This window comes from Asticcacaulis currens, assembly GCF_028550395.1.
GTDB lineage: Bacteria > Pseudomonadota > Alphaproteobacteria > Caulobacterales > Caulobacteraceae > Asticcacaulis > Asticcacaulis currens.
This window is the reverse complement of record NZ_JAQQKW010000008.1, coordinates 113,228-167,182: the sequence shown is the minus strand read 5'-3', so window position 1 is coordinate 167,182 and position 53,955 is coordinate 113,228. Positions and strand designations below refer to the sequence as shown.

The following is a 53,955-nucleotide window of genomic DNA, read 5'->3' as shown; positions in this document are numbered from 1 at the left end:
TCTCCAGCTTTTTAGCTGGAGGTGCTGAAGATGGCAGTTCGCATCATGAGCGACAAAGAGTTGGCGCGGTTCGAGGTTCTACGCGATCTCGACCATGAGCGCCTCACCGCACAAGCCGCCGCAGATATACTAGGCCTTAGCCGGCGCCAGACGCTTCGGCTGCTCAAGGCCTACCGGACGTGCGGTGTTAACGGTTTGGTATCAAAGCAGCGCGGCCGTCGGAGCAACCGGCGCAAGCCTGAGAACGTTCGCGCCGAAGCTCTGGCGATCATCCGCGATCGCTATGCCGATTTCGGCCCTACTTTGGCCGCTGAGAAGCTGCGCGAGCTTCACGACATCTGCCTTGGCCGTGAGACCATTCGTCTCTGGATGGCGGAGGAAGGCCTCTGGACGACGCGTAAGAAACGCCGGCCACGCGTCTACCAGCCCCGCTATCGGCGCGACTGTGTCGGCGAACTGATCCAGATAGACGTCTCAGAGCACCGCTGGTTCGAGGGCCGTGGGCCGATGTGCACTCTGTTAGTCTTCATCGACGACGCCACCAGCCGGCTAATGCATCTACAGTTTGTCGAGACGGAATCGACTTTCTCTTATTTCGCGGCAACCAAGGCCTACCTTGAGGCTCATGGCAAACCCGTCGCCTTCTATAGCGACAAACACTCCGTGTTCCGCGTCGCCAAGCCGGGTGTCACCGGCGATGGCATGACGCAGTTCGGCCGTGCCTTAAGCCGTCTGAAGATCGAGATCATTTGCGCCAACTCCAGCCAGGCCAAGGGACGCGTGGAACGCGCCAACAAGACCTTGCAGGACCGCCTAGTGAAGGAACTGAGGCTCTCCGGCATCAGCACCATGGAGGCTGGCAATACGTTTCTCCCTGCCTTCGTCGCGGACTACAACAAGCGCTTCGGCAAGGCGCCCGCCAACTCTAAGGATTTACACCGTCCCATGTCTCCCCGCGATCAGCTCGACGACGAGTTTACCTGGCAGGAAGAGCGCACGCTTTCCCAGTCGCTCACCCTGCAATACGACAAGGTGCTGTTCATCTTGGAGCCGTCCGAGACCGCCCAAGCGGCGATCGGCAAGCGAGTCACGGTCGTCGACTATCCTGACGGCCGCATTGCCATCCGCTACAAGGGCGAAGAACTCGCCTACCGGACCTTCGACAAGATCCGGAAGGTCAACCAAGCCGCCGTTGTAGAGAACAAGCGGCTCGGCTCGTTGCTGGAGATGATCAAGGCCTACCAGGATACCCAACCGCCAGAGAAGCGCAGCCGAAAGGCGCCAAAGCGTCGGGACCAGACTGGTCACATGTTCAATGTGGGCTAAGTCAGCAACCACTCCACCTTTGCGGCAGATATGTTTAGCGCTGGACGACGGCTTATTTCCCGCCAAGATGCGCTACGGGTATCATATTCGATAACCCCGTAGGTACGCCCGCACGTGCGCCAGCTCATACAAGGTGCGACGTTTGGCGCTTCGTCCCAAGGAAGCTCATAGAGCCGGCGCAATTCCGCGGTCACCGCCTCAAGCGTTGGAAACTCTCCGAGCCACTCCGCATGGGCTTCATCTTCGATCACAAACATGCACGCACCTTAGCATGCATCGAGGCTGGCTAGACAGAAAACAAGATAGTCAGTGCATCGGTCGTTAGTCGGTCGCTGCGCTAGCTTGAAAAGCTGCGCGCCCGCCCGCCGCCTTACTCCACCGACAGTGCCAGTGACATTTCTAACTGGCACAAACCGCGACATTTCTATCCGGACTAGACATTTGGTGGCGGTATATGTGCCGGTTTCGAGGCCTGCCTTCAGAGCTATTTCAGCGTCAGTTCGTATTCCGGTATCAGCCGGATTGCGTCGATGCGCGCCACCTGACCGTTCGTGAATTGCGGTTTCACGCTGGCGTCGAAATAGACTTTTGAATCTTCCCGCAACGGCATAACACTGAGCGTCAGCGGCTTCGCCAGCTTGTCGGCATAACGCTTGAGCCCGATACGCCACGTCCGTCCGATATAGTATTCGTCGTCGAGCATCTGCGGCCCCGAAAACAGCCGCGCCACATCGCCCTGATAATCGACATCCAGATAGACGTCGGATACCCCTTTCAGCGCGTCCTCAGGCACTTTTACGGTCCATGCGGCCGAGGCTCCGAAACTCTCCGGTTCGGGCACGACGGGCGTATTGCGCGGCCCATAGTTCTTGAGCGGCGGAGCCTTGCCAGCCAGACGCAAAGCCCGCCATTCGGCGCTGAGTTTCACCTCTGGTGCCGTGGCCGACCAGCGTTGAAGCAAACCCGAGAATTTCTCAGATTTTAGTTTCAGATTTGCGCTTAAATTACCTGACAAATATGGATAAATCGCAAATTCAAACCTCGGATCGTTTTGCCGCAACGTCGCGCCGCCCTCGGCGTTACCAAAGACGTGCGCGGCGCTCAAAATCAGGTGTGGCCGGCCTTGCACGGTCACGGTAGTCAGGCTCTGCGCCTGAGCTTCGCTGAGCAGGAGCAGACGCGCGATCTTGCCGTTTGTGCCGGTGACGGTAACGATGCGCCCCGCGTCAGGCGTCACCCGTATCCACCCCCCCTGACCGGTCTTTTTAGCCCCTGTTACGGCGCGCACGACCTTGGCGTCAAAGACAAATTCCGGTTCGATCTGACCCGTCGCGGCAAACACATAGAGATCACCCTTCCCGTCGTTGATCTTCGTTACCGGCTGGGTCGTCGCCCACAGGAGATCGACGCCCGACAGATCGAAATGGACGGGCCAGATAAAGGCGGCCCCCTCTTCCACCGTCACGCCTTTGGACGGCAGGGTTAGGGTTTCGCCGCTCAGCTTCACCTCAAAGCGCGTGTCGGGGTGGGCCGGTGTGGCGTAATGGCGCACATGGTTATTGACGAAGACGAAACCCGACTGGCCATCGCCGCGGAAGGCCCAGCGTAGGGTTTTGAGGTCATCGGCGGTTTCCGGCTTAACCTGCGGCGCATAGACGGCCATGGGCGCCAGACGATCCCCGAAGGCCTGAAGAAAGGCATGGATGGGTTTCAGACGATTGAGAACCGGATGCGCCTGTCCGTACTGGCCCAGCGGGGCCTGAAAATCGTAACCCAGCCTGGGCACGTCATTGTACCCGCCGCTGGCCACACTTTCATCGCGCGACGGCGTTCCGGACGGGTTCTGACCGCCCTGAAACATGTAATAGCCCAGAAGGTTGACGCCCGAGCCCAGCTTGGTGATCACCATGTCAGCGATATCATCAGGGCTGATCAGGGGGCGGCGGCGATACATTTGCGGGACGCCCCCACCGTATTCCGCCCCGAAAAACGGCGTGATATTGCTATCCCGGGCTCCGTCATCCTGTGTCGAGGTGCGCCCCTGCGCCCCCAACCCCTTTTCATTGCGCACGCCAAACTGAAACATATAGCTCGACTTGGGCGGCAGGATGCCCGATGCGGCCGACCACGGCTCATCAACATAGGTGCCGAAAACCGGGATCACCTCGCCGCGCGGAAAGACCGCATTGTCCCAGCCGGTAACCGTATAGAGCGGCACATCAAAGCCATGCGCACGTAACATATCCTTTAGTCTTGAAATATGTTCGCGCCCCTGAAGTGGCCCGTTGCGGTTATATTCGTTCTCGATCTGGATGCCGATGACGGGGCCGCCGTCCTTCCACAGAAGCCCCCTCGCCTGTTCCGCCACCTGTGCAAAGAAGGTATCGACGTAGCCAAGATAGGTCGGGTCGTTGCTGCGCGTCGGGACCGAGTCAACTACCCAGTCCGGAATGCCGCCAAAGCGCACTTCCGCATGGGCCCAGGGGCCGGGACGCAGATAGACATAGAGGCCGTGTTTCTGCGCCAACTGTATGAATTTGCGCAGGTTGCGGTTGCCGCTCCAGTCGAAGACTCCGTAACGTTCCTCGTGGTGCTGCCAGATAACGTAGGTGGCGACGACCGTGACGCCCGCCGCCTTCATTTTAAGGAGTTGCTCCTCCCAGTATTGTTCCGGAAAACGGGTATAATGAAACTCACCCATGACCGGCAAAACGGGTTTGCCAGCAAGCGTCAGATAGCGATCATTGACGCTGATGAGCTGCCCCGAAGGCGACAGGCCTGTCCCCATCTTCAACAGGCCTTCGCGCGGCGCCGGAGGCGCCATCTGCGCATCGACCCGCACGGTTTCCGCCGAAGCGAGCCCGCACAACAGGCTCAGCACAGCCGTCGAAGCGGCCAGAAGATTTCGGTTCATAGGCATTTCCCTTTTTGGTTGGGAAATTTGTACGATAATAAATCGGGCTCGCCAAGCGATATGACCCTAGTGGTCGGCCGCTACGGAGACGGGCGCACTCTCGGCAGCCTTCCTGACGCGGATAAGCAACAGCAACGGAATGGCGGCGAGGGTCAGCAGGAACATCAGCCAGAACCCATCGACATAGGCGATCATGCCGGCCTGACGGGTCACTTCGGCATTGAGCGCGCTTAGGCCCCCCGGACCGCCGAAATAGAGGCTGGCTATGGTCGGATCGTACAGGGCCGGATTGTCGCGCGTTACGTGTTCGGCAATATTGGCGTGGGCTTCCTGACTGTTGCGCGCCCACAGGGCCTGCACCACCGCGATGCCGATGGACGAGCCGATATTGCGCACCAGACTGTAGATAGCGGTGCCGTCGGCGCGCAGATAGGGCGCGAGGGTCTGAAAGCTGGCGGCGGAAAGGGGAACGAAAACGAGGCCCAGTCCGATCCCCTGCACCACTCCGGGCCAGATGATGTCGCCCTCGGACAGGACCAGCGTGTACGCACACATCAGCCAGAGCGAAAACGCTGTCAGGGCAAAGCCCACCGCCAGAATCAGCCGCAAATCGACCTTCCCCACCAGCCGCCCCACGACAAACATGGCCAGCATGGTGCCGATGCCACTGGGTGCCGTCACCAGACCGGCACGTTCGGCCGGATAGTGCAGAAGCCCTTGCAGCAGTTGCGGCACCTGCGCCCGCGTCGCAAACAGGATCATGCCGACAAGGAAGATAAACAGCAGGCCGGTCAGGAAGTTGCGATTGGTCAGCAGGCGATAGTCGAGGAAGGTCTGCCCTGCCGGCCGCGTGGCCGTATGGATGACGAAGACCGACAGCGCCACGGCGGCGATGATCGCCTCGATCCAGATTTCTGGCGCGGCGAACCATTCCAGTTGCTCGCCACGATCCAGCATCATCTGAAAGGCGCCGATGGCGAGGCTGAGCGCCGCAAAGCCATACAGGTCGAATGTGACCCGCCGGGCCCCGGCACGCGACGGGATAAAGCGCCAGATGCCCCACAGGGCCAGCGCCCCTACGGGCAGATTGATGAAAAATACCCAGCGCCAGTCGTAATTGTCGGTCAGCCAGCCGCCAACCGTCGGCCCCAGAATAGGTCCGATCATGACGCCCATCCCCCAGACCGCCATGGCCGATCCGTGCTTTTCGCGCGGATTGATATCGAGCAGGGTGGCCTGCGACAGGGGCACCAGAGCAGCCCCGAAGGCCCCCTGAAGGATGCGCGCCAGCACGATTTCCGGCAGGTTCTGCGAAATGCCACACAGCATGGAGGCGAGGGTAAAGCCGCCGATCGACCACAGAAAAACGGTTTTCACGCCGAAACGGTCGCTGAGCCAGCCCGTCAGGGGCGTGGCAATCGCGGTTGCGACAATAAAGGAGGTCAGGACCCAGGTGATCTGATCGACCGAAGCGTTGAGGCTGCCCTGCATGTGCGGCAGGGCGACATTGGCAATGGTCCCGTCCAGAGCGACAATGATCGTAGCCAGCATGATCGACAGAGTGATCATGGCCCTTTGTCGGGGCGTTATCTCGGCGGCAGGGGCTTCGGACATGGCGTCAGGCGTCCGCTATAATCAGTTGAAGTTGCTCAATAACCTCAGTGGCAATCGTCAGCTTTTGCGGATCAATACGGCTCAGGGTTTCGGCGCGGAAGACCGTTGCCTCCTGATGGATGCGTTCATAAACCGCCTGTCCTGCCGCCGTGACCGCTACGTGCTTGACCCGTCGGTCCGAAGGGGACGGCACGCGCTCGACAAAGCCTAGTCGGGTCAGGCGGTCGATCATGGCCACCATGCTGGCCGGTTCGACGGCAAGCATCTGCGCCAGTTCGCTCTGTGACGGGGCGGGCGTGCTCTTGGCTGCGGCGGCAATGGTCATCCACGCGGCTTCTGACATGCCCAGATCGCGCAACCGGCGGTCAAGCGCCGCCCGCCATTGCCGGGCCGTCATATGCAGGGCCTTTGAGAAACGCTCATCATAGTTCATGAAAAGACACCTTATTGTTAGGTGTCTAACTATTAAGTCGTGGCGGATTTGGCAAGGGGGGTGTGCGCGCACTTTTAAAGAAGTAGCCCGACTTTTAGAGCGATATGTCGAAAAATGTGGGCGGTTTTCGACCAAAATGCCGGGAAAAAACAAAAATTTAGAGCGGGAAGCCGCTATTTAAAATCATCCCGCTCTAACGCCCGCCGATCATCTGTTCGTAACGACCAAGGGCCTGGTCGCTGAGCTTCACCTTGAGGTGAATCTGACCCTGTTCATCGTCGAAGCGGTCCAGCACGCGGCCCTGAGTGTACAGGAAGGCCAGAAGCTGACCGTCCTGCGGCGCCAGTTCGACGTCGATTTCGGTGCCGGCCTCATCCACCTTGAGCGCGATGTCGCTGAGGAGCTTTTCGATCCCCTCGCCCGTGATGGCCGACACCATGATCGGCTTGTTCATGGCGCGATCCAGCACGGCACGGCTATAGAGGATGTCGCGGGCTTCCTCGTCCAGCAGGTCGATCTTGTTCCACACCTCGATCAGGCGCGATCTGTCGAGGTCCGGATGGATATGGGTCAGCACCTGCATCACGTCCTGCGCCTGCGCGTCGCTTTCGGGGTTCGACATGTCGCGCACGTGCAGGATCAGATCAGCTTCCAGCACCTCTTCCAGCGTGGCGCGGAAGGCGGCGACCAGTTCGTGCGGCAGGTCAGAGATAAAGCCCACCGTATCGGAAATAATAGCGGCCCGACCACCCGGCAGTTTCAGCGTGCGCAGCGTCGTGTCGAGCGTGGCGAACAGCATGTCCTTGGCCAGCACTTCGGCGCGCGTCAGGTGATTGAACAGGGTCGATTTGCCGGCATTGGTATAACCGACCAGCGCCACAATCGGGTACGGCACCTTCTTGCGGGCGCTGCGGTGCAGGCTGCGGGTGCGGCGCACCTCGTCCAGTTCGCCCTTGAGCAGTTTGATCTTGTCGGCGATCATGCGGCGGTCGAGTTCGATCTGGGTTTCGCCGGGGCCGCCGGTCGTACCGGTGGCGCGCTGCCGCTCAAGGTGGGTCCAGGTGCGCACCAGCCGCGAGCGCTCGTATTCCAGCCGCGCCAGTTCGACCTGAAGCTTGCCTTCACGCGTGCGGGCACGACGGCCGAAGATTTCGAGAATAAGGCCGGTACGGTCGATGACCTTGCGTTCCCAGGCCTTTTCGAGATTGCGTTGCTGGATCGGCGTCAGGGTGGTGTTGACGATGACAAGATCGGCTTCGACCTCTTCGCACAGCGTCACAATCTCCTCAACCTTGCCGGAACCGAACAGGGTGGCGGGGTTGGGCTTGCGCACCCGCGCCGTGTCGGCGGCGACAATCTCAAGATCGAGGGCGATGGCCAAACCTGCGGCTTCGTCCAGACGCGACTCGTCATAGCGGCGCGCCGCAGGCACACCCTGCGGCTGACGCGGCGAAGACGGCGCGTGCGGCGCGGCCATGTCAGGGTCGATGATGACCGCACGCTGGGTTTCCGGCGTGCGGTTTACAAATTTGGTGCTCAAAAGAGTCCTTTGGACGACAAGACGCACATCCCAAAAAGTATAAGCGGTTTTTGGATCAGATGTGCGTCAAAGCGAAAAGATCAAGGCGTGATCCGATCAATGATCGGAGCGCGACTTAATCGTCCGAGTCTTCTTCCTGCTCGTACAGTTGCACCGGCGCGGCAGGCATGATGGTCGAGATCGCGTGCTTATAGACCAGTTGCGACTGACCGTCGCGGCGCAGCAGCACGCAGAAATTGTCGAACCAGCTAACGATACCCTGAAGCTTGACGCCGTTGATCAGGAAGATGGTGAGAGGCGTTTTGGATTTACGAACGCTGTTAAGGAACGTGTCCTGCAGGTTTTGTTTCTTTTCGTGGGACATTTAGTCGCCCTTCTTGTTTGACATTGCGGGCCCAGGAGGGGCCTCACACACAGAGATAAGCAAAAGTCACGAAATCACAACGCACTGGCGTACATAATTTCGTGAAGTATCATACGCGACAACCGCCGTCCAATTCAACCGAACACCTCATAACATAATATTTCGGTGAAATTCCAAACCTTTACGCCTCTACCCCCGCCGTTTTTCGGGCACGCGACATATAGGCGTCGCGCAGCCGCAGCGACAATTCGCCCGGCACTCCGTCACCGATCCGTGATTCGTCGATCTGTACGATGGGCATAACGAAGGTCGAGGCCGCCGACAGGAAGGCCTCTTTGGCGCATTTGGCTTCCTCCAGCGTGAAGGCGCCTTCGGAGACATCAACGCCTTCTGCCCGCAGGATGTCGAGCAGGCTGATGCGCGTCACGCCCGGCAGGATATTGGCACGCAGGCTGCGCGTCTTCACCTCGCCCTCGGCTGTGACGATATAGACATTGGCCGACCCGCCTTCGGTGACGAAACCTTCCGCATCGACAAAGATCACATCGGAAGCCCCCGCCTCACGCGCCGCCTGTTTGGCCAGCACATTGGGTAAAAGCCCGACCGTCTTGATATCGCAGCGACCCCAGCGGTTGTCGGGGGCCGAGATCACGCGGATGCCTTTACGCACCTTGGCTTCGGCCGCCTGACGATCAACCGGCTTGGCGGTGATGACCACAGCCGGCTTGACCGGCTCCGTCGGGAAGAAATGGTCGCGCGGGGCGACACCCCGGCTCACCTGAAGATAGACCAGCCCCTCACCGATGCGATTGCGACGGATGACCTCGTTCAGCACCACCACCAGAGCAGAACGCGGCATCGGCATGGCGATATGCAGTTCGCGTAAACTCCGCTCCAGCCGGTTCAGATGTCCCGCCAGATCGGCCAGTTGCCCGCCAAACACCGACCACACCTCGTAAACGGCGTCAGCAAACTGATAGCCGCGATCCTCAATATGCACGGCAGCATCGGCGTGGCGCACATAGGCACCGTTCACATAGGCAATACGGGACATGGAAAACTCAGGCTTAGAAGGAAAGACTCAAGGGGCCACAGGCCGCTTGACCCCATAACTGTTCAGCCACGAACGTCAAGGCTGAGCACAAGGTTAGGGCACGAGGCCTCCTCGCCTTACACCTCTTCGTCTTCGACACCGCGGATATGGGCCAGCCCCAGCGACTTCAGCTTGCGGTGCAGGGCTGAACGTTCCATGCCGATGAAGTTGGCGGTGCGCGAAATATTGCCGCCGAAGCGCACGATCTGCGACGACAGATATTCGCGTTCAAACACTTCGCGAGCGTCCCGCAGCGGCAGGGCGATGATGCGCTCCGGGCGTATGGCCCCGGCGACAGCCGATTCCACCACCTCAGCCGGCAGCATCTGCGCCGTGATCGGCTCGGACGGATCGCCAGAGGCCAGAATCAGCAGGCGCTCGATATTGTTGCGCAATTGCCGGACATTGCCCGGCCATTCGTGCACCTGAAGCGTCGCCATCGCGTCCTCGGACAGGGTGCGTTTGGGCAGGCCCTGAGCACGCGAAATGCGTTCGATGAAGTAGTTGACCAGTTCGGCGATATCGCTGCGGCGTTCGGACAGGCCGGGGACGCGCACCGGCACCACATTGAGGCGGTGGAACAGGTCTTCGCGGAAGCGCCCGGCGGCGATTTCCTGCGTCAGATCCTTGGAGGTCGAGGAAATGACGCGCACATCGACCTGCACGTCATTGACGCCGCCGACGCGCACAAAGCGCTGTTCGACCAGCACCCGAAGGATGCGGCTTTGCGACTCCATCGGCATGTCGGCCACTTCGTCGAGGAACAGGGTGCCGCCGTGCGCACGCTCAAACACGCCGATCTTGCGTGGCCGGCCCTCTTCGCCCTCTTCGCCGAACAGTTCGACGTCAAGACGCTCAGGCGTCACTCCGGCGGAGGAGATGGGCACAAATTCGCAGCGCGCACGCGGGCTCGCTTCGTGGATCATGCGCGCCACCAGTTCCTTGCCCGACCCGGCGGGGCCGGAGATCATGATGCGTGAATTGGCGGGGGCGACCTTGGCGATGGTGGTGCGCAGAAGCTGCGCCGCCGCCGAATTGCCGATCAGGCCATCCGGCACCACAGCCTGACCGCGCAGGCGGCGGTTTTCACGGCGCAAGGATGCCAGTTCAAGTGCTCTCTGAACCACCATGATCAAGCGCTCGGTTTTAAATGGTTTTTCGATAAAGTCGTAAGCGCCGCGCTTGATGGCCGAAACGGCAGTCTCGATGGTGCCGTGACCCGAAATCATGATGGCCGGAATATCCGGGTCCAGTTCGCGGATGACATCGAGCAGTTCCAGCCCGTCGAGCCCGCCCCCCTGCATCCAGATGTCGAGTACGCACAAGGACGGCTTGCGCGCCTTGATCGCCCGCAGCGCCGCGCCGGAATCGGCGGCCGTTCTGACCGAATAGCCTTCGTCTTCGAGGATGCCCGCGATCAGTTCGCGGATATCGGCCTCGTCATCGACCACCAGAATATCTACGCCAGATAATACCTTCATCACACCCTCATCAGTCTTGCCCCGCTATCGGGAGCTTCGTTGGTTTGAGCCGGAGCCTGGGTCTTGGGTAACCGCAAAACGGCCCGCGCCCCGCTCAGATGGACGGCGTCCGCCAAATAGAATTCGCCGCCATGATCTTCGAGAATGCGCTTGACGATGGCGAGGCCGAGCCCCGTCCCCTTCTCGCGCGTGGTTACATAGGGCTCGGTCAGACGGTCGCGGTCCTTGTCCGGCAGACCAATACCGTCATCCTCGATTTCAATGGTGAGGAACCCGTCGTTCAGATGCATTTCCACCCGCATCTGACCGCCCTCGCCGCCGCCATTGGCCATGTGGCGTGAGACGATGGCCTCACCGCCGTTTTTGAGCACATTGCCCAGCGCCTGCGACAAAAGCCGACCGTCACAGACGACCGTGACCTCGGGCAGGGGCTCTATAATGTCGATATGAACGTCCGGCTTGGCCACGCGCTGCGAAAACACCATCTGCCGGATCAGTTCGGCGGCGTTTTCTTCAGCAAAATTGGGCACCGGCATCCGCGCAAAGGCCGAGAACTCATCGACCATGCGCCCGATATCCCCCACCTGCCGCACAATCGTATCCGTCAGACGATCGAAAGTGTCGCCATCGGTTTCGATCTGCGAACGGTATTTGCGTTTCAGCCGTTCCGCCGACAACTGGATTGGCGTCAGGGGGTTCTTGATCTCGTGGGCGATGCGGCGCGCCACATCTTTCCACGCAGCATTGCGCTGCGCGGCCACAAGGCGTGTAATATCGTCGAAGGTCAGAACCGCGCCGCCCGTATCGAGAGATGAGGCGCGCACCCGCACGCGGCGCGTATCACCCTTGCGCACCAGATCGACCTCGGCCTCCTCCACCTTGTGCGGGGTCACCTTGTCCAGAAGCTCGCAGATTTCCGGCGCCAGTTCGCGGATATGCTGCCCGAACGAGTCTTCGGTCGGAATGGACAGGAAGTTGGCCGCGTGACGGTTGATGGCCGAAATCTGCTCGTTTTCGTCAATACCGATGATGCCCGCCGAAATTTCCGACAGCACGGTTTCGATGAAGCGACGGCGTTCTTCGGCCTCCTCATTGGCGGATTTCAGCGCCGCCTGCTGACTTTGCAGGTCGCTGGTCATGCGGTTGAAGGCGCGCGACAGGACGGCGATATCTTCCGACTGCTTGTCGGTCATGACGCGCGCATTCAGGTCACCCGACGCCACCTTGTCGGCCGCCTGCACCAGTCGGGCGACAGGCACGGCGATGGAGTCCGCCGCCGAGGTGCCGACCCAGATGGCCCCGATCAGCACCAAAAGCACGGTTTCCATATAGGCTAGGGCGAAAACCCCCTGCACCCGTACCGAGTTGCGGGCGGATTCCCGGAGGGCATCAATGGCTTCCTTGGCGCTTTGGACCTTGGGCACAATCCCAGGCGTCAGGGTCTTAACCGCGTAGAGCTTGGCCCCGTTATAGCCCTGAAGCGGGTAGATCATGCGGATCGTATCGGGCGCCGCAAACAAACCGCCACCGATATCACCTTCATTGGCCGTGTCGATCGCCACCTGATTGGGGGCCAGATAGGGCGGCGCGCCGGGATTTTCAGCCCGCGCCAGCACCTGCCCGCTGTCGTCAATAATATAGACCGCCGCCAGTTCGCCACGAATGGAAATCAGTTCGCGCAGAGCCTGTGAAAAGCTGAGACGTTCGACAAACATGCGTGTCAGCTCGGGGCGTTGCAGGTCGCGCGCAATGTCGGTCAGCGTATCGCGCGCCGTATTGGTCTGGGTCTCGATAAAGGCCGCCCCGATATCGGCGCTGTTTTCGACCGACGACTGCACCCGCGCCGAAAACCACGTTTCCACGCCGCGATTGACCAGCACGCCGAAGAACAGGGCCACAACAAAGGCCGGCGTCACGGCTGCCAGGGCAAACAGGGTCACGAAGCGCACATGCAGGCGCGTGCCGGCATCCTTGGCGCGCGACCGTGCCAGTTGCAGCACCCGACGCAATACGTAGAAGCTCAGGCCCAGCAAAAAGGCGAGGTTCAGACAGACCAGACTGAACAGAAAGACGCTGGATGGGCCCAGCGGCCCCGCCCCCGGCGCGGCAATAATAATCCAGATGATGAAGGCGGTCATCAGGGCCGACAGGGCATAGGCGCTGACCATAGCCAGACGGCCACGGCTGGCGGCTTTAAGCCCCCGAGTCATTCGGGCCCACGAAAGGCCGAAACGCCGTCTGATGTTTGCTTCCTTCAAAATTCGGTTTCCAGAGACCACGACACGGCACAAGCGAACGCCCCAGAGCGCCCACCGCGCAGAGTTGAAGCGCGGGACGATCTGAGGGTGGCATTTGTGCACTACTGTGTCCGAATATCAACATCTATGTTGCAGGAATGCGCCTGATTTGCCGCCGCCTGATCACAAAATGTTTTCGGATTCGTCCATCGCGGTATCAGACGAACAGGTTTTTCAACTCTTGCTCGATAAGGGCGGCGTCTTCCAGACGACAAAGACGCGCCTTGTCCTGACGACGGACAGCGGCGTCCTCATAATAATCGCCCGCCTCAATATACCAACCCAGATGCTTTTTGAACATTTTGAGGCCCAGGCTCGCGCCATAGAAGCTGAGACTGTCGTGCAGATGCTCAATAATGAGATCCAGACGCGCTGCCCCTGTTGGCTCAGGCCGCGCCTCGCCGCTGAGCGCGGCATCCAGTTGCGCCGCCAGCCATGGACGGCCATAGACGCCGCGTCCGATCATCAGGCCGTCGGCCCCGGATTGCCTCAGGGCCTCACGCGCCCGTTCGCCATCGGTGATATCGCCATTGACAATGACGGGAATGGACACCGCCCTCTTGACCTGCCGCACAAAGGCCCAGTCGGCCTCTCCCTTGTAAAACTGCTGGCGTGTGCGGCCGTGCACCGTCACCGCCTGCACCCCGATGGCCTCAGCCCGGCGCGCCAGTTCCGGTGCATTGCGGCTGTGGTCGTCCCAACCCATGCGCATCTTGACCGTTACTGGGCGCGAGCTCGCCCTGACCGCCGCCTCCATCAGGCGGCTGGCGGCATCCAGATCGCGCATCAGGGCCGATCCGCACAGCACGCCGGTCACCTCCTTGGCCGGGCAGCCGAAGTTGAGATCGACTATATGCGCCCCGGAGGCTTCGGCCAGAGCCGCACCGCGAGCAATAAAGTCGGGGTCCTTGCCGATGAGTTGCACGATCTTCAGACCGGCGTGTTCCCCCAGCGCGAATTTGCGCACCACGTCCGGACGCCCGCGCTCCAGCTCGGCACAGGCCACCATCTCCGTCGCGGCATAGACGGCACCCAGCTTTGAGGCCATACGGCGGAACGGCAGGTCGGACACGCCGGTCATGGGCGCGATCAGGGCGCGCCCGGCAATCTCCACATCCCCGATCCTAAGACTGTGTGTCATCATGGGCGCGAAATAACCGTGAAGCCCTCTTTACGCAATGGGCAGCCTGAGATTAAGACGAGGCCATGAGTTTCAATGCGATCATCGTTGCCGGCGGTTCGGGTCAGAGGTCCGGCGGTAAAAAGCAGTGGATGCCCTTGCGCGGCAAGCCGGTTCTCAACTGGTCGATAGAGGCCTTTGTCCACGCCGGAGCGACGTCGATCGTGGTGGTGGTGCCGCGCGATGACCTCGATCACGCCACCCTGACGCTTCAGGGGCTGGAACGGGTGCGCGTCGTGCCGGGCGGTACCACCCGCGCCCTGTCGGTGCAAAAGGGCCTCAATGCGTTGTACGAAACCGCCGGTCCGGATGATTGGGTGCTGATCCATGATGCCGCGCGGCCCCTGCTGACGGAGGACCTGATCAAGGCGCTTCTGACGCGGTTGAAGACGGCGCGCGCCGCCATTCTGGCCGTTCCGGTCACCGACTCGCTGAAACGCGCCGAAGACAGCCGCATCATCGATGCACCGTCGCGTAACGGCCTGTGGCGCGCCCAGACCCCGCAGGCCTTTCGCCTGAAAGACATAACCGACGCCTATGCCCGCTGGTCCGCTGAGGTCGAGGCGACGGACGAGGCCATGGTGGCCGCCGCTGCGGGAATCTGCGTCGAAATTGTCGAGGGGGCGCAACGCCTTCAAAAGCTGACCTATCCCGAAGATTTTGCCGTGCTGGAGGCCTTCATGCCCGCTCAACAGATGCGTATAGGTCAGGGTTTTGACGCCCACCGCTGGGGACCGGGCGAAAGCGTGAGGCTCTGCGGTGTCGAAATTACCCATGATCAGACGCTGATCGGCCATTCCGATGCCGATGCGGGTCTGCACGCCCTGACAGACGCCCTTCTGGGGGCGGCGGGACTGGGCGATATAGGCGATCACTTTCCACCGACCGACCCGCAATGGAAGGGCGCACACTCCGACCTCTTCCTGCGTCATGCCGTCGAACTGATCCGCCAGCGCGGCGGCGAGGTCGTCAATGTCGATGTGACGCTGATTTGCGAACGCCCGAAGATCAAGCCGCATCGCGCCGCCATGCGCCAGAGGGTGGCCGATATTCTGACCCTTGAACCGGACCGTGTCAGCATCAAGGCCACTACCACAGAGAAGATGGGCTTTACCGGGCGCGAGGAAGGCCTCGCCGCTCAGGCAGTGTGTCTGATCACCCTGCCCTGACCTGTCTCATTTTGATGCAGTGCACAAAACTGGTATTTTTAATTATATAATGAAATCAATATTTTTCTTAATTTTCAGAACTATGTTGTGTGATATATATACCCAAAATTAGCTATAAATGCTGCTTTGCGACATATTTCGCGTGACAGGAGTCCCAGAATATGATCAATTGTAAACGTTCGGGGTGGCTTTGTTCTTAAAAGCCTTATTTTGATCATTTTTTTCGCTGCTTTTTTTTGTGTGTTCAGCCCTCACCACCCCGAACAGGCTTTCTCACAGATCCGTCTCGATCACCATCTGATCATAGGCTGGAACGACGCCGTCGGGCAATTTCGCCCGCAGCTCCTCGTAGTCCATTTCCTGATGCAGATTGGTCAGAATGGCCATTTCCGGCTTGACGTGCGCGATCCATTCCAGCGCCAGATCAAGGTGCGCGTGGGTCGGGTGCGGTGCGTAACGCAGAGCATCGACGATCCAGACTTTCAGCCCATATAACGACGCAAAGCTGTCTTGCGGCAGGTCGCTGATATCGCTGGAATAGGCCACGTCGCCGATACGATAGCCCACGGAGCGAATGGGTCCGTGGATCTGATCGAAGGTGACGACCGGCATGTCGCCGCCGTCGCCGTTGAGTTGGAATCCCTCGCCAAACGCGGGCAGGTCCATCGGCGTGCAGATCGGCGGATAGCCGAACTTCCCCGTAAACACATAGCCAAAGCGCGTCAGCAGGGTTTCGCGCGTTACCGCGTCCATATAGCCGGGCACCTGTTTCTGACGCAAAAGGGCAAAGGTGCGCATGTCGTCTATGCCGTGCGTCTGATCGGCGTGGTCATGCGTCCACAGCACCGCATCGAGATGTTTAATGCCCGTCTGCACGATCTGACTGCGGAAGTCGGGAGAGGTATCGACCACCACATTGGTCGTCTGTTCCGGACGGGACGTGTCGAACACCTGGAACAGGGCCGAACAGCGGCTGCGGCGGTTTTTCGGATTATGCGGATCGCAGCGCCCCCAATAGCCATCCGCACGCGGCACGCCGGTCGAACAGCCTGAACCCAGTATAGTGGTCTTCAGCCGCCTCATGCGCGCGGTATCCGCTTGAACAGGGCATAAAAGGCATCGGTCGTCCGCGCGATCGTGTCTTCGCGCGTCCAGCCGCGGATTTCCGCCAGCTTGTCATAGACGTGCGTCACGTAGGCGGGTTCGTTGCGCCGTCCGCGCATAGGTATGGGCGCCAGATAAGGGCAGTCGGTTTCGACGATGATGCGTTCGGCAGGCATGTCCGCGATGATGTCGCGCACGTCCTGCGCCGCCTTGAAGGTGGCGATGCCCGACACTGAGAAATAGGCCCCGATCCCGGCGGCCTTCTTTGCCAGTTCCGCACCCGATGTATAGCAATGCAGCAGAAAGGTGAACGGCCCTCTGGCGTGTTCGTCGGACAGTATCTCCCACATTTCGGCGTCGGCCTCGCGCGTGTGGACCACCAGCGGCAGGCCACTTTGCCGCGCCGCGTGGACATGGGTGCGGAACACGGAGGCCTGAACGTCGCGCGGGCTGTAGTCATAGTGAAAATCCAGCCCGCATTCGCCAATGCCGACCACCTTGGGCCGGTGCGCCAGTGTCAGCAGGTCCGCCACGCTGAGGTCGGGATTTTCCTTAGCCTCGTGCGGGTGGGTGCCCACCGTGGCCCAAATATCCTGGTGCGTCGTCAGGTCGTAGCAGGTTTCAAAATTCGACACCCGATCGCAAATATTGACCATCAAGCCCACCCCGGCCTCACGTGCGCGACCGATCACCGCGTCACGGTCTTCGTCGTATTGCGGGGCGTGAAGATTGACGTGACTGTCGATAAGCATGTTACCTGAGCGCCTTGATATCGTTGACGATGGACCAGAAATATTCGCCGCGGTCCAGATTGACCCCTTCGGTTTCGGCCACAACCGTGCTGAGCCTGACCCACAGCTCGGACCATTGCCGTCCGCGCGCCGGCGCATCGGCGCTGAGCGCCCGCTCCTGCACCCGGTCACTGAGCGCGGCGATAAATTGCGCGAACTTTTTGGGGCCGTCGATCTTTGAAGAGTTAGTCTTGAACATCGTCATCAGCGGCAGCAGATCAAAGCGCGCGGGCGGGGCCTCGGACAACAGCCGTGCCGCCAGCTCATCCATTTCCAGCGCCCCCTCTTCCCACAGCCGCAACCCCTTACCGGGTGAGCCCTTGGCCATCACCACCAGCCGTTCAAGCTGTTCGGGGCCAAGGTCGGCGCGCGCGGCGATAAAGCGCTGAACCGCCTCATCGTCCCACGGCGAGAAACCCAGACGGCGGCAGCGCGATCGAATGGTCGCCAGCAGCTTGCCCGGCGAATGCGAGATCAGGAACAGCAAACCCCGTTCAGGTGGTTCTTCAAGAATTTTTAGCAAGGCATTGGCCGAATTGATATTCAGGTCATCGACCGCATCGACAATGCACACACGATAGGCCGAACGCGACGGCGCCTTGGAAAAGAACTCCCCCACTTCGCGCACCGCATCCACCGTGATGTTCTTGCGCGTCTTGCCGTCCTTCTGCTCACGCTCCAGCACCAGAAGATCGGGGTGCGACTGCGCCACGATCAGGCGCGCATCCGGGTCCTCTTCGGACATGCCGAGAATACCGAAGCCCCGGTCGCGCTGATGCCCCATGAGATAACGCGCCGCGCGATAGGCAAAGGTCGCCTTGCCCACCCCTTCCGGCCCGCACAAAAGCCAGGCATGGTGCAGCCGACCGCGCGACAGCGCTTCGACAAAGGCCGTTTCCTGCGCCTCGCCTTGAATGAAATCAAAGACCTGGCGCGGATGAGCGACGGCGGTATCGTCTTCAGTCACCGCCATCTCAGCTTCCCTTCACTTCGGGAAAGCGATCCGAGACCATGCGCCAGATATCGGCCCCGATGTCCTCAATCGAGCGGTCAGCGTCGATCAGGCAATAACGATCGGGGTGCGCGGCCGCGCGTCTGCGAAAGCCCTCACGCAGCCGTTCGTGGAAGGCCAGCCCCTTGGACTCAAAGCGGTTTTCGGAATCGCCGCGCGCCAGCGCCCGCTTAAGCCCGGCCTGCGGCGGCATGTCCATCACGATGACCAGATCGGGCTGCGTGTCCCCCACCACGGCGGCATCTATGGTTTCGATCAGTTCCGGCGTCACACCGCCGCCGGCCCCCTGATAGGCACGGGTGGAGTCGGAAAAGCGGTCACAGACGATCCACGCCCCGCGTTCCAGCGCCGGGCGGATCACCTGCTCCAGATGGTTGGCACGCGCCGCATACATCATCAGGGTTTCAGACATCGGCGACCAGCGCCCGGCCTCCCCCGTCACCAGCAGGTCGCGCAGCGCCTCCGCACCGCTGGACCCGCCCGGTTCGCGCGTCTGCACCACCTCAAGCCCCAGATCGCGCAGATGCGCCACCAGCGCCCGCACCTGAGTGGACTTGCCGGCGCCCTCGCCGCCTTCGAATGTGATGAATCTGCCGGTCATGCTCGCCGATACATCGGCCAAGCGCCCGGCGAAGACAAGGCTAAAATGTCGGATCGGGTGATTTACTCGTCACGCGTCAGAATGGCGTCAAAATAGCCTGCCGCCAGAACCTGCTGCCGGTAAAGCTCAGCCTTCTGCGCGCCCTCGAAGGGCCCCAGCGACACGACATAAAGGCCGCGACGTTCATCGATCCGCGCACTCAGCGACTGGCTGACCCGCTCGGCATTGGTGCGCTCGGAAAACGCCCCGATCTGCACGCGATAGCGTTGCCGGTCGCTGTCGGCCGGTTGCGGGGTGGCCGCATAGACCGGCCGGGCGCCCAGCTCCGCCGGGCCCAGAAACTTGATACGTACCCGCGCCGTGCCGACCTGATGCACCCCCAAGGCCTGAGCCGCCCCCTTCGACAGGTCGATCAGCCGCCCATCGACAAACGGCCCGCGATCATTGAGCCGCAGCCGCAGGGTGCGGCCATTGTCGAGATTGGTCACCTCGATCACCGACGGCAACGGCCAGGTCTTGTGCGCCGCCGACAGGGCATTGGGGTCAAAACGCTCGCCTGTCGCCGTTAGGCTGCCCGACTCGTGGCCGTACCAGCTCGCCGTGCCGGTCAGGGTGTCGCCGACATCGGGCACATAGGGGCGATAGGTGTCGCCGCGCACCGTATAGGGCCGCAGGTTGGCGGCGCGATACTGCCCGTTTTTCACCACGTCCGGGCCATCGCGCGTGCTGTATTTCGGCCCGCCTGCACAGGCGGCCAGAAGCGAAACCCCTATCAAAACCAGAAGTTGCGCCGCTCTCTTCGCCAATAGCTTCAATACGGTGGACATGTCACACCCCGCTCAACGCATTCTGTGCCCAAACAGGGTAAAAAGAAATGGAAAAGGCTTGGTTAATCGCCTTTACAGATGCAGCCCCAGCGCGATCAGGGCCAGCGCCGCCGGAAGCGCCTGAATAAACAGAATCTTGCGACTGGCCGTCGCTGCCCCATAGACCCCGGCCACCCCCACGCAGATCAGAAAGAAGACCTTGAACGCCTCTGCGTGCGGCCCCGGCACCAGCCCATAGATCAGACCGGCGGCCAGAAAGCCGTTATAAAGCCCCTGATTGGCCGCCAGAGTCCTGGTCTGCTCTGCAAATTCGCGGCTGAGCCCAAAGGCCTTTAACCCCGCCGGTTTCTGCCACAGGAACATCTCAAGGATAAGGATATAGATATGGATCAGAGCAACCAGCGCGGTCAGAACGGTGGCGATCATGGAGTGTTTCCCTGTGTTTACGCGGTTAAGCTATGCGAGGTCACGACAGGTGACAATATGAAGGCTTAAGACGCGAAGAATGTGGGGAAAGGATGCACCCCATAAGCCCCAGCGGGGCGCCTTGCCGCGAAGTTGTTGCTGGTGCGGCGTAGGTGACTACATTGACAGTATGTGGCACTGTCACGCGGTGGGGTTCGAATGTCGATATTCAAATATTTCACCAAAGAAGCGCACGCACTCGAACTCATCAAAAAGGGGGTGCTGATGATGCAGCCCCTCTCCCATTTTCGAGGGCGAGAGGCAGACGGCGTTCGCGGTGATCCCCTTGATGGTATTTTGACCTACGCGCCTGAAAACGGACTGGTTATGAATATGGAAGACGGTCGCGTTCTTACTCTGGAAGGCGGCAGCTTCAACTCTTCAGTCAGCCATAACGATATATTTGTCTATTGTGCCAGCAATCAGTTGTCCACCGAACTGGCCAAGATGTTCGGTGCCTTTTGTGTCGAGATACCTGACCCGGAGGTGCTGGTCCGCCGACTGAAGCAACGCGCGCATCCCACATCGCAACTCGACTATGAGAGGGTAGTTAGCGGTAAGGTTGAATATCGCGAGCACACCAAGGAACCGGGTGCCGATTGGGCGCTTCCCGAGCGACTAGTGCTTATCAAACCTGAAGGCTTTGCATGGCAGGATGAGTTTCGGATTGCAGTAGGGAAGCGCAATACCATGAGCGTAGAGAACGTGGGGCTGACAATCCAAACAGGGCCGGTCGATTCTGTCTTCCAACAGGTGCCCGCACCAATTTTTTTGAGGGTGGGAAAGTTGACCGATATTGTGACGCTGCACCGTTTTTAAGTGCGCCGCTTGATTTGCTTGAAGTGGCTTTTGTGCGCGGTATTTTATGCCTCAGCCAGAAAAGCAGTGACCTGCGCTATCCGGCTATATTTTATCGGAAATTTAGCGGACAGGGTGGGATTGGCTCCGCTACGCTCCGCCGAACCTTCGCTTCGCTTCGGTTACGAACCCCATCTCCCCGTGGGTTCAAGTCCCCACCCCCGTCTGTCTATCAAAAAAGCCGACCCTCTGGGGTCGGCTTTTTTGATAGATGGCGGACAGGGTGGGATTCGAACCCACGGTAGGCTTCCACCTACGGCGGTTTTCAAGACCGCTGCCTTAAACCACTCGGCCACCTGTCCTTGCTTTGAGCGGAATGCGCTTCTATCGTGACACTTTGCGATTGCCAAGGGGCCTGTGGGCATAAATCCTCAGCCGCATTGGAAAAAACGTCAGCGCCGATTAAATATTTCAAAAATAATTATTACAGGCTAGATTGCGTCCCTTCAGAACATACAGGAAGGATTCCCATGACCGCGTCCCTTTCCCGCCGCAGCGCCCTGCTGGCTTCGCTCAGCCTCGGTGCCCTGTTCGTCGTCAGTCAGGCCTCTGCCGCCACCCCGGCCGGTGATTTTGTCACCGTTCAGGGGCCGCATTTCAAGCTGAAGGGCGAAACCTGGCGCTTCGTCGGCGCCAATATCTGGTACGGGGCGTATCTGGGGGCCGATGCCGCCTTTGGCGACCGCAAGCGTCTTCAGAAGGAACTGGACGATCTCAAGGCGCTGGGCGTCACCAATCTGCGTGTACTGGCCTCGTCCGAGCTGTCGCCGCTCAAAAACTCGCTCGATCCGGCCTTCCGCACGCGCGAAAACGGCAACTATAACGAAGCCCTGCTGGCCGGGCTCGACTACCTGCTGGTCGAAATGCACAAGCGCGGCATGAAGGCCGTGCTGTACCTGACCAACTTCTGGGAATGGTCGGGCGGCATGATGGCCTATCTCGACTACACGACGGGCCACTATATCAATAACGGCGACCCGGCCCACCCGTGGCCCGAATTTGCCGACGTCAGCTCGCGCTTCTACGCCAACGAAAAGGCCGTAGCCATGTACCACGACTATGTGCGCTTCCTGCTCAAGCGCACCAATTCGCTGACGAAAAAGCCTTACCGCGACGACCCCACCATCATGGCCTGGCAGCTCAGCAACGAGCCGCGCCCCGGTGGCGGGCCTGAGATCGCCGCGCAGCACATGCCGGCCTATCTGGCGTGGATTTCATCGACGGCCAAACTGATCCGTTCGCTGGCGCCGCATCATCTGGTGTCGCTGGGTCACGAAGGCCTGATGGGCGTGGTCGGCAATGAAATATTCCTGATCAATGCGCATAAGGAGATCGACTACCTGACCGCACACATCTGGCCGCAAAACTGGAGCTGGGTCGATGGCAAGGACCTGCCTGGCACCTTCGATGCCGGCGCGGCCAAGGTGCAGAAATATATCGACGATCATATCCGCATCGCGACGGCGATGAATAAGCCGCTGGTCTTCGAAGAATTTGGCTTCCCCAGAGATGAAGTGAAGTATGAGCCGGGCACGCCAACCGTCTGGAAAGACAAGTTTTATAGCATGATCTATAAGGCGGTCGAAGACGCGGTAAAGACGGGCGGGCCGGTATCGGGATCGAACTTCTGGGCCTGGGGTGGCGCCGGGCGCGCCCTGCATAAGGACTACTGGATGCTGCGCGGGGAAACCGCCTATGTCGGCGATCCGCCGCACGAACCGCAGGGCTGGTACAGCGTTTTCAACACTGACACCTCGACGCAAGCTCTGATCCGTCAGCACGCCGAGCGGATCAAAAAGCTCAAAGTCTCCTGATGTATATGATGAAAAATCCGGATTAACCCCTGGCTTTTTTATGGTTTTATGGCGTTTGCTATGGGGCCCGCAGGGGCCGCCGCGCCGCCCAGACCCGGCAAAACCGCCGTCTGATAGTCCGGCGGAATGACGAACCATTTGGCGTCCTGCGCGCCTCTGGCATAGGCCACCACCTGAAACAGCGGCGCATTGCGCCCCTTCTGCGTCATCTGCATCAGGATGCCGTCGCTATTGGCGCAGGCCATGCCGGACTGATTGAGATAGCCGCTGAATTCCAGCGTCCGGCACGGTTGCCCGGCCATTAGGCTTGAGCCCACCGGACGCACGGTCGCGCGCGCTTCCAGCGTCGCCAGATCAAGCGGCAGAGGCAACAGGGCCGCCTCACGGCTTAAGGGGAAAAGCAGCGCGATACGTTTGCCGCCCGCCGACGTCAGGTGGATCAGCACCCCCTTGTCGCGGTCGGTAATATAGGTTTGTAACACCCCGCCACTGAGCATATCAACGCGCAATCGCGCCCCGGTGCGGCGCACCTCCACGGGCGTGTCAAACCCGGCCATACGGATTCGGGCGAAGAAATCCGGCTCGGACGACACCTGCGCCTGTGCGGTCGGCGTCAGGGCCATCAGCGACAACAGAATGATCAGCCAACGCATTGGGCGACTCCTTTATCCCGCTTGCATTTGCGCGGATTCGGCGGCATTGACCAAAGCCTTCTGCATGGGAAAGGCATTTTTGAGACCTCTGTGACCCCGACCGAGCCGCCTGCCCTGCTGATCGACGCCCGTGGCCATCGCTGCCCGGTACCGACCCTGCGCCTGCGTAAGGCCCTGTCCGAGCATCCAGACGCCATTATCACCTTGCTGGCCGATGATCCGATGGCGCAGGTCGACGTGCCCCACTTCTGTCAGCAGAACGGTTTTTGCCTGCTGGCTTCCGATGCCGAAGACAACCACAGGCGATTTGTGGTCCGCCTTTAAACCTTTCCGGCCGTTTACCTTTTGGCGAGACGAATCGTTTAGGCCTTATCCTACCGCGTCCAGGGCGGGTGGATATCCTGTGTTCAGGGCCTGTTTTTCAGGGAGTGTGAGTTGACCATTCAGGCGCGCGTCTTGCTGCTGGCGAAGGATCAGCAATGGCCGGAGCGGCTGGGGGCCGAGCTTGACCGGCTGGGCTGGCGCAGCATTACCGCCTATCGCGCCGACGCGGCGCTGGCCTGCATCGCTGATCTCCAGATCGAGGCGGTACTGGTTGATGCCGCCCACCCGGATTGTACCGCCGATCTCGTTACCCGCCTGCGTGAGGCCTGTGCGCCGCGCCGTCTGCCCATCGTTCAGGTGACACACAACGGTCAGTACAGCATCCCCGAAGGCTGGGACATGGTCTATGACCGCGACGCTCACCCGCAGCAGATCGTCCTTGGCCTTGAGCACATGGTGCGCGCCAATGTCGCCGAAGAGGAATACGAACTGCGGCGCGACACCCTGAGTGCCCTAGGGCTGGACATACCGCCGCGCGACGATGACAAGCCGCTGGCCATACTTTCGGTAGGGCCGGCAGACCCGGATTTTCTGGCCCTCAGCCATACCCTACGCGCGCGCGGGGTTGACCTTTATGCGGCCTTCACTAGCTATTCGGCCTTTGATTATCTTCATGATAAGACGTTCGACGCGGTCGTCCTGTGGGGGCGTGAGTCCGTTGCGGAAGCCCTCTCGATCGCATCGGGTATGCGGCGTAATACCCGGCTCTACCACACCCCGGTCTTCCTGCGTTTACAGAAATCCGTCGATCTGGATTTGGGCGATGCCTTCCTGCGTGGCGTCAACGATGTGTCCGCGCCGGGGGCAAACGAAGCCGAAATCGCCGACCGCGTGCTGCGTCTGGCCCGCGCCTATCGCCGTCAGAGCAATACACGGCAGGCGCTGGAGGCCGTCAACCACAGCCCGTATATGGACAAGGGCACGGGTCTGTTTACACGCGACCTGTTTGCCGCCCATCTGGCGCGACTGGCCAAGGCCTCCAGCCAACGCAACCGACCTTTGAGCGTTTGCGTGCTTAAAATTTCTGAAAATCCAGAAATTGCACAGGCCCGGATGCGGAAATCGCTTGAACGCGCCATGCCTCAGATCGGTTCGATGATCTCGCGGCTGGTGCGCGCCGAAGACACGGCCGGGCGTTTGTCGGAAGAGGTGTTTGCCCTCGCCCTGCCCGCCACGCCCGAAGCCGCCGCGCGCCTCGTCGGGGAGCGGATCGGAGCGGTGATCAGTTGTACGGCCTTTGAATCCGGCGGCGGTCGTTCGCCCTTCGTTGTCGAATTTGACGTCGGCGTGGCTGAACTGATCGGCGGCGAACCGGTAGCCGAAGCTCTGACGCGCGCTGCCCAGCAGATTCGCCCGGCCCCCGGTACGATGGGTCAGGCGGTCTGAGCCTTACCCGGCCGCAATCGCCGCCAGTCGCGTCATGATCTTTTCGGCCGCCGCCAGACGCCCGGCCGCTTCCGGCCATTCGCCCCGCACCAGAAGCTTCTGATCCGGACGCAGCTTCCAGTCCTGCGGATTGGCCTGAATGAGCCCGATCAGCCCCATAGGATTGCTGAACTGCTCATTGCGGAAGCTGATGACCGCCCCCTTCGGGCCAACATCAATCTTGGCCACATTGGCTTCGCGGCACAGGCCCTTGATGCCGACGACTTTCAGGAGCTGTTCGGCCTCTTCCGGAATGGGCCCGAAGCGGTCGATCAGCTCGGCGGCCAGCGCTTCGCGATCCTCGCGCTTTTCGGCCTCCGAGACGCGGCGATACAGCGACAGGCGGATATTGAGGTCGGGAATATAGTCTTCCGGGATCATGACCGCAGCCCCGGCATTGATCTGTGGCGACCAGCCCCGATTGTCGATCGCGGGCTCATCGGCGCGGCTGCGTAACTCATTTACGGCGTCTTCCAGCATCTGCTGATACAGTTCGACGCCGATTTCGCGGATATGGCCGGACTGCTCATTGCCCAGCAGATTGCCGCCGCCTCGGATATCCAGATCATGGCTGGCCAGCTGGAACCCAGCGCCCAGATTATCCAGAGATTGCAAGACCTTCAAACGCTTTTCTGAAGCTTCACTTAAAATCTGGTGCGGCTGGGTCGTCAGATAGGCGAAGGCGCGCGTCTTGGAGCGCCCGACACGCCCGCGGATCTGATAAAGCTGCGCCAATCCAAACATGTCGGCGCGGTGGACGATCAGCGTATTGGCGGTCGGCACGTCCAGCCCGGACTCGACAATGGTGGTCGCCAGCAGCACGTCGTACTGACCATCATAGAAGGCGGTCATGACTTCTTCGAGCTGGGTCGGCGTCATCTGACCGTGACCCACGATGAATTTGACCTCCGGCACCTGCTCCCGCAGGAAGCGTTCAAGGTCCGGCAGGTCCTTCAGGCGCGGCACCACATAATAGGCCTGCCCGCCGCGATATTTCTCACGCAGCAGGGCTTCGCGTATGCTGACGGCGTCGAACGGCAGGATGTAGGTGCGTACCGCCAGACGGTCCACGGGGGGCGTGGCGATGATCGACATTTCCCGAATGCCGGAAAGGGCCATCTGAAGCGTGCGCGGGATCGGAGTCGCCGACAGGGTCAGCATATGCACGTCGGCACGGAAGGCCTTGAGCTTTTCCTTATGCTTGACGCCAAAATGCTGCTCCTCATCGACGATAACAAGGCCCAGATCCTTGAAACCCACCTGCTCGGACAGGAGCGCGTGCGTACCGATCACCACCTCGACCTCGCCGCTTTTCAGGCCGTCGCGGGTCTCATCCGCCTCCTTGCGCGTCACCATACGCGACAGGTGGCGCACACGGATGGGCCAGCCCTGAAACCGTTGGCTGAAGGTCTTGAAATGCTGGCGCGCCAGAAGCGTCGTCGGGCAAATAATGGCCACCTGCTGACCCGACATGGCCACCACAAAGGCCGCGCGCAGGGCCACCTCGGTCTTGCCGAAACCGACATCGCCGCAGATGAGGCGATCCATCGGATGCCCCTTCGACAGGTCGTCGAGCACATCGTGGATGGCGTTGAGTTGGTCTTCGGTTTCTTCGTAAGGAAACTGCGCGCAGAATTCGTCGTATAGCCCGGACGGCGGGTCGATCTGCTGACCCACCTTGAGCGCGCGCGCCGCCGCGAGCTGGATCAGGCCGTCGGCCATCTCACGCAGTTTTTCCTTGGCCTTCGATTTGCGCGCCTGCCAGCTTGCTGAACCCAGCCGGTCCAGTTGCGCCGTGTCGGAATCGGCCCCGTAGCGCGTCAGCAGGTCGATATTTTCAACCGGCAGGTACAGTTTGGCCTCGGCGGCGTATTGCAGTTCAAGGCAGGCGTGCGGCGCATCATTGACGCTCAGCGTCTTCAGCCCCTCATAGCGGCCGATTCCGTGCTCGATATGCACGACCAGATCGCCCTGGGACAGCGACGACGCTTCGGCCAGAAAATTATTGGCACGCCGACGTTTACGCGGGCGGGCTAATCTATCACCTAAGATATCGGTTTCCGAAATGACCGCCAAGGTCTCGGTCTCGAACCCCTGATCGAGCGGCAAAACGGCGCGCTGGATCGGCTTGACCTTGGTGCCCGCGACTCCGAAACTCAGCGCATCGGCATAGTCTTTGGCCAGCCGCGTCTTGTCGAGGCCGTGGTCGGACAGCATGGCCCCCAAACGATCGGACGAGCCTTCGGTCCACGAGGCGAACAGCACCCGCTTCCCGGCCTTCGACAGGGCCTTGGCGTGGTCGGCCACGGCGGTAAACAGATTGACGCTATCCTGATGGCGTTCCGGCGCGAAGCTGCGACCCGGACGCGCCCCCAAATCAATGGCCGAAGCCTCATCGCGTTGAAAGGTCTCGAACTGACGCACACGGCCCTTTTGCAGACCGCCCTGCCATTCGCTGTCGTCGAGGTAGAGGCGACCGGGTGGCAGGGCACGATAGCCGCTGTCGAGCTTGACCGCGCCCTTGGCCATGACGCGGGCATCGCCGGACCCTTTGCGCGACTCATAGGCATCGAGCACGGAGTCGCGCCATTCGCCGAAGGCCTGCTCGGCCAGACCGTCCAGAAGGATCAGGGTCTGCGGCGGCAGATAGTCGAAAACGCTGTCGAGGCGCTCGTAAAACAGAGGCAGCAGGGTTTCGACGCCCTGCCGGCGGATACCGGAAGACACCGCCGCATAGATCGGGTCATCGCCGGGGGCGCCGAAGTTTTCAAGGTACCCCTGACGGAAACGGCTGATGCTCTGATCGTCCAGCAGGATTTCGCTCACCGCCATAAAGTCGATGGCGGTAATCTGCTTCAGCGAACGCTGGGTTTCCGGATCGAAGGTGCGGATGGATTCGAGTTGATCGCCGAAGAAGTCGAGCCGCACCGGTTCGTCCTGGCTGGGCGAAAAGACGTCGATAATGCCGCCGCGCACGGCGAATTCGCCGCGCTCCGAAACGGTCGAGACGCGGTTATAACCGTTGCGTGAAAAATAGGCTTCAAGCTCGCGCGTTTCGATACTCTGACCGGGTTTGAGCGACAACAGACTACCGCGCATGGCGTCGCGCGGCGGCACCTTCTGCGACAAGGCGGCCGAGGTGGTGAGGATCAGCACAGGCTTCGCCGGTTTCCCGTTCAGGGCCTGAAGCCGCGTCAGACCGCTCATGCGCTGGGCAATCAGGGCGGTCGTCGGGCTCACCCGGTCATAGGGCAGGCAGTCCCAGGCCGGAAAGCGAATCACATCCAGTTCCGGCGCATAGAAGGCCAGTTCTTCGGCGACGGCGTTCATACGGCCATGATCGCGCGCCACGAACAGCGCCAGTCCTTCGGCGCGCGTCAGGTCCGACGCTACCAGACTGTCATAACCCGGCGGACACCCGGTCAGAGACAGGCGGGTGGCAGCGGCAGTAATGCGGGAAATATCGGACATCTATTGCTGAAGCTTTGTGTAAGCTAATTTATAATACTGATTGAGCTGGCTCATAATTTCGGAATCATGCTCCGGTGGCACAGGGTCGCGTTCGATGATCCAGCCATAGAGATCCTGATCCGGCGCTTCGAGCAGGGCTTCGAAGATATCGAGCTGTTCGGCGGTCATGGTCGGCAGATATTCCTCGGCGAAATGCCCCAGAATGATGTCCGCCTCCTTGAAACCGCGGCGTGAGGCGCGGAACCACAGCTTGCGCAGGCGGGCCTGATGGAGATCGTCAGCGGTGTCGGTCATGGTTTTCCCGTCTGTGGAGCGCAATCGCCCTTCTCTTTCATACGGTTTGGTGCTTGAAAGAGCCTATGCGTCCGGAAATTTTGTTCCCCTATTACACGTCTTTGACCGGCCTGAAAGGGGTCGGGCCGAAAATTGCGCCGCATCTGATCCGCCACGTCGGGCCCTATGTGCGTGACCTGCTGTTTACCCTGCCCAGCCAGTTGATTTTTCGCCCGGTAAGCCGCATCGCCGAAGCGCGGGTGGGACAGGTCCAGACCCTGTGTGTGACCATCGGCAGCTATCAGAAAAGCGGCGGTAAGGGACCGCAGCGCATTACCGTCTTCGATGACAGCGGGCAGATGCAACTGACCTATTTCCACCCGATCCGGGGCTTTGAACAGCAACATCCGGTCGGCGAAGCCCGCTGGATCAGCGGCAAGGTCGAAAGTTTCGGCTCGTCGCTACAGATGAATCATCCGGACTATCTGGTGCCGCTGGACAAACAGGACACCATCCCTCTGTTTGAAACCGTCTATCCGGCCACGGCGGCGGTTTCGCCGCGACTGATGCGGCGTTTCGTCGAAGCGGCCCTGCACAGGGTGCCCGACCTGCCGGAGTGGCTGGATACCGACACGTTGGGGCGGTTGAAACTTTCTGGTTTTTCGGATGCGTTGCGCGCGGCCCATGCGCCCGTGAGCGAAGCCGACCTGCTGCCCGAAGCCCCGGCGCGCAAACGGCTCGCCTATGACGAGGCGCTGGCCCATCAACTGGCCATGAAGGCACGCAAGCAGCACCGTCAGGCGACCCCCGCCCTGATCATCGACCGTCACCTGTGGGCCGATAAAGCGCTGTCCGCCCTGCCTTTCGCCCTCACGGGGGCTCAGACGCGCGCCCTGAACGATATTCGCGGCGACCTGCGCTCCGGCGAACGCATGAACCGCCTGATTCAGGGCGATGTCGGTTCGGGCAAGACTTTGGTGGCCCTGATGGCCATGATCGACGTCGCCGAAGCCGGACATCAGAGCGTCATGATGGCCCCGACCGAGATTCTGGCGCGTCAGCATTACGAGAAATCGCTACCAATCGTGAGCGATATGGGCATCTCCGCCGTGCTGATGACGGGACGCGACAAGGGTAAGGAGCGCGAAGCCAAACGCGCCGCTGTGGCGTCAGGCGACACCACCCTGATTTTCGGCACCCATGCGGTGTTTCAGGAAGGCGTGGATTTCAAAAGCCTGCAATTTTGCGTTATCGACGAGCAGCATCGGTTTGGCGTAGGGCAGCGACAGCGCCTGTTTCTGAAAGGCGACAGCGTCCACTACCTCTCCATGTCGGCGACGCCCATTCCGCGTACACTGGCCCTCACCCAATATGGCGAATCCGACCTTAGCGTGCTCGATGAAAAGCCCGCCGGCCGGCAACCCATCCATACCGCCGTCATACCGCGTGCCCGTCTGTCGGAGGTATTTGACCGGCTGAAATCGGCTATAGCCGCCGGATCGCAAGCCTACTGGATCTGTCCTTTGGTCGAAGAAAGCGCCGACTCCGACCTGATCGCCGTCGAAGCCCGCCACGAGTCGCTTCAGGACGCACTGGGGCGTGAGGTCGGGCTGGTGCACGGGCGAATGCCGTCGGCCGAAAAAGAAGACGTGGTGGCGCGTTTTGCCGCTGGCCAACTGCCGCTACTGTGCGCGACGACCGTGGTCGAAGTGGGCATCGACGTGCCTAACGCTTCGATCATCATTATCGAACAGGCCGAACGCTTCGGTCTGGCACAATTGCATCAGTTGCGTGGCCGTGTCGGGCGGGGTTCGGCCAAGAGCGCCTGCATCCTGCTCTATGATATGCCGCTGGGACAGGCCGCTAAGGCGCGGCTGGAGCTGCTGCGCACGACGGAAGATGGGTTTGAGATCGCCGAAATGGACTGGAAGCTGCGCGGTGAAGGCGACCTGCTGGGGGCGCGGCAATCGGGCTTCCCCGCCTATCGCTTTGTCGATCCGGTCGCCCATGCAGACCTGATCGCCACGGCCTCACGCGAAGCCCAATACATCCTTCTGAACGAGGCGCAGTTCCCGCCTCCGCGTCAGCAGGCTCTGGAAGTCCTGCGTCACCTGTTCGACTGGCGACCCGATGCGGCGGATAAGGTGGATTAATCCCCTTGCGCGCCGCGCCAGGCGAACCAGCGCGCCTGAACATCTGCCTGAAGATCGGCGTAGAAGAGATTGTAGGGACGAACTTTTTTGTTATCCGCCCACGACCCGTCAATGTCGAAGGACGGGCCGGAGGGGCGCGATACATAGAGGATATCGCCGCGGCAACGTGCACTGACCTTGCGCGGGATCAGGGCCGGTGTCGTCCCCCATTCGAGGCCGGTGGCATTGGCGGCCCCCAGACTGTGGCGCGCCTCGACCTCCTTGTCCGTCACCCCGCCCGTCAGCGGATTGACGCACAGGGCCTTACCGTCCAACGGCTCCATAATACTGGTCGGGCTCCAGTCCATGGCGCGGCGCTGCGCCTGCAAGGCGCGATCAGGGCGGCCATTATCGACGCTCAGATAGGCAATGGCGCAGCCATATTGGGCGCGCTGCTGACAGGCCGAAACCGCTTGCCCCGCTTGAAAATCATCGGCCGGCGTCAGAGATTCGAGGAAATAGGCGGCCACCAGAGCCGGCTTTAACCTCTCATCGGTCAGGATACGCTCTTTGAGCAGTCTATGCCCCAGAAAAGCCCCCTGCTCCAGTCCGACGATGACAAAACCGTTGCCGTTGCGGCGCTGGGCCAGAAAGGCCTCAAAGGCCATTGCGATATCGCCATAGGCAAATTGCCGGGCTTCACGTGCGTCCTCGCGCTGGGTTAATTGACTATAGAGGCTGGCCTGACGATAGCGCGGCGCATAGACATAGCCGATCGCGTTAAACGGCCCCGCATAGTTGGGAAGCTGATTGCGCATGACCTCAGTACTGGCCGCCGGGTCGTCGATTGGACCCACCCAGTCCTTGCCGCCATTGAAGCTGGTGGCATGGATGAAGAAGACATCGACCTTCTGAGGATTCCGGTTACGGCGCACCTCAAACCCATTGAGCGCCGGATTGAGATACCAGGCGGCGGCCTTGCTGTAATCTGGAGCCGCCGGCGGCCGGTAGGTCTGAAACGGAACCTTGGGGTCGAGATTGTGACGCATAATATCGTCGCCCCACAATATCCCGACCATAACCACAAACATCCCCCCCAACAGGGAGGCCCCCGCGATCAGCAGGCGTCGATTGACGATTCGGGGTTTGGGCGACTCGGACATGTAGCGGACGACGGTTTCCTCAGGAGCCGTATCATGAAGCCGACCGGGCTGACAGGCAAGTCGGCACAGCTTCACATATTATGAGGCGACGTTAAGGGGCTTTGGGCGTACCGGGCTTATAGGCGTCGTTGGGCCAGCGCTTATGCACCCAGAACCATTCTTGCGGTCGCGCACGCACCACCTCTTCGATAAAGGCGGAAACCCTGGCCACGGTGCTGTCGATATCGGCGGCCTTGTGACCGGTATCATCCACCTCTATCGGCTCATGGACGATCACACGGAAGCGCGCCTTGTGCAGACGCTCGACCGTCATCGGCTGCAAGACCGTGCCGAAGCGCATAGCCAGCCGCGTCGGGCCGGGGGCCGTATCGACGCTGCGCCCAAAAAACGGCGTGGCCACGCCGCGATTGAACTTCTGATCATTCATCAGCGCTACCGATTCGCCCTTGGCCATGGCGATCAGCAATTCCTTGGCCCCGTCGCCGCCCTTCGGTGCGAACAGTCGCACGCCGTAACGCATCCGTCCCGCCTTGATGCGTTCATCGACATACGGGTTGTTGGCGGCGCGATAGGTCATCTGACAGTCCACCCCGGCATCGACTATGGTCGAGGGCATAATCTCCCAGTTGGCAAAATGCCCGGAAATAAAGACCACGGGGGTTTGGCTCTCGGCTATGGCCTTGAGGCGCTCCATATTGACCACCTCGACCCGCCCATTAGCGATGCGGATGCGGTCCATAATGGCGAATTCCGCAAAAGTCCGCCCCAGATTGTCCCACTGAGCGCGCGCGACATCCGCCTTCCACGCCTCGTCCTTGTCCGGAAAGGCGAGGTCGAGGTTCTGACGTACCAGTTTTTGGGTCGGGGTGATGGGGCCGATGGCCTTCAGTAGCCACGCCCCCATGTCCGACGCCGTATCGACCGGCAGGGCGCGCACGACACCGACAAACAGGTCGTACATCAGCGCTTCGAAACGCCAGGCCACATCTTGCCAGAAGGAGGGTTTTGCAGAAGACATGTAATCTGATGCCTTAAGATTTCACTTTAAGCTCTTTTTGAGCCTTGAGAATTTTCAATAAGCGCTTCACGCGGGCCTCAGCCGCCAGATGGCTGGACCGCACCCCGTCCCATCCGCCGGTGAAGTGACACCGGAACAGGAAATAGCGTGTGAAAACGAACGGATATTCGAACGGCAGCCGCGTCCATATGGCCCAGGCTGGCTTTTTCAGCGCCTTGGCCTGAAGGTTGGTGTAGGAGTCGAGCTTCTGGCGGATGTGCTCATAGGAGCGCGCCGAAAAGTGCGTTGCCGATCCGCGTAACTGCCCCACGCGCGCGTCTTTTGTGTCCACCGTGTCGTGCACCAGCGAGTCGCGGAAGCGTACTTTTCGCCGGTCATAAAGACGGACATAGTTGTGATAGTCGGCCCACAGGCGCGGCTTGTCCTTGCCCGGATAGACATTGCGCAGTTTGAACCGGTAGGCCGGCAGGTCAGGGCCACGCGCCATAAGGGCCTTGATTTCCTGATATAACTGCGGCGTCACCACCTCATCAGCGTCGAGATTGAGGATCCAGTCGAAGCTCGCGCAGTCTTCGGAAAAGCGCTTTTGCGGCCCGTACCCCATCCAGTCGTTGTGAAAGACCTTCGCCCCCATCTGACGGGCCATGTCCGGCGTTCCGTCCGTAGAGCCGGAATCGACCACCACCACCTCATCGGCCAGCCCTTCTATCGCGCGCAGGCAATTGGCGAGACGATCGGCTTCATTCTTGGTGATAATACACGCGCTCAGTTTCGGCGGTGAGGACATAAAGGGACTCTGGATGCTAGATCATTCTGGCTTAGTCGCCTCCCCCCATCCGGTCAATAGTCATCGGATTGATCGAACCCGCCCGGCCGCACGTAAACCGGGTTTTGAACAGGCCCCTATTGATGACCCAAACGACGATCCTGTGGTTTCGTTCCGATCTGCGACTGCAAGATCATGAAGGCGTGGAAGCCGCGCTCAACAGCGGCAGCCCCGTTATACCGGTCTATATTTACGACGACCAACTGCCGCAACGGCCTTTAGGGGCCGCTTCGAAATGGTGGCTGGATCGCTCTTTGCGGTCGCTGGATCAGGGGTTGCGGGCGCGCGGATCACGTCTGATCGTCCTCAAAGGGCCGTCTTTGGCGCAGTTGACGCGCCTGATCGGGCAGGTTTCGGCGACGCGACTGATCGTCTCACGTACCTTTGAGCCGAAGATCGACGCCTTCGATGCCGGTCTGGGCAAGGGGTTAAAAATCCCGGTTGAGAGTTTCAACACGCACCTTCTGTCCGATCCGACGCAGATCCGCACGGGTGACGGCAATCCGTACAAGGTCTTTACCCCCTTCTACCGCGCCCTGCTGGCACATGGAGCGGCAAAGGGCCATGCGCGAAACCCTGTCGCGACCCATTGGCCTGCCCCGGCAGAGTGGCCGGAGAGCATGGAGATTGACGCGCTGGGGCTAAAGCCCGCCCTGACGCCATCGGGGCACGACTGGTCTGAAGGTTTCGACCTGTGGACGCCGGGCGAAGACGGCGCGCATCAGCGCCTGTCAGCTTTCCTGCGCTCCGGGCTGAAAGGCTACACGCCAGATCGCGACCGGCCCGATCTCGACATCACCTCGCGCCTGTCGCCGCATCTGCGTTTCGGAGAGATCAGCCCGCACCGGGTTCTGCACGAGGCGGAAGCGCACGCCGCCTCTCATCCGGCCCTGCGCGAAGATTTGGAAAAATTCAGGGCCGAATTGGCCTGGCGCGATTTCAGCTACAACATCCTGCAACTCCAGCCGGAGCTGGATCGCGTCAATTTCAAAAGCGCCTTCGATGCCATGCCGTGGCGCGACGATGCGGCCGGCTTGCGCGCGTGGCAACGCGGCAAAACGGGCTACAGTCTGGTCGATGCCGGTATGCGTCAGCTCTGGCGCACCGGGTTCATGCACAACCGCGTGCGCATGGTCTGCGCCTCGTTCCTGTCCAAGCATCTTTTGATCGACTGGCGGCTGGGGGAACAGTGGTTCTGGGACACGCTGGTTGATGCCGACCCGGCCAGCAATTCGGCCAGTTGGCAGTGGGTGGCCGGGTCCGGGGCCGATGCCGCCCCCTATTTCCGCATCTTCAACCCCTTGACTCAGGCCGAGAAATTCGACCCGAAGGGAGCCTATCGCCGACGCTTTGTTTCCGGTTTTGCGGAAAAGATAATGGGCGCAACTTCTACACATCACCAAAAATTTGAACGCGACCTGTTTGATTTCGCAGGCGTTTCAGCCTCTAACTCAGGGGGTGCGCCGCGTCCGATCGTCGATCACGCCATGGCGCGTCAGCGGGCGCTCGACGCCTATGCGCAGATGAAAGAGGACTAAACCATGCCTGCCCAGATAGAGGCCGATGCCCTGAAATCCCTGCTCGATGCCGGGGCCGTCAAGATCATCGACGGCAGTTGGGCGCTGGATGGCACGGACATGCGCGCCCTCTATGCTGAAAGCCATATCCCGACGGCGCAATTCTTCGATATCGACGCCATCAGTGACCGCAGCAGCGGCCTGCCGCACATGGCCCCGACCCCCGACGTGTTTGCACAGGCGGTCGGCGACATGGGCATCAGCGAAACCGATCACGTGGTGATCTATGACCGCCAGGGCCTGTTTTCCGCGGCGCGCGTGTGGTGGACCTTCCGCCTGATGGGCCACAAAAAGGTGCAGGTGCTGAAGGGCGGCCTACCGGCATGGATAGCGGCTGGCTATCCGACAGGTAGCGGTGCGGAATGGATTAAAGGCGTCACCTACACCCCGAACCCCAAACCTGATATGGTTATATCTATCAATGTGTTGCGGTCACATCTTGGCGCATCAGATGAGATGGTTCTGGACGCCCGCCCCGCCGCGCGTTTCGATGGCACGGCCCCGGAACCGCGCGCTGGTCTGCGCTCCGGGCACATGCCGGGCAGCCGCAGCCTGCCCGCGACAGAACTTATCCGCGACGGCGCGCTGAAACCGGTCGGGGAACTGAAAAACATCTTCTCGGCCCTGCACGTCACGCCGAAAACGCAGGTCATCACCTCCTGCGGATCAGGCGTGACGGCGGCCATTATCGCGCTGGCCCTGCATGAGGTTGGTCATGATAAGGTACGGCTCTATGACGGGTCATGGGCCGAATGGGGTCAGACGACGCTCGACACGCCGGTCGTCACCTCCGCTCAGCGCACGGGCGGCGAATAGAGGAGACCGTGCTCCGGGGCATTCCATTGTGCATTCAGCCCGCGCGATAGTCGCAGGGGGGAATCTGCGCCGATATTGCGATCGAAGATTTCGCCGTAATTGCCGACCTGAGAGACGATATTGAAAGCCCATTCGGGCCCCAGCCCCAGACCTCCGCCCAGATTGCCCTCAGCCCCCAAAAGGCGTTTGATTTCGGGGTTCTGCGATTCCATCTTCTGAGCCTCGACGGTTTGATGGGTCACCCCCAGTTCCTCCGCAACGATGGTCGCATAGAGCGTCCAGCGCACAATGTCCGTCCACTGGTCGTCCCCTTGTCGCACGACCGGCCCCAGAGGCTCCTTCGAAATGATTTCCGGCAAGATGGTGTGGGCCGTCGGGTCGCTCAGCGTCGTGCGCGCCGCCGCCAGGGCCGACACGTCGCTGCTCAGGGCGTCGCACTGACCGGCGGCATAGGCGTCGCGCCCGTCGTCCTCGTTTTTGACCACGACCGGGTTATATTTCAGCCCGCGCGCGCGGAAAAAGTCGGCCAGATTAAGCTCGCTGGTTGACCCCGTCTGCACGCAGATGCGCGCACCGTTCAATTCGGTGGCGCTGTTCAGCCGCAGGGATTTGCGCACCAGAAAACCCTGACCGTCATAATAGTTGATGCCGGCATAATCGACCTGATCCGCGGCATCGCGCGACAGGGTCCAGGATGTCGAACGCCACAGCACATCGACCTTGCCGGTTTTCAGTGCCTCGAACCGTTCGATCGTGGTGAGCGGCACATAGGTCACCTTATCGGCGTCGGAAAAGATGGCGGCGGCCAGAGCACGGCAGAAATCGACGTCGAAGCCCCGCCAGCGGCCGGAATTGTCCTTATACGAAAAGCCGATCAGACCGGGATGCACGCCGCAATTGACCCGTCCGCGCGTCAAGACGGCCTTTAGCGTGGCACTGTCGCTCTGGGTAGGGGTGAGCCTGGCCTCCGGGGCCTGCACGGGCTTGTCGTCTGTGGCCTTTTGTCCCTGATTACACGCCGTCAGACCGCACACAAGACCGGCCAGAGCGAGCGGCGCGGCAAGGCGGGACAGGGGGCGGAACACGGACATGGGCAACAGGGCCTTTACGGTGGCGGCGCACCCTATTCAACACCAGCCCGCCGTCCCGGTCAAAGCGAAAGGGACGGTCAGTGCTCACAAATTGGAGAAATGGCGACCCCGGCAGGATTCGAACCTGCGACCGTCCGCTTAGAAGGCGGATGCTCTATCCAGCTGAGCTACGGAGTCAGAAAGCGCTTTTAGTGCGTCCAGCTCTGGCGGCGGTTGGACGCAAAATTGTCGGCATAGGCCTTGATGATCTTCGGCGGGGTTTCCGGCTCGATCAGGCGGAACGGGATGCCGTGGGTTTCGGCGTAGGCCATGGCCTGTTCCTTGGTGTCGAAGGAGAGGCGCACCTGGGTGTTGGTGTCCGCCGCCGAAATCCAGCCCATCAGCGGGTCAGGCGTGCGCGCCGAGGCCGGTTCAAACTCCAGCACCCAATCCTGAGTCTTGGCCTTGCCCGACTGCATGGCGGTCTTGGACGGCTTGAAGATGCGCGCGAACATGACAATCTCCTGCGGACGCGAAATCTGTCCGGATTCGATATCCGGATGGTCAAGGTCTGTTACTACAAACCCGCTTTTTGGCAAAGGGCTTTTGCCCGATTACCCTTTTATCTGAGCCGAGGCTTCGATCTCAACCAACCATTCGGGGTTGATCAGGGCTGAGGTGCCGAGAAAGCTCGACGCCGGACGAATCTCACCGAACACTTCACCGTGGGCGCGGGCGGCGTCCTGCCACAGCGACATATCGGTCAGGAAGATGCGCGTGCGGATGATGTCGGTCACCGAACCGCCGGCCTCTTCCACCGCCTTGACGATGGTTTCGAGGATGGTTTTGGTTTGCAGGTAGCAGTCCCCGGCCCCGACCAGCTTGCCGTCGCGCATGGCCGTGGTGCCCGCAACCTCGATACGGTTGCCGATACGCACGGCGCGCGAAAACCCGATGGTCGGTTCAAACGGCGAACCGGAAGAAATAAGCTGACGCATGAGGATATCCTGAAAATTAAACCAGACGGCTGCGGTCGAGCGCCGCGGTAATGAAGCTCTTGAACAGCGGGTGCGGCTGCATGGGGCGGGACTTGTATTCCGGGTGGTACTGCACGCCGATAAACCACGGATGGTCGTCCCGTTCGACGATTTCCGGCAGCAGGCCGTCCGGCGACATGCCACTGAACTTCAGGCCACAGGCCTCAAGCTGCGGGATGTAGTCGCGGTTAACTTCATAACGGTGGCGGTGGCGCTCGGAAATCTGCGTCGTGCCGTAGATGTCGGCAACTTTCGAGCCCTCACGCAAGCTGGCCGCAAAAGCCCCCAGACGCATGGTGCCGCCCAGATTGCCGCCCGCCGCACGCTGATTCAGCTCATTGCCGTTGAGCCATTCGGTCATCAGGCCTACGACGTGTTCGCCGCTGTCGCCAAATTCCGAAGAGGTGGCCTTGGCAATGCCGGCCTGATGGCGCGCGGCCTCGACCACGGCCATCTGCATCCCGAAACAGATGCCGAGATAGGGGATCTGGTTTTCACGGGCGAACTTGGCGGCCATGATCTTGCCCTCGGCCCCGCGCTCACCGAAGCCGCCGGGCACCAGAATGGCGTGGACGTTTTCCAGCTTCTGACGCACGGTTTCGGGATCGTCCTCGAAGGTTTCGGACTCGACCCACTCGATATTGACCTTGACGCGGTTGGCCATGCCGCCGTGATAAACGGCTTCGATCAGCGACTTATAGGCGTCTTTTAACACCGTATATTTGCCGACAATGGCAATCGACACCTCGCCGTCCGGCTTGGCGTAGCGGTGGGTGATGTCTTCCCACATCGACAGATCGGGCTGCGGCGCGTCTTCGATGCCGAAGACGCTCAGCACTTCGTTGTCGAAGCCTTCGCGGTGATAGTCGATCGGCACGGCGTAGATATTGGCCGAGTCGAGGGCCTGAATGACCGCCGTTTCGCGCACATTACAGAACAGACCGATCTTGCGGCGCTCCTCGCGCGGGATTTCATACTCGCTGCGGCACAGAAGGATGTCCGGCTGGATGCCGATCGAGCGCAGCTCCTTGACCGAGTGCTGGGTCGGCTTAGTCTTCATCTCGCCCGCCGTCTTGACGAAGGGCAGCAGGGTCAGATGGATGAAGCAGCACTGACGGCGCGGCAGTTCCTGCCCCAGCTGGCGGATGGCTTCAAAGAAGGGCAGGCCTTCGATATCGCCGACCGTGCCGCCGATTTCGACCAGAATGAAGTCGGCATCGCCCTGATCCGACAGGACAAAGCTCTTGATCTGGTCGGTGACGTGCGGAATGACCTGCACGGTCGCCCCCAGATAATCGCCGCGCCGCTCTTTTTCGATGATGTTGGAATAGATGCGGCCGGTGGTGATATTGTCGGTCTTGCGCGCATTGACCGCCGTGAAGCGCTCATAGTGGCCGAGGTCGAGGTCGGTTTCCGCGCCGTCGTCGGTAACGAAGACTTCCCCGTGCTGATAGGGGCTCATCGTGCCCGGATCGACGTTCAGATAGGGGTCGAGCTTACGCAGGCGAACCTTATAGCCGCGGGCCTGAAGCAGGGCCCCCAGCGCCGCCGACGCCAGCCCCTTGCCGAGCGAGGACACCACGCCCCCCGTAATAAATACAAAGCGCGCCATATCCGTGTTCACCGTGGGCATGTCGGAAAACCTTTATCCGGGAACCGCCGCGGGCGATTCCACTTACCTTCATATATAGTCAAAAAGATCGGCTCACAAAGCGATCTGTGAGCCGGTCCTGAGTTCAGATTTTAGAATTGTCTTCAGTTCGAGGTCGAAGATGAAGACGCCGAAGACGCGGCGGGCTTGGCCGGCTGGGCTGCCGGTTTAGCGGCCGGCTTGGCCGCTGGGCGGGCCGCGCTTGACGACGAGGATGAAGCCGAGGCCGGGGCCGCCGACGAAGCCGGAGCGCCCAGCGTGCTGAGCGACGGGGCGGCGCTGGTCGGCGACGGCAGGTCGGTCAGGGACGGCGCGGCCGAAGACGAGCTGGCGCCCGCCGATTGCTGCGCATTTTGCGCGGCCGCTGCGGCGGCCGCCGAGGCCTGCGCCTCGTTCAGCTTGACGTTATCGGCGCCGACCTGATCGACCACGGAGGTGCCGCGACGATCGAAGTTCGACACAACGGTCAGGCCGATACAGTTGGCGAAGAAGAGAATGGCCAGAATCGAGGTGGCCTTGGTCAGGAAGTTGCCGGCACCGCGCGCCGACATGAAGCCCGACGGGCCGCCCCCCATGCCGAGAGCCCCGCCCTCGGACCGCTGAACGAGAATCAGTCCCACCAGGGCGATACCGATGAGGATTTGGATCGAGAGCAGGATAACGAACAGCATGAAGTTCCGGGGTCTTTTGGCGAATGTCTTGGCAGGATCAGGGCGCAGGCCCCTGTGGGTCGTGCGCCTTGTCCAAAGCGTAAGCGCACGCCCTTAGCACTAAGACTGGGCATTGGCCATAGCTGTTTCAAGGATTTGCGGTGGAATTTCAGTCCGCGGCGGCGATGATGCGGTTGAAATCCTCAGCCTTGAGCGAGGCACCGCCCACCAGCAGGCCATCCACACCTTCCAGCGACAACAGATGGCGCGCATTGTCCGGCTTGACCGAACCGCCGTAAAGCGTATGCGGCACGACCTGATTGTGGAAACGCTGGGCCAGATGCTTCTGGATCAGCAGCATGGCGTCAACGACCTGATCATCGGTGGGCACATGGCCGGTGCCGATGGCCCAGACGGGCTCATAGGCTACATGGAAGGTTTGCCCTTCCAGCGCCAGAGGCAGGCTGTCCCGCAACTGCTTGCTGAGGACGGCGTGGGTGAGGCCCTCCTGACGCTGATCGAGCGTTTCACCGATGCAGATAATCGGCTCAAGCCCGGCCCGCAGCGCCGCCAGGGTCTTGGCGGCCACGCTTTCGCAGGCCTCCTTGTGGCCATGACGGCGTTCGGAATGGCCCAGTATGACCATGTCTGCCCCCGCGTCTTTCAGCATTTCGGCCGACAGGTCGCCGGTAAAGGCCCCTTGCGCGTCTTTATGGCAGTCCTGACCGCCCAGACGCACGGGACTGGGCTCAGAGCGCGACTGAAGCGCCTCACTCAGGGCATAAAGAAGGGTTGAGGGCGGGAAGATCGCGACCGACGCACGACTGTCGCGTGCGGCGCGATCCATGGCAAGGGCCTCCGGAATGGCTTCCCTCAGGCCATGCATCTTCCAGTTGCCCGCGATAAGCGGATGTTTTGGCATTATAAAATCAGTGGCATGTCATTATTTATTGATAATCTTATCTGTAACGAAGCGGACCCGTCCCGCCAAGAAAAAACCGGCAAACAATTGGATTCCGTTTGTAACAGCCTTGATCCCGTCACGGTTGGTCAATTATATGTCTGCGCGCCGTCCGCCCCGGAGCGGTGGCACTTCATCTTTTCAAGGTCGCCCTTTTCATGATCTCCAGCTTCCGTCAGTTCACCAAGTCGCTCACTTTCAAGATTTTGATGGCGGCGCTGATCCTGAGTTTCGCCGTCTTCGGCATGCACGACCTGTTCTCCAGCGCCTCGTCGCGCGACGTGGTCGATGCCGGGGATCGCAAGACCACGACGGACGATTTCCGCCGTCAGTTCGATCAGTGGAAAACCGGGGCCGAGCAGCAGAGCGGTCAGACCCTGACCTATGAAGACGCCGTGAAGCAGGGCCTGCACGTGCGCATCATGGAAGAGCTGGCCGATATGGATTCGGTGTCGGCCTGGCTGGTCAAGGCGGGCCTGCGCCCTTCGGCCAAGGTGGTGACCGATCAGATCGCCAAGTACCCGATCTTCTTCGATTCCATCACCGGCAAGTTCGACAAGGCCAAGTACCAGCAGGAACTGGCCACGCAGATGAAGATGAGCGAGACCAAGTTCGAGCAGATCATCAGCGATGACATTGCCAATCGTCAGTTCATCGAAGCCTCAGTGGCGGGCCTGAAACCGCCGCGCATCTACGCGGCGATGCAGAGCGCCTTCGCCAGCGAAACGCGCGACACCACGCTTCTGATCGTGACGCCGGACAATATCGAAAAGCCTGGTCAGCCGACCGATGCCGAGTTGCTGAAATTCTACAACGACAACAAGGAGCGCCTGCGTCGTCCGGAACTGCGTCAGTTCACCGTCGTCTCCTTCGCCCCCGGCGATTTCGCCTCAAAGGTGACGGTCGATGAGGCCGAGTTGAAGAAACTCTATGAATTCCGCCGCGACACCCTGTCCAACCCGGAAACCCGCACCTTTGTGCAGGTCACGGTGCCGGATCAGAAGGCCGCCGAGGCCGTGGCTCAGGCCCTGCGTTCGGGCACCGACGCCCAGACCGCTGCCAAGGCCAATAAGGGCACGGTCGTGACCTATGACGCCAAGCCGAAGACCGCCGTGGCTGACGCCAAGGTGGCCGACGCCGCCTTTGCCCTGAAACAGGGCGAAGTGTCGGGTCCGGTTCAGGGCAGCCTGGGTCTGGCCGTCGTCAAGGTGTCAGGCATTACCGCCGCCTCGGTGACCGGCTTCGATACGGTGCGCAACCAGCTTGAGCAGGAGTACAAGAAGGATAAAGCCAAGGATCTGGCCTACAAGGCCTCCGAAGTCTTTGAAAAGGAACGTTCGGCCGGTGCTGACTTCATGACCGCCGCCCAAAAGGCCGGCGTGCGCGTGATCAACCTGCCGCCGATGACCGCCGAAGGCCAGATGGCCAACGGACAGCCCTTCCAGTACGCCCCGATCCTCAAGGCAGCCTTCGATCAGCCCAAGGGCGGCGAAACCGACGTCACCGAGCTGGGCAACGGCGAATATTTCGCCCTGCGCGTCAACGAAGTGCTGCCGTCGGAAGTCCCGGCGCTCGACAAGATCAAGCCGCAGATGATCCAGGCCTGGCAGCAGAAGACCGCCGGCGACCGCGTCGCCGCAAAGGGCGAAGAGGCTGCGGCGCGTCTACGCAAGGGCGAATCGCTTGAGGCCGTCGCGTCCTCTATGGGCCTGAAGGTTGAACCGCGCGCCGGTCTGGCGCGTCAGACGGCCCCGCAACAGGTCGGCCCGGAACTGACGGGCCGTATCTTCTCGGCCAAGGCGAATGAGGTCTTCACCGCCCGTCTCAACGAGATGGTCAGCGTAGTGGGCAAGGTGACCACCATCCACAAGGGTGAGGCCGCCGCCGTCAATCAGGCGACCGCCATGACCGGTCAGGCCGTCTCCTATGGCCTGTTCCAGGACCTCAGCTTCACCGTGCGCAAGGGCGCGCGTGCGGCGGTCAAGACCAAAACCAATGCCAATGCGGCAGTCATGGCTCTGGGGCTCAACCCGGCCAGCGTGAAGTCGGACGACAAGACGGCAGAAGCCGGCAAGGCTGCCAAATGATCAGTGCGGCCTTCGCTTCCGATGCCTCCGGCGTCAGCGGCTTCGCGGCCCAATATGACGCCGGACAGCCGGTTATCGTTACCCGCCGCCTGACCGACGATCTGGAAACGCCCGTCTCGGCCTATCTGAAACTGGCCAGAACGCGCGCCTTCTCGTTTCTGTTCGAATCGGTCGAAGGCGGCGCCCTGGCCGGGCGTTATTCGATCCTGACACTGCGGCCCGACCTTGTCTGGCGGTGTTTCGGCGAGCGGGCGGAAATCGCACGCGGCGAAGCGGCGATCGCCAAAGGGCTTTATGAGACCGAAAGCGCGCCGACACTCGAGTCCCTGCGCGCGCTCGTCACCGCCCACCGGCTCGACATACCGGCGGACCTGCCGCCGATGATTTCGGGCCTGTTCGGTGTGTTCGGCTACGACCTTATCCGCCTCTATGAGCCGCTGGGGCCCGCCAATCCGGACCCGCTCTCCCTGCCGGATGCCGTGGTGTGTCGCCCGTCGGTGATCTGCGTCTTCGATAATGTGAAGCACGAAATCCTGCTGGCCACGACCGTCTGGCCGGAAACGGGCGTCACAGCCCACGCTGCCCATAGCGCCGCCCTGTCGCGTCTGGATCAGGTCGAAGAAGACCTGCGCCTGCCCCTGCCCCCCAAGCCCGTGGCCATGGAGCGCGAACAGGCTGCCCTTACTTCGCCCACCTCGGCGGCGGACTACAGTGCCATGGTCGAAAAGGCCAAGGACTACATTGCCGCGGGCGATATTTTTCAGGTGGTGCCGTCGCACCGCTTCGAAGCACCGTTCGAGCTTGACCCGTTCGCCTTCTACCGGTCGCTGCGCCGTCAGAACCCTTCGCCCTACCTCTTCTACCTCGACTTCGGCAATTTCCAGTTGGCGGGTTCGTCACCGGAAATTCTGGTGCGTGTGCGCGACGGCAAGCTGACCATCCGCCCTATCGCCGGCACCCGCCCGCGCGGCAGGACGCCGGAAGAGGACAAGGCGCTTGAGGCCGAACTGCTGGCCGATCCGAAGGAATTGTCCGAACACCTGATGCTGCTCGATCTGGGCCGCAACGATGTCGGCCGTGTCGCCAAACCGGCCAGCGTGCGCGTGACGCAGAAATTCTACATCGAGCGCTACAGCCACGTCATGCACATCGTCTCGAACGTCGAAGGCGATGCCCCGGCCAATCTCGATCCGGTCGATGCCCTGCTGGCCGCCCTGCCCGCCGGTACGCTGTCGGGCGCGCCCAAGGTACGGGCCATGGAGATTATCGACGAGCTGGAGTCGGTCAAACGCGGCGTCGGCTATGCCGGGGGCGTGGGCTATATTTCCGGCTCCGGGTCGCTGGACGTCTGTATCGTACTGCGCACCGCCCTGTTCAAGGACGAAAAAATCTATGTGCAGGCCGGGGCCGGCGTGGTCGCCGACAGCGTGCCCCTGACCGAGTATCAGGAAACCGTGCACAAGGCCTCGGCCCTGATCAAGGCCGCTTCGGAAGCCTGGCGGTATAAGCAGGGTAACTGAGCTACTTTAGCGCCGAGGGGCTGGCCGACAACTGAAAGCCGCCCTCGGAGCCCGAGGTGACCGCCTTGCTGACGACGGGCGTCGGGCGCGGCTTGTCCTGCGACATGACCGGCCCGACCAGCATCGACGCCGCCAGCCACAAGCCCGACACCGCAAACGCCGCGGAGGCCATCAGCGCCTTGAGGATGGACGGCGTGCGCTCTACGCGCGTCTCCAGCAGAAGACGCGCCTGTTCCAGGAGCGTCAGATTGTCATTGATGGCGGGCGCATGAGGCATGATCAGAGCCTTCTGAGCTGATTCTTGGCAGGTTTGAACTGTGCGCCCGTTAGGGTTAATGAGGGGTAATCAGACGGGCTTCGGGCTGAAACGGTCGAGCACGTGCCGCGTGATATTGCGCGCCAGTTCCTCCTCCCCGAAGAAGACGGTGCCCATTTTTTCTTGTTGAAGAAAGTGCATCTCTTCTTCGCTATGGGTGCGCAGCACGACCTCGATGCCCGGATTGACGCGCCGCGCCGCCTCGACCATCAGGTGGATATCGACCAGATCGGGCGTCGCCACCAGCAGCATGGCCGCGTGTTGGATATGGGCCTGCACCAGCACTTCGGGTTCGACCGCATTGCCATAGACGGCGGCCTTGCCGGTCTGACGCAGCTCTTCCACGCGCTCGCGGTTCTGCTCAACCACCACATAGGCGATGCCCTGCGCGTCCAGAGTAGCGGCGATGCGCTTGCCGACGCGGCCATAGCCGACCAGCACCACCTGTCCGCTCAGATAACGCGCCTCGGTCGTCTGCGGCAACTCGGACAGCACGTCCTCGCGCCGCTCGTGCCGACGCGCCAGCGCCGAATGGGCGAGAACCCAGCGCGTCAGGGGGGCGATGGCCGCAAACAGGAAGGGATTGAGCGCGATGGACACCAGCGCCCCGGCCAGAAGCAGGCTCATCCCCGCTTGCGGTAATATCCCAAGAGACAGGCCCAACCCACCGAGGATAAACGAAAATTCGCCGATCTGCGCCAGACTGGCCGCCACGGTAAAGGCGGTGTTGAGCGGATAGCGGAAGACAAGCACCAAAGCCGCTGCCGCCAGCCCCTTCCCCACAATGATGATGCTGACAACGGCCAGAACCTCCATCGGGTGTTCGATCAGCACCCTGGGGTCGAACAACATGCCGACCGACACAAAGAACAGCACCGAAAAGGCGTCGCGCAAAGGCAGGGATTCCTCGGCAGCCCGGTGACTGAATTTCGACTCGCGCATCACCATGCCGGCGAAAAAGGCCCCCAGCGCAAAGGACACGCTGAACAACTCCGATGCGCCCCAGGCTATGGTGATGGCTGCGGCGATGACCGACAGGGTGAAGAGTTCGCGCGAGCCGGTCTTGGACACCTGCCACAATATCCACGGAAACACCTTGCGCCCGGCCAGCATCATCAGGGCGATAAAGGCCCCGACGCTGAGCAGGGTCTGACCGATGGTAACCCAGAGAGTGCCGGTCGGTGCGCTCCCTGCCGAGCCATTGCTCTCCAAAAGATGCGCCAGCGGCGGCAGCAGGACCAGCACCAGCACCGTCACCAGATCCTCGACCACCAGCCAGCCGACCGCGATGCGGCCGTTCATACTGTCGATGGCGTTACGCGCCTCCAGCGCCTTCAGCAGCACGACCGTCGAGGCACAGGACAGCGACAAGCCGAAGACGAGCGCCGCTCCCATGCCCCAATCCCAGCCCCAGTGCGCCAGCGCAAAGCCCAGACAGGTGGCCAGCGACATCTGCACAACCGCCCCCGGCAGGGCGATCTTGCGCACCGACATCAGGTCGCCCAGCGAAAAGTGCAGCCCCACCCCGAACATCAGCAGCATGACGCCGATTTCCGACAACTGCGCCGCAATGTGCGTATCCGCCACAAAACCCGGCGTGGACGGCCCAATCAGGATTCCGGCCAGCAGATAGCCGACCAATGCCGGCAGCTTGATTTTTTCGGCCAGAAAGCCGAACAGCAAAGCCAGACCGAAGCCGGACGCAAGGGTGGTAATCAGAGAAATATTATGGTGATCCATCGGTCGCCTTTAGAGTTTGAGAACAGAAAAGGCCCGCAATCCGGCGGCACACACGCGCCGTCGCCGAGGAGACATGCTGAATTACGGATTGCGTTAAACGTCAGGGTTCTGGCGAATTATGTCAACCCTTCTTATAAAGAAAATCTATACTGTCAAAAATACAGAGAATATTTCGGAAATATACAGGCTGTGCAAACGTTTGATTGTCGCCCGCTTATCAACGAGCGACCAACAAAATGAACATTGTTCAAATTTAACGGGCGTGTTATGTTGCCGCATACGGTAATCTGGCCGGACTCACAAAAGAGACATTCACAGGGGTTTAAATGTCGTCCAAACAGCTCACCTGGCCGCGCTTGTTCGCCTTTTGCGGACCGTGCATCCCCTTTGCGGCGCTGGGCCTGCCTCTGTCTGTGACCTTATCAGAATACTACGTCACCTATATCGGCATCAGTCTGGGCATGGTGGGCGTGGTGTTCATGGCCGTCAAGCTGATCGACATTGCGGTCGATCCCATCATCGGCTGGGCGATGGACCGTACCCGCACGCGCTTCGGGCGGTTCAAGCTGTGGATGGCTCTCTGCCTGCCGGTGCTGTTCGTCTCCACCGGGTTTATGTTTCTGGCGCCTGCGGGCGCTTCGGCGCTGTATCTCGGTATCTGGTTGCTGGTCATGTATATCGGCTTCTCGATGGCCGCACTCAGCCAGTCGAGCTGGGGCAGCGTCCTGACCGACGACTATGATGAGCGCACCAAGGTTTTCGCGTTCTGGCAGATCGGCAATATTGTCGGCCTTCTGTGCGTGGCCCTGATCCCCGTGGTGGCACAGGCCATCGGTCAGACCTATCAGACCGGCGTGCAGTGGATGGGGATTTTTATTATGATCACCCTGCCGCTGACCATCGGCATCGCCCTGTGGATGGTGCCGGAAAAGGCGTCGGACGCGGCCACGCACGATGTGCGGCTGGGGGCCTATTTCGACATGATCCGCCGCCCGAACGTTATCCGGGTGCTGCTGGCCGATCTGTTGATGGGACTGGCACCGGGGATTATGGGGGCGTTGTTTTTCTTCTACTTCATGCAAACCAAGGGCCTGACGCGCTTTGAATGTACCATCGCCATGCTGCTCTATTTCGTGGCGGGCCTTGTCGGCGCGCCCCTGTGGAACGGGGCCTCGAAGCGCTTTTCCAAACACCGCACCCTGATCGCCTCGGCCATTATCTTCGCCGTGCTTTATGGCGGACTGGCCTTCGTGCCGGCGAACAACTTTCCGGTCATGGCCGTGGCGGTGTTTCTGGCCGGCATCCCCTATGCCGCCTATCTGCTGCTGACGCGCTCCCTGATGGCCGATATTGGCGACGAGGTGCTGCTGGAAACCGGCCACGATCAGAAGGGCACGCTGATGTCGATTCTGTCGGCCACGACCAAGCTCGGCTACGCCTTTTCGGTGCTGACCCTGTCGGCGCTCGCCCTGCTGGGCTTTGATAACAAGGCGGCGCACAACACACCCGAAGCCCTGTTCTGGGTCGAAGCCTTTTTTATCGGCCTGCCGGTCATTTTTCTTTTGCTTGGCGCGTGGGCAATGACATCCTATGACCTGACGCCGGAACGCTATGCGTCCATTCAGTCGGCACTGAAAGCAAAAGGTTTGTCCCGTGACTCAGGCTCCCCCCGCCCCCATTAATGCGCTGATCGAGGTGATGAACCGCCTGCGGGCCAAAGACGGCGGCTGTCCGTGGGATCTGGCCCAGACCTTCGACACCATCGCCCCCTACACGATCGAGGAGTCCTATGAGGTGGCCGACGCCATTGCGCGCAAGGACATGCGTGACCTCAAGGAAGAATTGGGCGATTTGCTGTTTCAGGTGGTCTTCCACAGCCATCTGGCCAAAGAACAAGGCCTGTTTGATTTCAACGACGTGGCTCAGGCCATGACTGACAAGCTGATCCGCCGCCACCCGCACGTCTTCGGAGAAGCTGGCGACCGCACCGCCGACGAACAGAACGCCGCCTGGGAGGTGCAGAAGGCCGCCGAGCGCAAGGCCAAGGCCAAGCACGGCATTCTCGACGACGTGCCCGTGGGCCTGCCCGCCCTTACCCGCGCCGCCAAGCTGACCAAGCGCGCGGCCCGCGTCGGCTTCGACTGGCCGTCGCTCGATGAAGTGCTGGACAAGCTGGAGGAAGAGGTCGCCGAGCTGAAAGTCGAGCTGGCGGCGGGCGATCACGAAAAGGCCAAGGCTGAGCTGGGCGACATCCTGTTCGTTATCGCCAATCTGGCGCGCAAAATGGACGCTGAGCCCGAAGACGCCCTGCGCGGCACCAATGCCAAGTTTGTACGCCGTTTTGAGATGATCGAGGCCGAGCTGGCCAAGCTGGGCAAGACGCCGGAACAGTCCGACCTCGCGGAGATGGACGCTTTGTGGAACAAGGCCAAGCAGGCCGAGCGCGCATGAGCCTGCGCAGTTCCATCGAAATCTACGATCTGCAAAGCCGTCAAAGCCGCGTCGTCTTTCAGGGAGCCGAACTCTGGGAATCACCGCATTTTACGCTGGACGGTGCCGCCCTGATCCTCAATAGCGAGGGGCGTATCTACCGCCTGCCTCTTGGTGGCAAACCGCAAGTGATCGACACGGGCTTTGCCGTTCGCTGCAATAATGACCACGGCCTGACGCCGGACGGTCAGACCCTTCTGATTACCGATAAGGTCGAATACGACCGGGCATGCATCTATGCCGTACCTCTGTCCGGTGGCACGCCGCTGCGCGTGTCGGCGCACCTGGCGTCCTACTATCACGGCGTTAGCGCCGATGGGGCGTGGATCACCTATACCGGCATCCATCAGAAGGACGTGTTCGGCATCTACATCAGCCGTATCGACGGCTCTGACGAACGCGCCCTGATCGTCGGGGATGGCGTGCATGACGGGCCGGATTTTTCCTCGGATGGCGCGTGGATATGGTTCAATTCCAGCCGCTCCGGTCAGATGCAGTTGTGGCGCGTCCGCCGTGACGGCCGCGACCTTCAGCGCATGAGCGACAGCCCCTATGCCGACTGGTTCCCGCACCCGTCGCCCGATGGTAGGCATGTCCTGTGGCTCTCCTACGATGCGTCGGTGGGGCACGATCACCCGCGCGATCAGACGGTGCGATTGCGCCTGATGCCCGCCGAGGGCGGCGAGGCAGAGACGCTGTTTGAACTGTTCGGTGGTCAGGGAACGATGAATGTCCCCAACTGGGCCCCGGATGGCCGGGCTTTTGCCTATGTGCGGTATTTTTAGTTTCTCCGCAGATGACCATAAATGCCGCGCGTCGCATCCGTCATTGACCTGCGGCGACTGTTTCATCGTTTTAGAAACCACAGATTACACAGATTACACAGATTATCAGCGTCCTTAGGGAGACGCAAAGTGTGCCCTCCAGCACCATCGGCGCGAAGCGCCAATCTGTGAAATCTGTGGTTCCCTTTAATCTTCATCCCGCCGCAGATCGTCCATAACCATCCGTGGAAAGCCCTTATTTTCAAGGACTCCGCACAAAGATTGCCATTTGCAATTCACAGAAATAAATTTCAAAACGCAATTCAATAAATAATTCACTTGTTATCTGCTATTCATTTTGGCATCCGATTTCAGAACGTCATCGAAAGCCCGCAGCCATGGTTAAAACGGCCCCCACCCCGGTCAAATCCACCGCGACCTTTGGCCGTCGTCAGGCCCCCAAGCCGGCGCCCCAAAAAGCCGCCACCAGAGCAACGAAGGAAGCGGCGAAGGACTCCGCACGCGGCCCCCGCTCCAAATGCCCGATCAATCTGCTGCTGGAGGTGGTGGGGGACTCGTGGTCGCTGCTGATCATCCGCGACCTGATGTTCAAGGGGCGTTCGACCTATAAGGCCTTCCTCAATGCCGAGGAAAAGATCGCCACCAATATTCTGGCCGACCGTCTGTCGAAGCTGGAAAGCGCCGGGCTGATCTCCAAGTCCACCGACCCGGACGATGCGCGTAAATACATCTACCGCCTGACCGAAAAAGGTGCCGACCTTGCCCCCGTTCTGGTCGAAATGATGCTGTGGTCGAACAAGTATCACCTCACCGACACGCCCAAGGATTTTCTGGCCAGCCTGCAAAAGAACAAGGCCGCCTTCACCACGCGCATTGTACGTGATGTGGCAACCGCTTCGCCGGCGAAGCCCGCCTCGCCGACGCCCAAGGTCGAACCGAAAGAGGAAACCCTCAACCTGTTCGACGGCTTCTAGGTGCCGCCGGGCTTTCAGATACTGCTCAGACTGGATCAGGAACGCCTGCTCAGCCGCTGGCGTCTCTGGCGTCGCCGCCCTGCGGATCTGCTGGTGGCGCTCGCCTTGCTGAGCGGGTTGCTGTTCGGACTGTTTCAGTTTTTCAGCGCACAGGCCCACGACAATCATCCCATCTGGGCCTACAGCGCCGCTCTGGTCTATATTGCCGTGCGGCAGCTATACCCCTCAGCACGGTCGGCCTACGCGCAAAGCCTGCTCAGAGGCCCTTTCTTTCACTTGATCAGTGATCCGCACCAGCGGCGGCTGTGGTTTGCCCTTCGCACGGCAGCCCTCTGCCTGCCCCTTGGGCTGATGCTTCTGGGGTTTCAGACGGTGCTGGCCCCGCGCGATCTGGGTTTGTGGGGTCTGGGGGCGGTGTTTGGGCTTGGGGCCGGGATGTTATCAGCCCTGATGCCACCGCTATTTGCCGCGGAAGCCTCCGCGCACGCAAACCGCGCGCCCTTGGCGGCGCTGGCTCCGCTGTGGTGCCGTCTGCGCCACAAACGGTTGTGGCTGCCCGGCGGCCTGCTGATCATCGGGATACCGCTGGCGACGCATCTGGCGCTCTCCAACAACCCGGAACCCCAGACGGGCCTCGGCCTGTTCGGCATTGGCTCTGTGCTTCTGGCCGTTCTGCTCTGTCCGGTCTCCGGCGAGCTGACGCAATTTATGCGCTGGCAGCCGGGGACAATGGTTCGTATCCTCACGCAAACCGCCCTTGCCCGCTTCACCCTGTGGCTGGGCCTCAGCCTGCTCAGCCTGCTGATCAGCGGCGCGCCGCTGAAAGACGGCCTTTTGATCCTTCTGGCGCTGGGGGCTGCGGCCGGGCTGCTTATTTTATGGACGTTTCTGACGCGATTCAGCCATAAGCCTGCGACGGCGGACTGGGTATTGGGGATTGATCTGGCGGTCACGGCCCTGCTGGCTGTGCTGGCCCTGCCGGCGGCGCTGATGTGGCTCGTCGTGCGCCTGATCCTCTTGATGCGGCGTGTAAGGAGAGAGAGATGGCGGCCCAGCCTGCCCTGAGATGCGAAGACCTGTGCGTCGATATTGCCGGAAAGCGCATCGTGAAATCGGTGTCGCTCAGCCTCGCGCCCGGGCAATGGTACGGTATTCTGGGCGTCAACGGCTCCGGCAAGACCACCCTGCTCAACAGCCTGTGCGGGCGGTTGCCGGTGGCGCAGGGCCGTCTCTGGCTGGGGGATGAGGAGGTCACCGCCACGCCGCAACGTCGCGCGGCCCTGTGGGGTTATGCGCCGCCGCCTGACAGCCTGCCGCCCGAACTGACGCCGCAGGTGCTGCTGGCGTTGGTGGCCGAAAGCCGTCAGTCACAGGTGCCGGACGACCCGGCCCTGCTCGAAGCGCTCGATTACAACGCCTTGAGCCATAAAATGATCGGCACCCTGTCGGCGGGTCAGAAGCAGAAAATCGCCCTGATGTGCGCCTTTGTGGGCGAGCCCGCGCGGATCATTCTGGACGAGCCCTTCAACTGGCTCGACCCGCTGGCCATCTATGCCCTCAAAAACTGCCTGACCCAACGCGCCCGCGAAGGGGCCCTCATCCTGACGGCCCTGCACGATGTCAGCAGCTTCATGACCCGCTGCGACGCCGGTGTGCTGCTGGCCGATGGCGAAATAAAGCGAGGCTTTTCAAGCGATGACCTGAGCGAGGGGCGCAAGGACATTGCGGCGTTCGAACATACGCTCTATGCCAGCCTGCGCCCGGCTTAACCCCTGAAATTATAAGGCTAATTTTGAGAATTATTCTCACCGAAATTTGCCTTGAAAAGCGATTCCGGCCCCCATATATCGACTCTGGTTCTTTTCTTCTCATTTCAAACCTGCCGAGGATGTCATGGCCTTCGAACTTCCCGCTCTGCCCTATCCGACCGACGCGCTTGAGCCGCACATGTCGGCCAATACCTTCAGCTTCCACCACGCCAAGCACCATAAGGCCTATGTGGACAATCTGAACAAGCTGATTGACGGCACCGAGTTCGCGGACAAGTCGCTGG

At 61.0% G+C, this 53,955-nt stretch carries 47 protein-coding genes and 2 tRNA genes (1 of these 49 running past the window's edge); 18 read left to right on the top strand and 31 right to left on the bottom strand.

Annotated elements, in window-relative coordinates:
- The first annotated feature begins 30 nt into the window (after positions 1-30).
- Positions 31-1,326, top strand: coding sequence for an ISNCY family transposase (locus tag PQU94_RS14145; protein ID WP_272742079.1), 1,296 nt, complete (start codon positions 31-33; stop codon positions 1,324-1,326).
- Between the two features lie 484 nt (positions 1,327-1,810).
- Here PQU94_RS14145 and PQU94_RS14140 read toward each other — a convergent pair whose 3' ends face one another.
- The 9 genes from PQU94_RS14140 to dusB all read right to left on the bottom strand — a co-directional run bounded on the left by PQU94_RS14140 (position 1,811) and on the right by dusB (position 14,203).
- Positions 1,811-4,240 carry a beta-galactosidase gene (locus PQU94_RS14140; RefSeq protein WP_272742078.1) on the bottom strand — a complete coding sequence of 810 codons (2,430 nt, stop codon included), beginning with the start codon at positions 4,238-4,240 and terminating at the stop codon, positions 1,811-1,813.
- Between the two features lie 66 nt (positions 4,241-4,306).
- A complete protein-coding gene (locus PQU94_RS14135; protein ID WP_272742077.1) occupies positions 4,307-5,854 on the bottom strand; it encodes a DHA2 family efflux MFS transporter permease subunit in 1,548 nt (515 codons plus the stop codon).
- A gap of 4 nt (positions 5,855-5,858) precedes the next feature.
- On the bottom strand, positions 5,859-6,287 hold the full coding sequence (locus PQU94_RS14130) for a MarR family winged helix-turn-helix transcriptional regulator (protein WP_272742076.1): 429 nt from the start codon (positions 6,285-6,287) through the stop codon (positions 5,859-5,861).
- 193 nt (positions 6,288-6,480) lie between these two features.
- Positions 6,481-7,827 (bottom strand): GTPase HflX, encoded by a 1,347-nt coding sequence (hflX, locus tag PQU94_RS14125; protein WP_272742075.1) that lies wholly within the window; start codon positions 7,825-7,827, stop codon positions 6,481-6,483.
- A gap of 115 nt (positions 7,828-7,942) precedes the next feature.
- The gene (gene hfq, locus PQU94_RS14120; RefSeq protein WP_013480329.1) at positions 7,943-8,191 is read right to left on the bottom strand and encodes an RNA chaperone Hfq; all 249 of its coding nucleotides are present in this window, start codon (positions 8,189-8,191) and stop codon (positions 7,943-7,945) included.
- A gap of 181 nt (positions 8,192-8,372) precedes the next feature.
- Positions 8,373-9,245 (bottom strand): D-amino-acid transaminase, encoded by an 873-nt coding sequence (locus PQU94_RS14115; protein WP_272742074.1) that lies wholly within the window; start codon positions 9,243-9,245, stop codon positions 8,373-8,375.
- Positions 9,246-9,361: 116 nt separating this feature from the next.
- Complete coding sequence (ntrX, locus tag PQU94_RS14110) at positions 9,362-10,765, bottom strand: nitrogen assimilation response regulator NtrX (protein WP_272742073.1); 1,404 nt, start codon at positions 10,763-10,765, stop codon at positions 9,362-9,364.
- The gene (locus tag PQU94_RS14105; protein ID WP_272742072.1) at positions 10,765-12,975 is read right to left on the bottom strand and encodes a sensor histidine kinase NtrY-like; all 2,211 of its coding nucleotides are present in this window, start codon (positions 12,973-12,975) and stop codon (positions 10,765-10,767) included. The genes ntrX and PQU94_RS14105 overlap by 1 nt, the downstream gene beginning before the upstream one ends.
- Positions 12,976-13,219: 244 nt before the next feature.
- On the bottom strand, positions 13,220-14,203 hold the full coding sequence (gene dusB, locus PQU94_RS14100) for a tRNA dihydrouridine synthase DusB (RefSeq protein ID WP_272742086.1): 984 nt from the start codon (positions 14,201-14,203) through the stop codon (positions 13,220-13,222).
- Positions 14,204-14,268: 65 nt separating this feature from the next.
- Between dusB and PQU94_RS14095 the strand changes: the two genes are divergently transcribed.
- The gene (locus tag PQU94_RS14095) at positions 14,269-15,411 is read left to right on the top strand and encodes a bifunctional 2-C-methyl-D-erythritol 4-phosphate cytidylyltransferase/2-C-methyl-D-erythritol 2,4-cyclodiphosphate synthase (RefSeq protein ID WP_272742071.1); all 1,143 of its coding nucleotides are present in this window, start codon (positions 14,269-14,271) and stop codon (positions 15,409-15,411) included.
- Between the two features lie 273 nt (positions 15,412-15,684).
- Here PQU94_RS14095 and PQU94_RS14090 read toward each other — a convergent pair whose 3' ends face one another.
- The 6 genes from PQU94_RS14090 to PQU94_RS14065 all read right to left on the bottom strand — a co-directional run bounded on the left by PQU94_RS14090 (position 15,685) and on the right by PQU94_RS14065 (position 20,172).
- A complete protein-coding gene (locus tag PQU94_RS14090; protein ID WP_272742070.1) occupies positions 15,685-16,494 on the bottom strand; it encodes an MBL fold metallo-hydrolase in 810 nt (269 codons plus the stop codon).
- Positions 16,491-17,267, bottom strand: a complete 777-nt coding sequence (locus PQU94_RS14085; RefSeq protein WP_272742069.1) for a TatD family hydrolase — start codon at positions 17,265-17,267, stop codon at positions 16,491-16,493. Before PQU94_RS14085 ends, PQU94_RS14090 begins: the two co-directional genes overlap by 4 nt.
- A gap of 1 nt (position 17,268) precedes the next feature.
- Positions 17,269-18,279 carry a DNA polymerase III subunit delta' gene (locus PQU94_RS14080; protein WP_272742068.1) on the bottom strand — a complete coding sequence of 337 codons (1,011 nt, stop codon included), beginning with the start codon at positions 18,277-18,279 and terminating at the stop codon, positions 17,269-17,271.
- Between the two features lies 1 nt (position 18,280).
- Positions 18,281-18,919 carry a dTMP kinase gene (gene tmk / locus PQU94_RS14075; RefSeq protein ID WP_272742067.1) on the bottom strand — a complete coding sequence of 213 codons (639 nt, stop codon included), beginning with the start codon at positions 18,917-18,919 and terminating at the stop codon, positions 18,281-18,283.
- A 62-nt stretch (positions 18,920-18,981) separates the two neighbouring features.
- The gene (locus tag PQU94_RS14070; RefSeq protein WP_272742066.1) at positions 18,982-19,746 is read right to left on the bottom strand and encodes a septal ring lytic transglycosylase RlpA family protein; all 765 of its coding nucleotides are present in this window, start codon (positions 19,744-19,746) and stop codon (positions 18,982-18,984) included.
- 72 nt (positions 19,747-19,818) lie between these two features.
- Positions 19,819-20,172 carry a DUF1304 domain-containing protein gene (locus PQU94_RS14065; protein ID WP_272742065.1) on the bottom strand — a complete coding sequence of 118 codons (354 nt, stop codon included), beginning with the start codon at positions 20,170-20,172 and terminating at the stop codon, positions 19,819-19,821.
- A gap of 198 nt (positions 20,173-20,370) precedes the next feature.
- On the opposite strand from PQU94_RS14065, the gene PQU94_RS14060 reads away from it, so the two are divergent.
- On the top strand, positions 20,371-21,030 hold the full coding sequence (locus PQU94_RS14060; protein WP_272742064.1) for a hypothetical protein: 660 nt from the start codon (positions 20,371-20,373) through the stop codon (positions 21,028-21,030).
- Positions 21,031-21,281: 251 nt separating this feature from the next.
- On the opposite strand, the gene PQU94_RS14055 is transcribed toward PQU94_RS14060, so the two are convergent.
- A tRNA-Ser gene (locus PQU94_RS14055) sits at positions 21,282-21,371 on the bottom strand.
- Between the two features lie 168 nt (positions 21,372-21,539).
- Here PQU94_RS14055 and PQU94_RS14050 point away from each other — a divergent pair.
- A complete protein-coding gene (locus PQU94_RS14050) occupies positions 21,540-22,883 on the top strand; it encodes a glycoside hydrolase 5 family protein (RefSeq protein ID WP_272742063.1) in 1,344 nt (447 codons plus the stop codon).
- A gap of 38 nt (positions 22,884-22,921) precedes the next feature.
- On the opposite strand, the gene PQU94_RS14045 is transcribed toward PQU94_RS14050, so the two are convergent.
- Positions 22,922-23,536, bottom strand: a complete 615-nt coding sequence (locus PQU94_RS14045) for a hypothetical protein (protein WP_272742062.1) — start codon at positions 23,534-23,536, stop codon at positions 22,922-22,924.
- A 90-nt stretch (positions 23,537-23,626) separates the two neighbouring features.
- Between PQU94_RS14045 and PQU94_RS14040 the strand changes: the two genes are divergently transcribed.
- Together PQU94_RS14040 and PQU94_RS14035 are read left to right on the top strand one after the other, a co-directional pair.
- Positions 23,627-23,860 carry a sulfurtransferase TusA family protein gene (locus PQU94_RS14040; protein WP_272742061.1) on the top strand — a complete coding sequence of 78 codons (234 nt, stop codon included), beginning with the start codon at positions 23,627-23,629 and terminating at the stop codon, positions 23,858-23,860.
- A gap of 111 nt (positions 23,861-23,971) precedes the next feature.
- Positions 23,972-25,306, top strand: a complete 1,335-nt coding sequence (locus tag PQU94_RS14035) for a diguanylate cyclase domain-containing protein (RefSeq protein WP_272742060.1) — start codon at positions 23,972-23,974, stop codon at positions 25,304-25,306.
- Positions 25,307-25,309: 3 nt separating this feature from the next.
- On the opposite strand, the gene mfd is transcribed toward PQU94_RS14035, so the two are convergent.
- Together mfd and PQU94_RS14025 are read right to left on the bottom strand one after the other, a co-directional pair.
- Entirely contained in the window at positions 25,310-28,816 is a 3,507-nt protein-coding gene (gene mfd, locus PQU94_RS14030; protein WP_272742059.1) for a transcription-repair coupling factor, read from the bottom strand.
- Positions 28,817-29,110: an FAD assembly factor SdhE gene (locus tag PQU94_RS14025; RefSeq protein WP_272742058.1), complete on the bottom strand. Its 294-nt coding sequence runs from the start codon at positions 29,108-29,110 to the stop codon at positions 28,817-28,819.
- A 65-nt stretch (positions 29,111-29,175) separates the two neighbouring features.
- On the opposite strand from PQU94_RS14025, the gene recG reads away from it, so the two are divergent.
- Positions 29,176-31,242 carry an ATP-dependent DNA helicase RecG gene (gene recG, locus PQU94_RS14020; protein WP_272742057.1) on the top strand — a complete coding sequence of 689 codons (2,067 nt, stop codon included), beginning with the start codon at positions 29,176-29,178 and terminating at the stop codon, positions 31,240-31,242.
- Here recG and PQU94_RS14015 read toward each other — a convergent pair.
- The 3 genes from PQU94_RS14015 to PQU94_RS14005 form a co-directional block, all read right to left on the bottom strand.
- Positions 31,239-32,384, bottom strand: coding sequence for a DUF3089 domain-containing protein (locus tag PQU94_RS14015; protein WP_272742056.1), 1,146 nt, complete (start codon positions 32,382-32,384; stop codon positions 31,239-31,241). The two genes, recG and PQU94_RS14015, sit on opposite strands and share 4 nt — an antisense overlap.
- Positions 32,385-32,475: 91 nt before the next feature.
- Positions 32,476-33,402, bottom strand: a complete 927-nt coding sequence (locus PQU94_RS14010) for a lysophospholipid acyltransferase family protein (RefSeq protein ID WP_272742055.1) — start codon at positions 33,400-33,402, stop codon at positions 32,476-32,478.
- A 13-nt stretch (positions 33,403-33,415) separates the two neighbouring features.
- The gene (locus PQU94_RS14005; protein ID WP_272742054.1) at positions 33,416-34,189 is read right to left on the bottom strand and encodes a glycosyltransferase family 2 protein; all 774 of its coding nucleotides are present in this window, start codon (positions 34,187-34,189) and stop codon (positions 33,416-33,418) included.
- A gap of 122 nt (positions 34,190-34,311) precedes the next feature.
- On the opposite strand from PQU94_RS14005, the gene PQU94_RS14000 reads away from it, so the two are divergent.
- Positions 34,312-35,766, top strand: coding sequence for a cryptochrome/photolyase family protein (locus PQU94_RS14000; protein ID WP_272742053.1), 1,455 nt, complete (start codon positions 34,312-34,314; stop codon positions 35,764-35,766).
- 3 nt (positions 35,767-35,769) lie between these two features.
- Complete coding sequence (sseA, locus tag PQU94_RS13995; protein ID WP_272742052.1) at positions 35,770-36,621, top strand: 3-mercaptopyruvate sulfurtransferase; 852 nt, start codon at positions 35,770-35,772, stop codon at positions 36,619-36,621.
- Here the strand turns inward: sseA and PQU94_RS13990 are convergent.
- The 7 genes from PQU94_RS13990 to tpiA all read right to left on the bottom strand — a co-directional run bounded on the left by PQU94_RS13990 (position 36,600) and on the right by tpiA (position 41,951).
- Positions 36,600-37,712 carry an amino acid ABC transporter substrate-binding protein gene (locus tag PQU94_RS13990; protein WP_272742051.1) on the bottom strand — a complete coding sequence of 371 codons (1,113 nt, stop codon included), beginning with the start codon at positions 37,710-37,712 and terminating at the stop codon, positions 36,600-36,602. The genes sseA and PQU94_RS13990 overlap by 22 nt on opposite strands.
- A 100-nt stretch (positions 37,713-37,812) precedes the next feature.
- A tRNA-Arg gene (locus PQU94_RS13985) sits at positions 37,813-37,889 on the bottom strand.
- An 11-nt stretch (positions 37,890-37,900) separates the two neighbouring features.
- Positions 37,901-38,206, bottom strand: coding sequence for an ETC complex I subunit (locus PQU94_RS13980; RefSeq protein ID WP_272742050.1), 306 nt, complete (start codon positions 38,204-38,206; stop codon positions 37,901-37,903).
- 99 nt (positions 38,207-38,305) lie between these two features.
- The gene (locus tag PQU94_RS13975; protein ID WP_272742049.1) at positions 38,306-38,689 is read right to left on the bottom strand and encodes a RidA family protein; all 384 of its coding nucleotides are present in this window, start codon (positions 38,687-38,689) and stop codon (positions 38,306-38,308) included.
- Positions 38,690-38,705: 16 nt separating this feature from the next.
- Entirely contained in the window at positions 38,706-40,340 is a 1,635-nt protein-coding gene (gene pyrG / locus PQU94_RS13970) for a CTP synthase (protein ID WP_126424160.1), read from the bottom strand.
- A 143-nt stretch (positions 40,341-40,483) separates the two neighbouring features.
- A complete protein-coding gene (secG, locus tag PQU94_RS13965) occupies positions 40,484-41,050 on the bottom strand; it encodes a preprotein translocase subunit SecG (RefSeq protein ID WP_272742048.1) in 567 nt (188 codons plus the stop codon).
- 148 nt (positions 41,051-41,198) lie between these two features.
- On the bottom strand, positions 41,199-41,951 hold the full coding sequence (tpiA, locus tag PQU94_RS13960) for a triose-phosphate isomerase (protein ID WP_272742047.1): 753 nt from the start codon (positions 41,949-41,951) through the stop codon (positions 41,199-41,201).
- 164 nt (positions 41,952-42,115) lie between these two features.
- Here tpiA and PQU94_RS13955 point away from each other — a divergent pair, with 164 nt between their 5' ends.
- Positions 42,116-44,077, top strand: a complete 1,962-nt coding sequence (locus PQU94_RS13955; protein ID WP_272742046.1) for a peptidylprolyl isomerase — start codon at positions 42,116-42,118, stop codon at positions 44,075-44,077.
- On the top strand, positions 44,074-45,597 hold the full coding sequence (gene trpE / locus PQU94_RS13950) for an anthranilate synthase component I (RefSeq protein ID WP_272742045.1): 1,524 nt from the start codon (positions 44,074-44,076) through the stop codon (positions 45,595-45,597). The genes PQU94_RS13955 and trpE overlap by 4 nt, the downstream gene beginning before the upstream one ends.
- Before the next feature lies 1 nt (position 45,598).
- Here the strand turns inward: trpE and PQU94_RS13945 are convergent, their stop codons facing one another.
- Positions 45,599-45,874 (bottom strand): hypothetical protein, encoded by a 276-nt coding sequence (locus tag PQU94_RS13945; RefSeq protein ID WP_272742044.1) that lies wholly within the window; start codon positions 45,872-45,874, stop codon positions 45,599-45,601.
- Between the two features lie 69 nt (positions 45,875-45,943).
- On the bottom strand, positions 45,944-47,653 hold the full coding sequence (locus PQU94_RS13940) for a cation:proton antiporter domain-containing protein (protein WP_272742043.1): 1,710 nt from the start codon (positions 47,651-47,653) through the stop codon (positions 45,944-45,946).
- A gap of 326 nt (positions 47,654-47,979) precedes the next feature.
- Between PQU94_RS13940 and PQU94_RS13935 the strand changes: the two genes are divergently transcribed.
- From PQU94_RS13935 to PQU94_RS13905, 7 genes are all read left to right on the top strand, one after another.
- Entirely contained in the window at positions 47,980-49,335 is a 1,356-nt protein-coding gene (locus PQU94_RS13935; RefSeq protein ID WP_272742042.1) for an MFS transporter, read from the top strand.
- A 16-nt stretch (positions 49,336-49,351) separates the two neighbouring features.
- Positions 49,352-50,104 (top strand): nucleoside triphosphate pyrophosphohydrolase, encoded by a 753-nt coding sequence (gene mazG / locus PQU94_RS13930; RefSeq protein WP_272742085.1) that lies wholly within the window; start codon positions 49,352-49,354, stop codon positions 50,102-50,104.
- Positions 50,101-50,928 carry a TolB family protein gene (locus PQU94_RS13925; protein ID WP_272742041.1) on the top strand — a complete coding sequence of 276 codons (828 nt, stop codon included), beginning with the start codon at positions 50,101-50,103 and terminating at the stop codon, positions 50,926-50,928. Before mazG ends, PQU94_RS13925 begins: the two co-directional genes overlap by 4 nt.
- A 377-nt stretch (positions 50,929-51,305) precedes the next feature.
- Positions 51,306-51,902, top strand: coding sequence for a winged helix-turn-helix transcriptional regulator (locus tag PQU94_RS13920; RefSeq protein ID WP_272742040.1), 597 nt, complete (start codon positions 51,306-51,308; stop codon positions 51,900-51,902).
- On the top strand, positions 51,903-52,967 hold the full coding sequence (locus PQU94_RS13915) for a hypothetical protein (RefSeq protein WP_272742039.1): 1,065 nt from the start codon (positions 51,903-51,905) through the stop codon (positions 52,965-52,967).
- Positions 52,946-53,671: an ABC transporter ATP-binding protein gene (locus tag PQU94_RS13910; RefSeq protein ID WP_272742038.1), complete on the top strand. Its 726-nt coding sequence runs from the start codon at positions 52,946-52,948 to the stop codon at positions 53,669-53,671. Before PQU94_RS13915 ends, PQU94_RS13910 begins: the two co-directional genes overlap by 22 nt.
- A gap of 124 nt (positions 53,672-53,795) precedes the next feature.
- A protein-coding gene (locus PQU94_RS13905; RefSeq protein ID WP_272742037.1) for a superoxide dismutase crosses the window boundary here: on the top strand, positions 53,796-53,955 show its 5' end (the start). Its footprint extends 452 nt past the window's final position; 160 of the gene's 612 nt are visible here — the first part of the coding sequence; it begins with the start codon at positions 53,796-53,798; its stop codon lies beyond the right edge, outside the window.

Coding starts and splice junctions, on each gene's coding strand:
- PQU94_RS14145 (WP_272742079.1), top strand. CDS start 31: ATGGCAGTTCGCATCATGAGCGACAAAGAGTTGGCGCGGTTCGAGGTT.
- PQU94_RS14140 (WP_272742078.1), bottom strand. CDS start 4,240: ATGAACCGAAATCTTCTGGCCGCTTCGACGGCTGTGCTGAGCCTGTTG.
- PQU94_RS14135 (WP_272742077.1), bottom strand. CDS start 5,854: ATGTCCGAAGCCCCTGCCGCCGAGATAACGCCCCGACAAAGGGCCATG.
- PQU94_RS14130 (WP_272742076.1), bottom strand. CDS start 6,287: ATGAACTATGATGAGCGTTTCTCAAAGGCCCTGCATATGACGGCCCGG.
- hfq (WP_013480329.1), bottom strand. CDS start 8,191: ATGTCCCACGAAAAGAAACAAAACCTGCAGGACACGTTCCTTAACAGC.
- PQU94_RS14115 (WP_272742074.1), bottom strand. CDS start 9,245: ATGTCCCGTATTGCCTATGTGAACGGTGCCTATGTGCGCCACGCCGAT.
- ntrX (WP_272742073.1), bottom strand. CDS start 10,765: ATGAAGGTATTATCTGGCGTAGATATTCTGGTGGTCGATGACGAGGCC.
- PQU94_RS14105 (WP_272742072.1), bottom strand. CDS start 12,975: ATGACTCGGGGGCTTAAAGCCGCCAGCCGTGGCCGTCTGGCTATGGTC.
- dusB (WP_272742086.1), bottom strand. CDS start 14,203: ATGACACACAGTCTTAGGATCGGGGATGTGGAGATTGCCGGGCGCGCC.
- PQU94_RS14095 (WP_272742071.1), top strand. CDS start 14,269: ATGAGTTTCAATGCGATCATCGTTGCCGGCGGTTCGGGTCAGAGGTCC.
- PQU94_RS14090 (WP_272742070.1), bottom strand. CDS start 16,494: ATGAGGCGGCTGAAGACCACTATACTGGGTTCAGGCTGTTCGACCGGC.
- PQU94_RS14085 (WP_272742069.1), bottom strand. CDS start 17,267: ATGCTTATCGACAGTCACGTCAATCTTCACGCCCCGCAATACGACGAA.
- PQU94_RS14080 (WP_272742068.1), bottom strand. CDS start 18,279: ATGGCGGTGACTGAAGACGATACCGCCGTCGCTCATCCGCGCCAGGTC.
- tmk (WP_272742067.1), bottom strand. CDS start 18,919: ATGACCGGCAGATTCATCACATTCGAAGGCGGCGAGGGCGCCGGCAAG.
- PQU94_RS14070 (WP_272742066.1), bottom strand. CDS start 19,746: ATGTCCACCGTATTGAAGCTATTGGCGAAGAGAGCGGCGCAACTTCTG.
- PQU94_RS14065 (WP_272742065.1), bottom strand. CDS start 20,172: ATGATCGCCACCGTTCTGACCGCGCTGGTTGCTCTGATCCATATCTAT.
- PQU94_RS14060 (WP_272742064.1), top strand. CDS start 20,371: ATGTCGATATTCAAATATTTCACCAAAGAAGCGCACGCACTCGAACTC.
- PQU94_RS14050 (WP_272742063.1), top strand. CDS start 21,540: ATGACCGCGTCCCTTTCCCGCCGCAGCGCCCTGCTGGCTTCGCTCAGC.
- PQU94_RS14045 (WP_272742062.1), bottom strand. CDS start 23,536: ATGCGTTGGCTGATCATTCTGTTGTCGCTGATGGCCCTGACGCCGACC.
- mfd (WP_272742059.1), bottom strand. CDS start 28,816: ATGTCCGATATTTCCCGCATTACTGCCGCTGCCACCCGCCTGTCTCTG.
- PQU94_RS14025 (WP_272742058.1), bottom strand. CDS start 29,110: ATGACCGACACCGCTGACGATCTCCATCAGGCCCGCCTGCGCAAGCTG.
- recG (WP_272742057.1), top strand. CDS start 29,176: ATGCGTCCGGAAATTTTGTTCCCCTATTACACGTCTTTGACCGGCCTG.
- PQU94_RS14015 (WP_272742056.1), bottom strand. CDS start 32,384: ATGTCCGAGTCGCCCAAACCCCGAATCGTCAATCGACGCCTGCTGATC.
- PQU94_RS14010 (WP_272742055.1), bottom strand. CDS start 33,402: ATGTCTTCTGCAAAACCCTCCTTCTGGCAAGATGTGGCCTGGCGTTTC.
- PQU94_RS14005 (WP_272742054.1), bottom strand. CDS start 34,189: ATGTCCTCACCGCCGAAACTGAGCGCGTGTATTATCACCAAGAATGAA.
- PQU94_RS14000 (WP_272742053.1), top strand. CDS start 34,312: ATGACCCAAACGACGATCCTGTGGTTTCGTTCCGATCTGCGACTGCAA.
- sseA (WP_272742052.1), top strand. CDS start 35,770: ATGCCTGCCCAGATAGAGGCCGATGCCCTGAAATCCCTGCTCGATGCC.
- PQU94_RS13990 (WP_272742051.1), bottom strand. CDS start 37,712: ATGTCCGTGTTCCGCCCCCTGTCCCGCCTTGCCGCGCCGCTCGCTCTG.
- PQU94_RS13980 (WP_272742050.1), bottom strand. CDS start 38,206: ATGTTCGCGCGCATCTTCAAGCCGTCCAAGACCGCCATGCAGTCGGGC.
- PQU94_RS13975 (WP_272742049.1), bottom strand. CDS start 38,689: ATGCGTCAGCTTATTTCTTCCGGTTCGCCGTTTGAACCGACCATCGGG.
- pyrG (WP_126424160.1), bottom strand. CDS start 40,340: ATGGCGCGCTTTGTATTTATTACGGGGGGCGTGGTGTCCTCGCTCGGC.
- secG (WP_272742048.1), bottom strand. CDS start 41,050: ATGCTGTTCGTTATCCTGCTCTCGATCCAAATCCTCATCGGTATCGCC.
- tpiA (WP_272742047.1), bottom strand. CDS start 41,951: ATGCCAAAACATCCGCTTATCGCGGGCAACTGGAAGATGCATGGCCTG.
- trpE (WP_272742045.1), top strand. CDS start 44,074: ATGATCAGTGCGGCCTTCGCTTCCGATGCCTCCGGCGTCAGCGGCTTC.
- PQU94_RS13945 (WP_272742044.1), bottom strand. CDS start 45,874: ATGCCTCATGCGCCCGCCATCAATGACAATCTGACGCTCCTGGAACAG.
- PQU94_RS13940 (WP_272742043.1), bottom strand. CDS start 47,653: ATGGATCACCATAATATTTCTCTGATTACCACCCTTGCGTCCGGCTTC.
- PQU94_RS13935 (WP_272742042.1), top strand. CDS start 47,980: ATGTCGTCCAAACAGCTCACCTGGCCGCGCTTGTTCGCCTTTTGCGGA.
- mazG (WP_272742085.1), top strand. CDS start 49,352: ATGAACCGCCTGCGGGCCAAAGACGGCGGCTGTCCGTGGGATCTGGCC.
- PQU94_RS13925 (WP_272742041.1), top strand. CDS start 50,101: ATGAGCCTGCGCAGTTCCATCGAAATCTACGATCTGCAAAGCCGTCAA.
- PQU94_RS13920 (WP_272742040.1), top strand. CDS start 51,306: ATGGTTAAAACGGCCCCCACCCCGGTCAAATCCACCGCGACCTTTGGC.
- PQU94_RS13910 (WP_272742038.1), top strand. CDS start 52,946: ATGGCGGCCCAGCCTGCCCTGAGATGCGAAGACCTGTGCGTCGATATT.